Below are 57671 nucleotides of genomic sequence, written 5' to 3'. Positions count from 1 at the left end.
TCGATTTTCCCGTTACCCGTTAGGGGGAACGACTTCAACCAAACGTAACGAAACGGTAGCATATAAGATGGAAGACCGTCAGCCATAAATGTATAAAGTTGTTCCTCCCGCTCTTCCTCTTCCGCCGTATAGTAAGCGATCAACCGCGAATCGCCGTGAATCTCGCGTACAACGACCAGGCATTCTTTCACGACAGGATAGCTGCTAAGACGGAATTCGACTTCTCCGAGTTCGATTCGATAGCCGCGAAGTTTTACCTGATCGTCAACCCGTCCGATATACTCGATATTACCGTCTGGCAGCCATCTCGCCCGATCCCCTGTACGGTAGAGAACTTGATTTACTCGTCTTTCACGATCTTTGGCAGAGCTATATGGATTCGGAGTAAACACATGCTGTGTCAATTGGTTTTGCAGCCAATAGCCCCTTGCAATCCCGTCTCCTCCCACATATAATTCCCCGACTGCCCCGACAGGCTGAACACGGCCCTGTTTGTCCAGGATATAACAAGTTGAATTACTAATGGGCTTGCCGATGGGAATATTCTGCTCAAAAGGCTCTTCGATCCGGTAGCTCGTCGAAAATGTGGTGTTCTCCGTAGGACCGTATGCATTGAGAATCGAAAGTTCCGGATAGGCGAGCCGGATACGGTTTATATGCTTAACAGACAAAACTTCCCCACCTACGGCCAGCCATTTGAGCCCAGCAAACATCTTTTCATTTTCTTCAATCCAGTGATTACACAGTGCGGAACTTAGCCACAGAGTATTAATTCTCCACTCCTTCATCCGCTGCTCCAGCATATGGATATTTAGAAGATCATCTTTTGAAACTACAAACAGATGGCCTCCATTCAGCAACGTCCCCCAAATTTCAAACGTAGAAGCGTCAAAAACAGGCGAACCCGTATAGATCAATCTGATGTCAGAGGAAAACGGGAAATACCATGTGTTTTTGACCAAGCGAATGACATTGCGATGTTCTACCATCACGCCTTTCGGTTTTCCCGTCGAGCCAGATGTATACATCAGATAAGCAAGGTCATTGGGAGCAGTCATATTCTCCTTCTCTTCTTGTTGTACAACTCCAGTTTGATCAAAATGCTCTGTATCAATCAGTTTCAAACGGATTCCCTTACAGAATTCCGAGATACTTCCTGCCCCTTTCTGTGAGGTGATGATGGTGTTCAGTCTAGCGTCCTCGATTAATTCGCGGGTTCTTTCTACCGGAAAATCGGGGTCTATGGGCACATAGGCACATCCCGCTTTCATGATTGCCAGGATGGATACAATGAATTCGAGAGAGCGGGGCAAGTATACTCCAATAAACTTTCCATGACTGCCGGCATCATCTGTTAACTTATTGGCAATGTGCTGGGACATTAGGTTTAGGGTGTGGTAAGACATAACCTGATTGTGCGTAATTACTGCAGGCTGCGAAGGCCGTAGCTTCGCTTGCTCCTGGAACAAATCAACAATCGAACGATCTCTGGGATACGCTGTATACGTATTGTTCCAGTCGTAGACGACTCGATCATATTCATCCTTGCTCATGAAGCAAACATCTCCGACTGTGTGATTCGGATTTTTCAGCACATATTCCAACGTATTTAGCAGATGCTCTGCCAGTCGGCAAACCGTTTCTTGTTTCAATCGATCCGCATCATAAATAAACTTGATGGTGATCTGTTCCCCGTCGTTGGCAACCGTGATGGTCATTGGGTAATTGGTTTTCTCACGCTCCTCCATAGCTGACATCTTCAATTCATTTTCAGGCTGCTGATAATCGTTCATATAACTCTCAAATGCCACGATGCTGTAAAACATGGCATGTCCTTGAATAGCACTCCAGTCCTTCAGTTCGTTCAGACTCACATAGCTGTAGTCGTTCAGTTTCTGAATGGTTTGGTGTAGCTTCTCTACATATTCAGTGATGGTTTGCTCCACATTCCAGTGCATGACCAAGGGCAATGTATTAATCAGCATACCTGTTATGCGATCCGCTTTTAAAAGATCCGATCCCCTCCCGGACACGACCATGCCAAATACAGTTGTATCTGCATCATGATAGACTTGTAGCACTTTCCCCCATGCAAACTGTATCAACGTATTTAGCGAAACTTGTGTTTGTTGTACAAAAGCAGCTATACGCTTGGTTAGGCTCGAATCGATATAAAGGGTCTCGGTCTGCTGTTTCTCAATCGGTTGATGTACATCGGGAAGTATGCTACCCTTCTCTATCGGCAGAAGGGTAGGCTCCGTTACGTCCGCCAAATAATCCTTCCAGAATGACTCGGCCTCCGTGCGGTCCTTATCGTTCAGCCAACGAATATAAGTTTCAAAAGAGCGGGACAAGCTGCGCTGTGGTATCCTGTTTTGCAGGCTACAAGCATAGAGTTCATGAACCCGATTCAGCAGTAGCGGCAGGCTCCAACCATCCAGCAAAATATGGTGGTAACTCCAGATCATCGTCCATTCAGTCGGAGCAGTCTGAATCAGTGTTATGCGGTACGCAGGCAGGCTCAGATCAAAACGGCGATTACGATCCAGGGTCATCCATCGTTCGATACACTCCTGTTGCCGCTCTGGTTGCTCTGCTCCAAAATCCAAAAACGTCCAATCCCATTCTGCTTTTCGGACAATGACTTGTATAGGCTTGTCCAACGCTTCCCAAATGTAACATGTCCGCAAGCAATCATTTTCGGCAATGACGCTGTTCCATGCTTCCCGGTAACGGTTAACATCCAGCCTGCCATGATATTTCCAACTGACCTGCACGAAGTACTGATCGGACGCGGAATGATCTAAATAATGGAACAGCAGTCCTTCCTGTAAGGGACTTAGATGCATCATTTTATCCAGACCATATTGTATATGGTATGTTTTTACGATCTGATCCAGCGAATGCTGTTCCAGTGACACCGATGGAAAATCACTTGGTGTAAACTCTTCGTGTTCAGCCCGGCTACAATGCTCGATGATAGCAAGCAGACGTGATATGAAAGTATCTATCAACTGAGTAATGGTCGCTTCTTCATAGTGGCGTTTGCTATATTTCATAAACAAATGCAGTTTTCCATGAACAATGGAACAGTTGAGTTCCAATAGGCTTGTTCCATGATTAAGCGGCGAGCTATGATCCTGTGCTGCGTCACGCGTAAAACCTAACCACTGGTTTAATCCGCTCGCATTCGCCTGTTCGAATTGGCCCAAATAATTGAATAGAGCCTGAGGTTCGGAAGCTGTTAACGCGGAACGGACTTCTTCGTTCGGATGGCAGTATCTCAAAGCACCATATGAAAGGCCGCGGTGTGGAATACAACGTAACTGCTCTTTGACGGATTTAATCGTCGCTCCCAAAGTGTAACTGTCCGTAATCCGAATGCATACCGGAAACATTGAGGTAAACCAACCGATAGTTCTTGTCAGATCCATATCGGATACAAAGTGCTCACGTCCATGACCTTCTAACCGAAACGCAATCGTCTTTTGCCCAGACCAAGCGGAGAGCGCCAGGGACCAGGCCGTAAGCAGCAGGTCGTTGATCTCCGTATGATAAGCTTGGGAGCAATGGTACACAAGTAACTGTGTATCGTTTGGAGTAAGCATTGTAACCAATTCCGAAGATTCACTGTTCTCTCTATGATCCGGGTAATGGTCTACCGGCAGCTCAAATGCTGCACTTTGAAGCTGTACTTTTTTCCAATATTCTATATGACTTAAAGTATCTTTATTTTCAGAATAACTCATCAATACGGATTGCCACTTTTTGTATGGATTAAAAACAGGAGGCAACGCTGTACCATGATACAATTGATACAATTCCTGAACCAATATTCTCCAAGACACTCCATCAATGACCAGATGATGAATAGTCATAAATAGACGGGCTTTACCGTCAGGGTGACCTTGGATTACTCCTACATAAATCATGGTGCCCGTCTCATAATTCAGTTGTCTGTTCCATGTATCACATATGCTTGAAATTTCAGATTCGGGATCATCGACTTGTTGAATGGTGTGGCTAGCAAATTGAATGGAGGTATCCGTTCGGTAGCGCTGTAAATACGCATGCTCCCTGACTAGGATCTCCATAGACAGCTCTGGATGTAGTCGAATCAATTGGTTGATGGCAGTTTCCAGCTTTGCAGGATCAAAATCATGGAGTAAAAACAGCTGGGATTGATTGAAATAATGCGGCTCTACAAACTGTTGTTCGAAAAACCAGTGCTGGATCGGCGTCAAACCAAATTCGCCTGTCAAATCAACGATACGATTTTCCTTCTTCTCACGGTCTGCCAAAGTAACCACAGCGGCTAAATCCTTAATGGTTGGATGCTCCGCAACTTGTCTTGGGGTAAGCATGATACCGTGATCCCTGGCCATAGATACGACCTGAATGGCAAGAATCGAATCTCCCCCAACCGTGTAAAAATGGTCGTTAACACCGATATCTCCTCTTTTTAAGATCTGCCGCCAAATCCAAAGCAGTTGCTTTTCGAAACTGCCCTCGCCTGCTTCCGCAGCTTCCTCAGCAGAGAGAATTAAGGCACCTTTCGGATCGGGAAGAGCTCTACGGTCGACTTTTCCATTTGTATTTACTGGGAATGAATCCAGATGACAAAAATATGAAGGAACCATATAAGCTGGTAATGCAGAGTTTAAGTACTGCGCCAGATCGGCCTCTTTCAGCTTTTCTACGGCAGTATAATATGCCACCAGTTTATGATAGGATTTATCCTTCCAGGCTTGAACGACACATTGACCAATGTTAGGATGCTGGCGGAGCTGATGTTCTATTTCACCCAGTTCGATACGATAGCCTCTGATTTTGATCTGTTCATCACTACGACCGATAAATACCAGTTCACCGTCCGGCGTCCATTTCACAATGTCCCCGGTTTTATATAACCGCTCACTCTCTGGTGAACACTCACTACCCATGACAATCTCTTTGTAAACAAAGCGCTCCTGAGTCAGCTCCTCACGATTCAGGTATCCTCTGGCAACACCTATGCCTCCCACCCATAGTTCGCCGGGAACGCCGACCGGCACAGGATTGCCAAATGGATTCAAAACGAACAAGCGTTTGTTATAGACGGGTTTGCCGATCGTAATTTCTTTTCCTGGCCTGCAGACAGAAGTAGAACAAATAATCGTCACTTCGGTCGGTCCGTAAGCGTTCACAAATAGTCTTCCTCTTCCCCAATAGTCCACAATATCCGACGTACAGGCTTCTCCCGCGGATACAATTGTACGCAGTCTAGGCAGTTCTCTTTGTTTCATCGTTCGCAGCACAGATGGTGTCAGCATGGCAATGTGGATGTTCTTCTCTTCAAGAATATCTGAAATATCCGCATAGGGAGGCAGTTCCTCATCCGACAGCACAATCAGCGTCCCACCTACTGTTAACGTTCCGATCCATTCGTAGACCGAAGCGTCGAAACTGATGGAGGCGAATTGCATGACTCTTGAGTCTGGGGTGATCCCAAACTTTTCAACAAGATAAGGGATCAACGTAACAAGTCCAGCGTGTTCAATGAGGGTTCCCTTCGGGTTTCCAGTAGAACCTGATGTGTATATGACATAAGCCAGGTCATTCTGTTTAACCCTAATATTCAAGTTTTCGTAGGGATGATAGCGCTGCTGCACCAAGCATTCATCCACACAAATAAGCGAATGTGCTTCCATACTAATTTGGGAAATATATGGATTTAGCCTAGTCACTAATTTGCTATGCGTTATAATCATTTTGGCCTGTGCATCTTCTAAAATAAATCGGAGCCGTTCCCCGGGATATTGGGGGTCGACCGGAAGATAAGCGGCTCCCGCCTTCATAACCCCTAGCATCGATGGGATCACATCTGCGCTTCTGTCCATGACAATGGCAATCAGCGTGCCGGGCGGCAGAACGCCCTGTTCCTGTATCGAATACGACTCTAAAATCACTCGGCTGATTTGATTTGCCCGATGATTTAATTCGTAGTAGGTCAGCTTCTGCTCTCCAAACTCCAATGCAATCGCATCGGGTGTTCTGGCAGCCTGCTCCTCTATCAATTGAACCACGGTTTTATCCAAAGGATATGCTTGTTCCGTATCATTCCATTGTTGCATCTGTCTGCATTCTCTCGTAGTCAGCAGGGGGTGAAATAGTACCGCTTTCTCCGGAAGATGGAGTACATTTGCCAGCAGTGTCTGAAAATGGCCTGCGAGGCTAGCGATCTGCCTTTTTCCGAAATGTCTGCCATCATACTGTATTGCACACTCCAATAAATCCGGGCCATAACGGTAGCAGAGCGCAATCTCTGGCTGATCTGTGCCATATAAGGGAGCCAGCTCTTTCGTATTCGAACTTGGAGACGGGAAGTCACCATAAGTTTCTACGATGCCCACATTGAAGAAATCCTCCTCTATCCCTGATAGAGGATCGACTTTAGTTTGCTGCGAAAAATCCTCTCTCCACTCGCTGCTGCGATGTCGTTTGTCCCATTCCAGTTGTACCCTTTGCATCAAGGAGAGAATATGATCTTCATTCTGAATATGGATGAGCAGCGGATAGTCCAGACGACAATCTTTTCCCTCTTTGTCTGATATCACGGAATATAAAATAGGCAGAGTATATTGATTGGCGTAATGGGATAGCAATACGGACCATATGGCTGTTACAAAAGAAGACACACCCAGCTGATACTGCTGTACAAATTCCTTGATCGCTTTGACCTGTCTTGTCTTCAAATGAATTTTATAAAGCGCTTGATCTTCGCCGTCGGGATTTCCAGTATTTCCCCTGTGTTGAGAAAATAAAGGCAAGTAACGTGGTGGCATATCAGACAAACTCTGAATGGGCGTAGTTGCAGATTCTATCACTTATTGCCCCCCCCTATCCGGGATGCCGTACCGGCAGCTTGATGAAAAGCAGCCCTGACTTCCTCAACCTCCATCTCGTAACTGCATCGCATAGAAAAAATAAGGCCGTCCGTGTAGGAGGAAGCAATGCAGTTGAACAGTGAATAGATCGGCAGCGGATTCGGTTGCTTTGTGACAGTATCATCATAATATTTGCTGTAATTCAAGCCTGCTTTGGCGCTGTTTCCTAAATAGTTAAACATGAATAAATCTAGTTGCTCGTACTGCATTCCAAACTGTACAAGTTTTCTGGCCCGTTCCCACTTGTTTTTGTAATCAGGACTTGTCAGAAGATTCATAAAATTGATCGTATGGTGTTTTAATAAATCCAGCCTGCTTCTGACAGACTGCAGCATTTCATCTGAATTCTGCTTCATATCCATTAGCATAGGCACAAAATCAATAAATTCTCCGGCCGTGTTATAATATGCCGCCTCGTCGTACCTTCTTCCATCATATAAAAATAACAATGGCAGCTTATCCATACCTAAATAAGTTTGCAAGCCCCTTGTATAGACAGAAAGCGCAAACTCCAAAGATGGGTTTTCAGCCGGGATGCTCACGTTAAACAGGTAGGCTTCTGTGCTCGTTCTAAGCTTCGGGGATTGTAAGATGTCCTGTTTGCTTTTTTGGAACGCTTCCAAATTAAAAGTCGATATCAATTCTTGTTCCGTGATTCCTTTGGGTCCCCTTTGGATTTGTTTCACATACTCCACATAGGGCTTCACTTCATCCGTAGGAAGGGATTGATTTTGAAGCAGACTCCTGTAGCAAGCCATTACCTGCCGTTCGGCTACTTCCGAAGTCACCCGATCGCATATCGCATGATGATAAAGAGTTATGACATAATGTTCACGCAGATTTCGTTTCAGCACAAACATGTGAAACAAAGTATTTTCTCCGGCGAATCGGGTGTTCGACATGTAATCATTTATCATTTTCATAAAGGGGCCGCATGGATTGCAATCCGACACGTCGATGATGTTAAGTTTTGGCAAGCCAGCGCGAGGCAGTACGTATTCCCTCCAATAAGTCCATTCATCTCTTTGAGCAGGAACGCTTCTCAGTAATCCTTGACTTTGTACAAATTGAGCGTAAGCCTGATCCAAAAAATCATAATTCACATACTCATCCAGCCTAAATATGCCTAAACTGGGCGGTGTATGAAACGAAATTTGCATTTGTTGAATTCCACTGAGCGGATATTCTTGTGCCACTTGCCCCGTTTTAACCCACTGATCTCTTCTCCAATAATCGTCTTCCAACTGATTGCGAAACATTGCCACCTTATCCATATTTACGCTATTCAGACCCAGACGCTGGAAAAATGCCTCTTCATCGATGGTCCAGTATTGATCATCCATTTTAGCTTTTTGATGCAGTGGTACAATGTAGTGTGGCAGTAGTTCTTTAGCGACTTTCCCGTCAATGATCCGCATGATATGGTCTATGTCAGCCACCGTGTTGGAGTAAAGCACCTGAATATCTCTAACTTCATGAAGAAAATCCCTCACTTGATATTTCACCAGCTCGTAAACACCATCTGTTTCTTCGTGTAGCCAAGAAATCAATTCTTTTTTTGTTTCTATGATGCCCTGTTGCTTCCTGGACCTTTCACCATGCTGAGCCGAATGAAGATATGCGGCAAGTGCGCGGATCGTTTTATAGTGGTAAATGTCTGTTAAAGTGGTATGATATCCTGCTCGCTCCATTCTCGACATCAACGTAAGTGCATGAATAGAATGTCCACCAAGATCGAAGAAACTATCTAAAACACTGAACTGCTGAACACCCAACACATCCTGCCAGATTTCCATTAGCTTGGCTTCCAGCCCTGGCTCAGGGGACACGTAGGCTGTTCCAGTATGCACATTTCCTTCATGGGCTAACAAGGCCTTGCGATCCAGCTTTCCATTCAGTGTCAGTGGCATCTGCTCTAATTGCATAAAAAAAGATGGAATCATGTAATTCGGCAGTTTTGCAGAGAGAGCGTTTTTAATTTCATCTGCCGTCAGTTTTTTGGCCGCCATAAAGTATGCTCCCAGTTGCTTCTGACCAGTCTCATCTTCACGTGCGATAACAGCGGCTTCTTGTATATCGTTTATTTTTAATAAATGTGACTCTACTTCCCCTGGTTCAATTCGGAAGCCCCTTATTTTAACTTGATCGTCGATCCGTCCGATATATTCGATGTTTCCGTCCGCTTGCTCTTTTACCCAATCTCCGGTTCGGTACAACCTGCCTCCTGGCACCCATGGAGACTGAATAAACCTCTCTTCTGTCAGCTCTGGACGATTCAAATAACCTCTAACTAATCCATCGCCGGCGATGTACAGTTCACCTGCAACTCCTTGTGGCAGAAGATGCTGATCTTGATCCATGACGTAAACTGACGTATTGCTGATTGGTTTACCAATCGGTACGGTATTTGCATTTTCGTCCAAATGATCAATCCGGTAATAAGTTGCAAATACCGTGCTCTCGGTCGGTCCGTAGACATGAATTAAACGGCCGGGTCCTAGATGGGCAAATGCTTTACGCACATGGCTGACCGACACCTTTTCACCGCCGAATAGCAAGGTTTCAAGTGTTGCAAAGCAATCGGGATCAACATCCACCACTGCATTAAAAAGTGCTGTCGTGATAAAACATTTCGTGATCTGTTGTGTCCGTAATACACCCGATAGCTCACGTGCATTCATGATTTGATCTTGTGGGATCAAAACGAGGGTGGCTCCGTTAAGCAGAGCCCCGTAAATGCCAAATGTAGAACCATCGAACGAAAAACTGGCTACTTGTAATATCCGATCTTTTGTCGCGAATTGGATGTAATTTGTCTTTTTAACAACTCGTGTAATATTGTAGTGCATCGTCAGGGTTCCCTTAGGTTCGCCCGTAGAGCCGGACGTATACATAATGCAAGCTAGCGCATCTGAGCCTTGAATAGATGTGAGATTCCCTGTTTCTTTCCCATAGTTTCGCTTGTCCGTCAAATCCAGTACAAGACCGTCGAACTCCACTTGTTGGTGCATTGGCAGCCGGGTCAGCAGAAGCTTTGCGCCAGAATCCGTCAGCATATATTGTATACGTTCCTTGGGGTATTCCGGATCAATTGGCACATAGACTCCCCCAGCTTTTAAAATTCCGAAAATCCCAACGATCATTTCCAATGAGCATTCGACTATAATCCCGACGGACTGGTCTGTATCTACGCCTTTGGCCCGCAGAACATGTGCAAGTTGATTGGCCTGTTTGTTCAGATCAGCATACGTCAAGTGCTTGTCTCCAAATACAACTGCTACTTGCTCCGGTGTGCGCTCGACCTGCTCCTCAAACAATTGATGAATCGTTTTCTTCCGCGGGTAATCCGCTAGCGTACCGTGTAACATGCTCAACTTCATCTCCTTCTCCCATTAACGTTCATATCGATTAGGGCTTGCTCCATAAGCATCTTCTTGCAAAACTTTCTAGTAAGGGGATACTGCAAAAAAATTGAAAGCTTTCATATGAGCTAATGCTAAAAAGAGAGTAGGTATGGAACGTAGAAGTCATTTATGGATAAACTATAATCACAACTTTACATTAAAATGGGAATTTAGCTGGAGGAGAAGAAATGACATCAGGTGACAGAGAATGTGTATTTTCTTTCGTATTACCCCCTTAGTTTCACAGCATAGCGGTGTATCATTCCCGGCATCCCCAGAAATTCAAGTTCGCCATGAGCGATTAAATATTGAATCCGATACTCCAAAAAGGTGTCGCTTCTTAGCTGCGGCCATTGTGTTAAAGCCTCACCAATTATTTTTCCGGTGTTCACATATTGCTGATTATTCTCTAACTGTAGTTGGCTGATCATATCCAGCAAAGCCTGGTCAAAGTAATCTTCTGGCACATGAACGATTTGGTCATTGTCCCACAGTCTCAGCACACTATCTTGTTTACTAAGCTCCAGCCACTCTTGTTCGTATCGTCGTCGGTCTTCCATGCACACAACATAAATTTTATCTTCATTTTGCTTAATAAACCGTGCAATTTCTTTTGAATGTACCACATTCATGGATAAAGGAAACTTACCTTCAATGTATAAAGGATCATTCGGCTCCCGCTTCATGGAATCTGTTGCATTAATGACCCGAATAGGAGCAGCTCTGTTTCGCAGAACATATAATGCAAAACGTAATCCGACCTGCTCATGAGCATTAGACCCACACCAGATTGTGATCGACTTATCATCAGAAATTTCACTAAGAGTAGCCATCATCTGTTCAATTCGGTGCTCCCAATTGGCGTAATGGAAAAATTCATGATGAACCATCCGTTCAGCTAACCAGTTGTGACGGTTTTCTTGTCCTTCTTGTGTTTCCAGTTTACATAACGGCCCTATGGAAAATAGATCATCAAAAGACAGTACTTTACTCTCATACCGCAACCCTGCTCCCGAAAGGCCTACTTTCATCGAGCCCGCAGCGGACTGAGAGAACAGTAGGTGTACATGCCTCTCCCGAATGCGCTCATGCTTCAAGCGCTCATTTCGGCTTACTTCCACATTGTTTGCCCACTGCTCCAATATGTAATTAGCCCATTCTGGATTTCTGTCCGATAAGGCTATAGCCCGCTCCAGCACACTATGCACAAAACCTCTAAGCCTTCCACCATTTGATATCTCATTATAATCTTCATCAAAATTTGATTTATTGTTAGATGACAAGTCATCTACCTCCTCTTATCTAATCCAATTAAAACTTGTCTTTCGACCAAAGATATCTTTAGAATAGGCGTATGGCTATCACATCTTGTTCTACAATAACAATACCACAGGATGGTTACTCGACTGGAGGAAAAGAAATGACATCGGAGTGGCAGAGATTACAGACCAAACTGCCGGAATGGTTAGAACAAAGCCGTCATGAGTATATTCATGGCAAGGTTGCAGCGTATATTCCTGAATTGTCCAAAGCCCCGGCCGACGCGCTGGGTGTTGTCGTGATGAATGGGGCAGGCGAGACTGTGGTAGCCGGGGATACGGAAATCCAATTTACGATGCAGAGCATTTCGAAGGTATTTACGCTCATTCTGGCCTTGATGGATAATGGAGAGGACGTTGTCTTCTCTAAGGTTGGTATGGAGCCTACCGGAGACCGTTTTAATTCCATGCTAAAGCTGGAACTGGTTGAGCCGGGTATTCCGTTTAACCCACTGATTAACGCTGGAGCGATCGCCGTCTCTTCTCTGATTCGCGGGAACAGCCCAGAAGAGAGGTTTGCCCGTGTTCTCCAATTTTTCCGTCTGCTTACCCACAATGACTCACTGGAATATGATCAGGATGTTTACGATTCAGAATCTGCCACAGGCCATTTGAACCGTTCCCTTGCTTATTTTCTAATGGAAAAAGGAATTTTAAGAGGTCATGTGGAGGATGTGCTGGAGGTTTATTTCAGACATTGCGCTGTAAAAATGAACTGTACAGATTTGGCACGTATGGGGCTCATTCTCGCCTACAACGGCCGTGATCCGGTTACGGGCGTACCTCTGATCCCCCGCCGTTATGTACAGATCGCCAAAACATTTATGACGACATGCGGCATGTATGACGCCTCCGGAGAGTTCGCCATTCAAGTCGGACTACCCGCCAAAAGCGGCGTTTCCGGCGGCATTATGACGATGGTACCCGGACGATATGGCATTGGACTAGTTGGACCTTCTCTGAATCGTATGGGTAACAGTACAGCTGGTGTACACTTGCTGGAGACGATGTCTCGAGATTTGGATTGGAGCTTGTTCTAAGTATACGAAAAAAGGGTATTCCCAGCCTATACGGCTTATAGGAATACCCTTTTTTGTTGCGTTCCTGCTTGTTAAATCATTTGACCATTAACCAGTTTGATTTGAATGCGGAACGGGTCAGCCACATACATGGCACCATCACGTTCTTGCAATCCATAACCTGCCGTAGCCAAACGAGCAGTAATGGCATCCAATTCTTTTTGATCTGGCACAATCAGTTCAAAATAATCCAATCCTGCGGCGTGCTCGGGAGCAGGTGGCGCTCCTTCACCTGCCCATATATTCAAGCCCATATGGTGGTGGTAACCACCTGCGGAAACGAACATAGCCGAAGAACCATACCGGCTCGTAATGTCAAAGCCAAGCACATCGCAATAAAATTGCTGTGCTTTGAGTAAATTAGACACATGGAAGTGAACGTGCCCGATTACCGTTCCCTGTGGGAGTCCCTGCCAAGGTAAATTTTCAGAAATCGTAACCAAGTCTTCTGCATCCACGGGATCTGTTCCCATAATGTAAAATCCATTTGCATCTTTTTTCCACTGATCACGAGGACGATCTGCATAGATTTCAATTCCGTTATTATCGGGATCATGGATATATAGTGCTTCACTTACATCATGGTCTCCCTGTCCGATTTCAATCTCATGAGCCAGCAGGTTACGTAAAGCCAGGCCCAGAGCTACACGATTCGGTAGAAGAATAGCAAAGTGATATAATCCAGCTGCAGACTGGCGCGACAGAATAACTGCATTTTCAATATAGTTAAGGATCAGTAGCGCATGCTTTCCGTCGACAGTCAATTCAGCGGTATCCGCCGTTTGGCGCAGCAGCTGAAAACCAACAACCTCTGTATAAAATTGAATAGAACGCTCCAAGTTACTAACCTTCAATGAAACCTGCCCGATTTTGGTGTTGTCATGAATATGTGCTGTCATGAGATTTCCCTCTTTCTACATGGATTGGAGGACTAAGGCTAATCAAAAATTATTGTTCTGTTGACCCGCGACGGCTGAACAAAGAATCCAGAGATAAGCGAGTTGTCGGTGCAACTACCAGATGTAGAGCTACCAGAATAAAAGCAATATCCAGCTCATAGCCAGCGCCTTGACCATTCCCCATCAACCCGCCGGACAATTTTGCTGTGAAAATGGCGCCGATCAATACAATAACAAAAAGTCCGGATACATAGCGGGTAAGCAATCCCAGAATCAATGCAATCCCGCCGACCAACTCAATCACCGCAACGGCATAACCTAAAAATCCTGGGACGCCAATGCTGGAAAACCAGCCTGCTACATTACCCAACCCCATTTGAAATTTAGCAATTCCGTGTGCCAAAAACAAAATTCCCAGCGCCACCCGCATTATTGTAGAAATGTTTCTGCTTGCTGAACTCATGTTTATCTCTCCATTCTGTTTGTTTTATTACACCCATACAAGTGCATATGAATAATTAATTTATATTACTAATAATTCGGTCAAAAAAATAATACCGTTCGAAATCTATGCTGCAACACATTTGTGTGAATCAAAATCAAATTATTAGTAATAGGAATAATTATTTTGTAATGTGAATTTATCATAAGAAACTGTAGTCTGTCAACAAATTATTTGGTATGATAAATATTAAATTAGTATACATTATATTTCCTTAAAGGAGGAACGTTCTATGGGTATAGGATGCAACATACGCGCCGCACGTAAACGTAAAAATTTATCCATCCAGCAAATATGCGAACGAACCGGACTATCTCAAGGGTTTATGAGTCAAGTAGAAAATAATAAAACCTCCCCTTCCATCGCTACGTTGGACAGTATCGCTAATGCGCTTAAGGTCCCTCTCGCTTTTCTGCTTCTTAAAGAAGAGGAGCGGATGCAAGTGATTCGCAAGGACGAGCGCCGTAAAACGTTGTATGGTAAAAACAACCTCCAGGTCGATCATTTGGGTGGTCAGGGTAACGTTAAAATGATGCTGGTGGACATGCCGCCAGGCTCATCTACAGAAGAAGAGCATGCTCATGCGGGGGATGAGATTCATTTTATCTTGGAGGGCACGGTATACGTGGAGCAAGGCGAGGATTCAGCTACTCTGGAAGCAGGAGATTCCTTTAGCTGGAGGGCAGCCATCCCCCATTATGCCAAAAACGTGGGAGAAAACAACGCCCGTATCCTGATCTCCGTGTTTCTCGAAGCAGAAAATGACGCCTAATAGATACTTAAGCAAGCACGAAGCAAGAAAAGTTGAAATTCCATCAAAAAAAGCGCGTACCGGGAAGTCATCTTTACTTCAACGATACGCGCTTTTTAAATTTTTTACTTACTATTGCTGCTTAACTTATTCCATCGCCTGCTGGGAATCTGTACGCGATTCCCACGGCAGCTTGAAGGTTTTCATGATTTGTTTGGTATCCGCCGGGAGCCCAGTGAGCGGATCACCTGTAGTACCCAACAACTCGTCTTTATGATCCACAGTGACACGTCCATAAAAAGTGCTACTGCTGTCTCCCCATCCTGTAGTAAACTCGTAGATCAGCGGCTTATTTAGCTTCGGATATGTTCCCCACTGATTTTTAGCTTTGTTATTCAGAAAAAGTCCAAGCGGATCATAATCCATCGTAAATTCTTTATCAAATGGTGGTCCTACATACCCTTGATAAGTAACAAGTGGAAAACCGTCTTTCACTTCAATCAGACTGAGCACATCCCCATTCACAGTAAAATAACGCAATGCCTCTCCCTGAGGAAACAGATAAACACTAGATAGAAGCTCGGTGTTGGGAGTATGAGCTTCGATATAGGAGTGGACAGAACGTCTTTCTATACGAACCAAAGCTTCGCGTGCTGCCACGAGATCTCCCTCATAAATTTGTTCTTTTATCTTACCGTGAATCGGTGGCTGCACCTGAATCTGTGTAGTTGTCTTCTCCAGCGTATAACCCAATTCAAGCGACACATCTCTCAGAGGTATATATACTTCTTTACCTGAAACCTCAAAGGTAAGTTGTTGCTGGTTTTTACGTGATCGCTCCTTAAGAACCAACGGTTCTGCCCACTTTTGTAGCGTGACCTGCTTCTTTTTGGCATCCCAGTGGTAGGTTGCACCCACAGCTTCGGCGAAAGGTTTAAGCGGAACCATGAGCTTTCCGTCGATCAATAGGAGTTTAGCCTTGGTGTTTAAGGGTTGACCGTTTATAACAATATCTGTTAACTGCGTTGATTGAGGCGCAGTGGCAGTGGCTCCCTGTTCAGCAGCTTCGGCAACTCCTTGATGCATTGTTGCCAGGAGTAAGGACAGCATAAACAAGGCGACAAACAATCGCTGAAATCCTGCTCGATTTAGCTTCATCATCAGTCTCCGTTCACTTAATGGACTTGTGCATTCCTGATCTATCTCTTTTTGGCTGCGTCAATGTCTCCAGGATTCAGACCTGCCCATATGTTCGGGATACTGACGGTCTCAGGATGCTCAAATACGAGAAATGCAGTCGGCAAATACCGCTCTCCGTATTCAGAAGAAGGCTTATTTACAATGGCGTTATCTTTGACGAGCACCGTTGACGAGCCTCCATCCAGATTAGCACCGATGACCGCTCCATGTTTAAGCAAAATATTTTGCATATCATACAAGTTGGCACCAATGCTGTACCCAGGCTGGCGACCGTCGATGGTCACGAAAATAATCGCCCCGTCTGCTCTTTGCCCCATTGCAGTACGGGGAGCAATTCCCCACCCTTCACTGGCATTGCGAATCAGACCTTTACCATTCACGATTAGGCGTGGCTGAAAGGTAACAGCTTCTTGCACATTCATTTTGGACAACTCAGACAGCGAATAGTGACCGGCTAACATTTTCCCCTGTTTATCAATACCTACGATTTGGACAGAGGCATTTTTACCCATATCATTGTAGTATATCTGACCCTGGGAAATGACAACGCCAATCGGTTTAAAACCATTCCCATTCCAGTTGGGATCGGCAAAGCCACCACCATTTACGCCAGCAACAGCCCCTAAACGCTCGACCATGCTAGATACCCGTTCTCCCCGGCCGACCTTGGCAGGAATTCCTAGCCTAATTTTAGTAGGGTCATGCACCGTCATGACATAGCCGTGATAGTTACGGCCCGATACCTCTTCCACTTCAACCAGCGGCGTTTGTTGCACTTTGGTCGGTATCAGATCAGGCAGATTGATTGTATGTCTATCCTTCTCCTCACCCATCTCTTCAAAACGGGCCGAATATTCAGCCACACGTTTCTTCGCTTCTGCTTCACCGATAAAATATTTCGCCCAGTGGCGATGTTGAGTCGTGATCAGCGTATCAGCAGCCAAATAGCGCATGTCCTTGCCAGATGGCGTTAAAAACAACCACGCACCACCCCCTATTCCTGCTAACAGGAATACAATAAAAAGTCGCAGCATAAATCGACCGAATTTTCCTTTTCGTTTCTTTTTTCTATTTTTCTGCCTGCGGATTGCTGCACGCTTTGGCAAAACTTCCGGTTTCATTCATCATCTCTCCTATTACAGCGACTTCTATCTTATTCATCACTATTGCCCATCGAATGATCGGTAACGATAGGCGGCGACAGCTAACGACAATATCATAAACTAATTTTGTAGAATGATAGTGTCAATTTTTTAACAGATTCATCCACTCTGAATAAGAACACAGCAAAAAGCCCTCCACATGAATGTGAAGGACTGTATTTGAACGTTACATCTTGGCTGGAATCCGCTGGTCAGCTTTCCCGCCCCTTTTACGGAGCGGCCTCCGGTTCGAGCAACATGAACAGCTCTTTCATCTGCTGTCGTTTGAGTTTGGGACTAAGCACATACAATGTATCACCCGGTTCAATCACAGTTGTGCCTCTCGGGGCAATAATTTGCTCGTTCCGAATAATAGCTGTGAATAAAATGTCTTCGGGCAGCTGTATATCCTGAATCGCTTTGCCCGCTATCGACATCCCCTTTTGTACCTGAATGTGGTTAATTTCCGAAGTGGTTTTCCCCAGAGAAACTAATTCCAGCAGTGAAGGAGACGACGTCTCGTTAGGGTCCATCAAGCCAAGCTTCACCGCTAGCCATGAAATAGTTGTACCCTGAATAATCGCAGAGGTGAGCACGACGAAAAATACAACATTAAAAAACATGGGTCCTACATCCATCTCATCCAGCAAAGGATAGGTTGCCAGTACAATAGGCACCGCCCCCCGCAGTCCTGCCCAAGATAACAGCGTCTTCTCGCGCACAGAGTATCTGGAAAAAAGCAGACTCAGGAACACGCCAATTGGACGGGCCACGAGCATTAGGATGAAGGAAAGCGCCAAGCTTTGCCACGCAATGCCTAGCAATTGATCGGGAAAAACCAACAGCCCGAGCAGGACAAACATCATAATCTGCACCATCCAGGCGAAGCCATTGTTAAAATGAATAATCGACCGCTTGTAGGTCAGATCCGAATTCCCCAATACGATGGCCATGACATAAACCGCCAGCAGCCCGCTTGCCTCCAGTAACGATGCAGCCGCATACGTTAAGACCGCAAATGCCAGCGCCATCACAGGATACAAACCGGATGAGTCAAAATTCATTTTATTAATCGCATATACACCTATGCGTCCAAGTACAAAACCAACGACTAAACCAAAACCCATCTCCCATAAAAACAATAAAATATGTATCCAAATGGATTGCTCGGGGTGATGTATCAGCTCAATCAATGTTACCGTGAGAAATACAGCCATCGGGTCATTACTGCCGGATTCCGCTTCGAGCGTCGAGGTAATTCGTTTTTTGATGTTTTTACCACCTAAAACGGAAAACACTGCTGCCGCATCCGTCGATCCGACAATTGCGCCGAATAGCATGGATTCCATCCAGCTTACGCCTAAAATAAACTTGGCGCAGACGCCAATGACTACAGTCGTAATGATGACCCCTAGCGTTGATAATGACAACGCAGGTCGAATCACTGGCTTAACATCTGAAAACTTTGTCTGCATCCCGCCTTCAAACAAGATCACAATGAGCGCGAGAATGCCCACCAGCTGTGTAATAAAGGCATTATCAAAATAAATAAACTGACTGAGCACCATGCCTACGGCTATAAACAAAACGAGCGCAGGCATACCGAAACGGCTGGAAAATTTGGTAGTCAGCACACCGACCAGCAGCAAGCCGGACAGCAAAAGCACAATAAAATTAATAACGGTTGTCTGTTCCATACGGCTTCTCCTATCTTGAAAAATAGATGTTCATTTTTTCGCCTTCTATCTATATACCCTCAAATCACACAGAATACTATTCTTAAGTAAAAAATTATATGAGAACATCAAAAAACCAGCTCATGGTCTGTGCTAATATCGGCAGTCCATGAGCTGGTTTGTATATTTTTATAGGGCTTAAGCTGCGACACTCGCCGTGCTTTAGGCTTTAGGATGAATCATATGCGCGGGTACAACATATTGGTCGAACTGCTCTTCAGTCAGCAGTCCGCTGCGGAGTGCCGCTTCTTTTAGAGACAGCCCTTCTGCATGTGCAAGTTTGGCGATTTTAGCCGCATTTTCATATCCGATATGTGGATTCAATGCCGTCACCAGCATCAGCGAATTATTCAAATTGTGCTCAATTTTAGCGAGATCAGGCTCGATACCGATCGCACAGTTGTCATTAAAAGCAATGATGGAATCGGCCAGCAAATGAATAGACTGCAAAAAATTGTATATGATTACTGGCTTAAACACGTTCAGTTCAAAATTGCCCTGACTTGCAGCAAAGCCGATAGCTGCGTCATTACCCATTACTTGCGTAACAACCATCGTCAATGCTTCACTCTGAGTCGGATTCACCTTACCTGGCATGATGGAGCTACCCGGCTCGTTAGCAGGAATCGTAATTTCCCCCAAGCCGCTACGCGGGCCACTTGCCAGCCAGCGAACATCATTGGCGATTTTCATCAAATCGGCAGCGAGCGCTTTGACTGCTCCATGTACGGCTACCACTTCGTCATGGCTGGTCAGTGCATGAAATTTATTGGGTGCGGAAGTGAACGTTTTGCCAGTGAAGCTGGAAATTTCCGCAGAAGTTCGGGAGCCAAACTCTGGATGAGCGTTAATTCCTGTGCCCACTGCTGTTCCGCCAATCGCCAGCTCCTTCATATATTGAACCGTGTCGATGATAATCCGCTTGCTCTTGTCCAGCATGGCATACCAGCCACTGATTTCCTGGCCCAGCGTAAGCGGTGTCGCATCCTGTAAATGGGTTCGTCCAATTTTTATAATATCCTTGAATTGCTCTGACTTCTGTTGAAAAGTCTCTTTCAGCTTATCAATGGCGGGCAACAAACGGTCCTCGACAGCAATAACACCCGCTACATGAAGCGCCGTAGGAAACGTATCATTTGAGCTTTGCGACATGTTTACATCGTCATTAGGATGCAGCTTCGTATCTTTTCCCTGCTCTTGTAACCATTGGCTTCCCAGATGAGCAATCACTTCATTCACATTCATATTGGACTGCGTACCGCTCCCTGTCTGCCATACAACCAACGGGAAATGGTCATCGACTCGCCCAGCGAGAATTTCATCCGCTGCATAAATAATAGCGTCCTGCTTCTCCTGTGATAGCTTACCCAGCTTATAGTTGCTGATCGCCGCACTCTTTTTGAGCACCGCGAACGCCTGAATGACCTCTAATGGCATTTTCTCCGAGCCAATCGGGAAATTTTCCTTGCTACGCTGTGTTTGCGCTCCCCACAGACGGTCTGCTGGTACTTTGATTTCGCCCAACGTATCCTTTTCGATGCGGTAGTTCAACTCATTTCCTCCTCTTGGCCTATGTAATTCAGACAAAATATGGTGATCTCCATTGCCTATTATACATTAAATTTCAAATGTTATCATTTATTTTGCAAGCGCTTTTTTAAGATGAGGCCAGAGGAGGTAGAAGGAGATTTCGGCTACGATCCTGGGTCACTAAGTTCAGCTAATGGTGATATTGCTTTTGGCATGAACTTCTTTTCTGCCCAGTAGCTTGTTCAGCGCGTCGATGTAAGCTTTAGCACTAGCTTCCAAAATATCAGTACTTGTGCCTCTTCCCAGAGCTGTGTACTCACCTTGTCTCAAATTGGCGTGTACTTCTCCCAACGCATCTTTGCCATACGTTACAGATTGGATCGAATAATCCTCCAACTCCACCTCTTCACCACTGGCCTTGTCTATAGCATGGAAAATCGCATCTACAGAACCGTTACCCATTGCTACTTCATCAATTGCTGTCCCATCTTGTTTACTCAACCGAATGGATGCGACTGGAACCGACTGATTGCCATAGGACACCTGAATGGAATCCAGTGTGTAAATTTGAGGTGAGGCATTGCGACTTTCATCCATCAGGACGAGCAAGTCTTCATCCAACACCTGTTTTTTCTTATCCGTCAAAGCTTTGAATTTGCGGAACGCCTCCTGAAGCTGTTCCTCCGTCAAAGCATCAAACCCCATGTCCGCCAGTTTTTCCTTAAATGCATGTCGACCCGAGTGCTTGCCCAACACAAGTTTACTCGTCTTCAGACCAATGCGCTCGGGGGACACGATCTCATACGTTGTACGCTCCTTAAGCATTCCGTCCTGGTGTATACCGGACTCGTGCGCAAACGCATTGGCCCCAACAATGGCCTTGTTCCCCGGTACCGACATCCCCGTCCGTTTGCTCACCAGGCGACTAGTCGCATACAGTTCCTCCAGAACCAGACTCGTTTGTGCATCATAAAGCTCGGTTCTCGTGTCAAGGGCCAGTGCAACCTCCTCGATAGGTGTATTCCCGGCTCGCTCACCGATGCCATTGATTGTACCTTCAAATTGATCTACACCATTTCGAATGGCCGCCAGCGTGTTAGCTGTTGCCATGCCAAGATCATCATGACAGTGTGTGCTAAGTTGTATTTTTTCGATACCGGGCACTTGTTGTTTTACAATTCTAAACATTTCACCGAACTGATCCGGCGAGGCATACCCCACCGTATCCGGTAAATTGACGACTGTCGCCCCAGCACGAATCGCCATATCTACGACCTCACAAATAAAGTCCAGCTCGGTACGACTGGCGTCCTCTGCCGAAAATTCTACCTTGCTGAAATACTTGCGTCCATAACGAATGGCAGCGGCAGCGGTCTCTAATACTTTCGCTTTATCCATTCGCAGCTTATGTTGGCGATGAATGGAGGAGGTAGCCAGGAACAAGTGTAGGCAGGCATCCTCTGCACCGCGTAGCGCCTCTCTGACCGCATCAATATCCTGCTCTTTCGAGCGTGCAAAACCAACCAGTGTAGCTTGGGTAACCTGTTTGGCAATCTCCTGCATACTGGAGATCTCACCAGGTGAGGTTGCCGGAAAACCAGTCTCAATCCGATCTACGCCTAATTTTTGAAGCTGAAGAGCAATTTCCACTTTTTCTGTGCTGGTTAAGCTAACTCCTGGTGATTGCTCTCCATCTCTTAACGTTGTGTCCAACACCCATATTTTGCGCATACAGATACCACCTTTGGTTTGATTTTAGGAGATGCTCAAAGTAGAAGATCTACAGATCATTTTATTCATCTGATCATCTGATGTTTAATGTTAAAAAAATTATGAACTTCCCATATGCTTTTGCAGCTCCAGCTTGGTGCCGTCCAAATGTTGAATGCTATACAGTTCGGCAGCCTTGCCATCCTGATCCCGGATTGCTTCAAATATTTTCTCATGCTGAAGTGTAAAATGATTTTGCATCGCCGGATCGGTAATGAGATTGTTCAGCGCCTTTCGGATAGCCTCTACAAAGCTGCCATATACGTCTGTAAGCACCTTATTGCGTGTAGCTCCGGCAACAGCCAAGTGAAAAGTGATATCCGCATCCAGATACCCGTTCATATCTCCAGCGGCCAATGTCGCAGCTCGACGGTCCAGCGCCTCCCGCATCAAGCGTAAATCCTCGTCATTACGACGTAACGCTGCCAATCTGGCAATCTCCAGTTCCAACACACTCCGCACTTCATAAACCTCAATAATTTCAGCGCGGCTTAGACGGTAATCCAATGGCTCTTGAGAAGTCGTCGGTTGGCAGACAAAGGTTCCGTGTCCTTGCTTTTTCTCTAATAGACCGGCATGTACCAGAACGCTAACCGCTTCACGCACCGTAGATCGCCCGACTCCGAATAGCTTCATGAGCTCAGGCTCGGTTGGAATCTTAGTGCCCACGTTCCATTCACCAGCAGCAATTTTTCGTTGCAGCTGTTCAGCCACTTCATCGGCGATTTGCTTGCGTTTGACGGCTTGAAAAGGCACCATTTCATAATTCATCTGATCATCTCCTGTTTCGTATCATACTACGACTGCTCGTCATTCTGCAACTTGTTTTCCTTAGTGCTGCTCATAAAATATGCTTAGAGCCATTCATAACGCCGCTACCTATAGTTATAATTATGGCAAAAAAACGGCGACCGTTAACCGTATCGTACCGGAATGATCGCCGTAGCGTTGTTTTGAAGCTCCTATGCCCGTCTTCTTACTTGGATAAGTAAGTATAAGAAAAAGGGAGCGCCAATGACCGCAGTAAAAACACCTGCCGGAATATCCCGGGGCGGAAAAAGCGTCCGTCCTGCAAAGTCAGCCGCCACCAGCAGGATAGCCCCGATCAATGCAGAACACCAGAGTAATGAACGGTGGGAGCCGCCCACCAACCGACGTGAAATATGCGGAGCCATCAGCCCTATAAATCCGATTCCGCCTGCAAACGCTGTAGCCGCCCCCGCCAGCCCAGCAGAAATGAAAATCAGGGCAAATCGCAGCAGCTGTACACGCGACCCCAAACCGATTGGCAACTCGTCGCCCAACAACTGAATATCCAATGACCTCATCAGCAGGAACAGCACCGGAATAAAGATGATTAACCATGGGAGAAAGCTATAAACCTCATTAAAGGTAGTACCATATACGGTACCCGTCATCCATACCTGAGCCTGGCTTGTCCGCCAGATTGGACCAAAGATGAGAAACAGCGTTTTCCATGCCTCTAGCAAAGCTGTTACTCCAAAACCGATCAAAATGATCCGCATCGGCGACACACCCTTTTTCCAGGCAGCGGTGTAAATAATAAGGGCGACTCCTGCGGCGCCACAAAAAGCAAACAGCGGGAGCCATACAATGCCCAAGGTCTCGTTAAACAGGGCCAAAAAAAGTACCGCCATCATGGATGCCCCACTATTCACCCCGATAATTTCCGGTGAAGCCAGCGGATTTCGGATCACGGCCTGTAATACGGTACCTGACAACGCGAGTGCTGCCCCTACGAGCGCTGCTAACATTAGACGGGGTAGCCGCAGGTTTAAAACCACCGTGGCTTCCATTGTCTCCCCGCCACCTGCAAGTATACTTAGGACATGTAGCGGCGGTATGTACAGAGTGCCGATTCCTGTACTGAGCAACACGAAGATGAGGAACACGACTATAAGTATGACAAAAACGGCTATCCTTTTATTTCTTTTGCTCATTTCTTTCCCAGCCCCTTTCTTGCAAGATAAATGAAGAACGGGGCACCCACAATGGCTGTCATGACACCAACGGGTATTTCTTTTGGGAACGCGACAAAGCGGGCTGCAATATCTGCGACCAGTAGCAAAATCCCACCGAAAACTGCACAATACGGAATGATCCAGCGGTGATCCAGACCCACGAATTTGCGTGCAAGATGAGGAATTATTAGCCCGATGAATCCGACGGGCCCTGCAACGGCTACCGCACCGCCAGAGAGAAGAATTACGACAAACAGGGCAAATGCTTTTACCCGAATGGTATGCTGGCCTAGTCCTTTGGCTACCTCATCTCCTACAGCCATGACGTTCAGAGCCTTTCCCAACCCTAATGCGCACGCATATCCGCACAGCAAAAAAGGAATGACAGGTAGGATATCTTCCATTTTCCTGCTCTCTATCGATCCAGTCAGCCAGAAGAGGACACTTTCCAGTGTCCTCTCATCCGATACCAAAATGGCTGAAGAGTAGGATGAGCATAACGCGGTTATCGTTACGCCTGTAAGCGTAAGCTGGATTGGCGTCATCCCTTCCTTCCCCAAAGAACCAATCCAAAACACAGAAGCAGCAGCAATAGCGGCACCACTGAAAGCAAACCATATAAAGCCGCTTTCTGTTGTAAGGGAAAATACGGAAACTCCTGTAATAATAAAAAGAGAAGCCCCCGCATTGACGCCGAGTATTTCCGGCGAAGCCATCGGGTTTCTCGTGATTGCCTGCATCAGGGCGCCTGAAATTGCAAGCGCCGCTCCCACGAGCACCCCTGCCAGTGCACGTGGCAGACGCAGACTACGAATAATGAAATGCTCATTGGAAGCATCGTTATGGAAGTAGGCATCGAACACCATTGTCCATGTCGTATGGGTGTAGCCGTACACATTGCTCGCCATAAATAATATACCTAGGATAGCTATACTGATGACAAGCCCGATCGTTCGATTTCGATTGTTTAGTAAAGTCATGGGATGGTCCTGCTATTCCATATGTTGGAGCAATTCATCCAGCATCAAGTTAGCTGCCAGAATACCGCCAGAAGTGTTCCATATCGCATCCTGTACTTCAAATGCCTTATGGTTCTTAACGACGTTCAGATTTTTCCATAGCTGCTCTTTTTGCCATTCCAGTTTGCTCTTTTCACCGGTTTTGGTATTCACATCATCTTCCCATACAAAATAAAAGAGAATATCGCCGTCCATCTCCGGTATTCTTTCCTTTGTAATTTCTTCGGCAAGCCCTGCCTTATCCTGTACTTTAGGACGGGCAAATCCAAGCTGGCTCAACAGCACGCCGGAAAAAGAATCTTTGAAGTAGATACGTGCCCCTCCAGGCAAAAAGCGGACAACCGAGACTTTGGCGGATGTTTTATCTCCAAGCTTAGCTTTGGCATCTTCAATGCGCTTGTTGAATTCGGCCAGTATGGTTTGACCCTGCTCTCTTTTGTTGAGCGCGTCCGCGTAAATCTGAAAATTTTTCTGCCATTCACCGGATAACGTCTCGGAAAAGACCGTAGGTGCAATCGCCGATAACTGCTTATAGACCGCTTCCTGTCTCACCTTCACCCCGAGAATCAAATCCGGTTGGAGGCTTGCAATCAGTTCCAGATTCGGCTGCATTTCATCTCCCACGACAGTAACATCCTGCATCTGATTTGCAATATGAGCATACCAAGGATCACCCAGCCACGACTTAACCGCGCCTACGGGTTTAACTCCCAAAGCCAGTACCGCTTCCGTCCCTTCGTTGGATAGAACGACGATGCGCTGCGGCGTGCCCTCCAATCTGACGGGACCCATGACCGTCTGAATGGTTCTTACTTCCGGCTGCTCGCTAGCAGACTCGGAAGCTTTATTTGGGACCTGTTCACTGCTTCCGGTGTTATTACTGCTACCCGCGCCCACACAACCGCTCAACATTAAAATAAATACAAGTACATATAAAATTGCCGCCCCGAATTTACGGACTTTAGCCTGATGCATGTGCCACACTCCTACTTGTGATATGTATTGAAAATGATTATCATATGCATTATATGGACTTCCTTCCGCCTAGTCCATGTCTTAAATTTGCCGTTATTCGTACAATCTTAGCTATGTCGTCATTTAGGAGAGAACTAGATAATGGAAACACAAACTACAGAACATAACGTATTTATCCTTTCATCTGTGCATAGACGTAAGCGCACCGCAGGATTTTCAGTTCGACGTCGAATCATGACAACCGCGATGCTGTGTGTCATTGCCGAAGGGGAAGGGACACTCAGTATTGATGGAAAATCCTTTCTTATTCAGCCTTTTGAAGTATTTTATCTCGTTCCAGGGATGACAGTTGAAGCCGTCATAAACTCCGATCATTCGGAGATCTACTTGATCTGTATGGAAACTTTAACCTTATCCGGACATACGGGAAATTGGAGTATTAGAACAAGTGCGCATTCGGTCAGCCCGCTGCTGCCATGTCTTATTCGACCGCAAAACACCCAACAGATCATGCAAAAAACCATATACATATATGAACAATTCGGTCAGTGCGGTGAAATCGTCAGCCCGCGTTCACAAATGTATTTACAGGATCTGATATTTACGTTAATGGAACATGCCAACGAGCCGGCAGGTTCCGCAGGTGAAACGAGCGGTATAGAATCCAGTATCTCGTATATGCATAATCATAAGCAGACTAAGATTACGCTGGATACGCTATCCTCCATCGCCAAACTTACTCCCACTGCCTATTGCCGCAAATTCAAGAAAGTAACCGGCTCATCACCGATAGATTATTTGAATCGGCTGCGAATTGATTTTGCCAAGGAACAGTTAAGTCTACGTAAATCTGTGAATGAAGTTGCCGCTTCTGTCGGTTTCGGTAGCGAATATTATTTCAGTAGGCTATTCAAGAAAGTGGTCGGTGTACCACCAGTTATCTATATGAAACGTAAGCAGTTAAAAATTGCTGTGGTGGCGTACCTCAATATAGGCGATAACCTTTCCTCCCTTGGTGTGGAGCCTGCATTTCAGTATTCGTTTTTTGAATTTGAGGAAAAAAGGAAACCTGACTATGCCAAGCAAATGAAAGCCCAAATGGAGAATTTAAAAAACGCCCGGCCTGATTTGATCATAGGGGATTTTTTCCATTTGAAATTTTATGATCAGCTCAAGCTAATCGCTCCCACTGTCATCCTGAATTACCAAGCGGACTGGCGTGAGTTCCATATGCGGATAGCCGAGCTGGTTGGAAGGGAAAGAGACGCGGAAAACACATTCCGACTCTTGGAGAACAAAACGGTAAAAGCCAAAAGAAGACTGCGGGAACGCAGCCGGGAGGCGGATGTCATTATTCTGTATCTGGAGCAGCATAATCTGCGTATTCAGGGTGCCGTTAATCATCCGCTCAGCCAGCTTGCCTATACCGAATTAGGGTTGTGGCCCGGAAACTTCGTACCTCTCAATGCGCACCGAGAAGATTTAAGAACAGATCAGATGCCCGAGTTCCCGGCAACAAATTATCTTTTTATCCACCTGTGGGGTGAGAAGCAGAATCTGCCTCAGTTGCACCAATCGGGGACACCGCTTAGCGATGCTCTGTATATTCCCGATTGGCTGTCCATGAGCTGGACCCCTTCAGGAAGAGCCAGCATCATTCATGAACTGCTGGATAAGACGAATTGTCTCTGACGGTAAACCGACCGTCTATAAAAATAAGCCTGGTAGCTGTTGGACACAGTACAGGCTTATTTTCGTATATTATATTTTACGATTCCATTTTGGCTGGTGTAACGCAATACAATCGGCTGGTTGTTTCAAAAATATGACCCGGAGCCAGTGCAATCAACCCGATCTCCTCCGCAGGCAAGTCCGGACGATTCGGTGCATTGATCATGTTCATTTGCGGCTCAGGACAGATGAATTCCTTGTTCGCTTTGTTATTCCAGATCATCCAATGCTTATAAGCTGTTCCTACATCGTATACGAGGGTAGCACCTGTCTTACTGTGTGTCAGTTCCATGTAGTTGCGTCCATTTTGCGGAGCTGCCGTGTAATGATTATCCATGGAAGCAAAATAAGGACTAACTCCCGTTGTCTTCAGCAGTTCCTCTTCCGGGGATAAAGGCTGGAACTGTCCTGTGGCCAACAACCGTTCCGTCAGCTCACGACGCTCACCGATCGTGACCTTAATCTTGTAATCCTCAGGCGAGCTATCGGGTACGAACGGAACCCGAATCGCTGTGTGAAAGGCAAATAAGTTGGGGATCGGTTGATCGCCCTCGTTATGGATCACATAACGCTGATGCAGGCCAAATTCGTCCAGGCTGTACGTTAACTTCATGGTAAAGGTAAAGGGTAAATAACGGAACATGGGATGTCCTTCCCTTACATGTTGATTCATTACCACATAGCTGCCCTGCTCCCCGGAACCGTAGTCCTCAACCTCCCACCGAACGGTGTGTAAAAACCCGTGCAGATGGTTGTGGGTCGCCTCTTCATTTATCGGCAGCTCATATGTAACTCCATTCCACAGGAATTTTCCATCCTCATACCGATTCGGAGGGAACAGGAAAGGAATTCCGTAAACGGACGGGCTTTGCTTAAAAGCCTCTATGCTCTCAGCATCTGGCTCACGCAGAAAAGAATATCCCGTTTCATTGTCACGAAAAGAAATCAGATTCGCGCCGTTTCCCGGCAGGGCAACCGCTTCATATCGTCCATATTTAAGACGAATCGCCGGTATTCCATAATAAAGATCACCAATTGCAGCATGCTGTTGTGTCATCAAAAATCCTCCTTGATGAAATGACGATGTTTAATGAAAGCGTTTAGCTTTTGGCTTGACTATACCATGCTGAGCAAAAAAATTCCACGTCAACACAAAAAAACGATGCCCCGCAAGGCATCGTCCTTCACGCATCACTACACATAACGTCCCTGTTTGGGTACAGCCATGCGCTCAAAATCTCCAGCCAGTCGCTCCAACTGATCTGTCAGCTCATTACCATGCATGTAATGGCCATGCCCTGTAACTGCAATCTCGGGCTTTAAATCGGCCAGCATTTCCACTGACCGCTGCGCAGCTTGCCAATCTGTCGTAAAATACGCAGGCGGCCCGTGTATTTCTTTTTCCTGTAAAATAACAGCCAGTGCCGATTCCTGCTTCACCGTAATAAAAGCGTCACCGGCCACCATTAACCGTCTGCGCTCATGAAAAAGCGATACATGGCCAGGCGTATGCCCTGGTGTATGCAGCCACTTCCAACCAGGGGCACCGGGGACACTGCCATCTTGGGGCAGGGATGTGATGCGATCATCGAGATCTATAGCATCATTGGGGTATAAAAAGGAAATCCCCGACATCAAACCTCCCCCCACACTAGGGTCAGGTTTTTGATAATCCTTCATTCCCGTCAAATAAGGTAATTCCAAAGGATGGGCATAAACAGGTGTACCCCAATGCTGTACCAACTCAATAACTGAACCTACATGATCAAAATGACCGTGAGTAAGCACAATAGCAACCGGAGGACCCGTGAACCGTTCCTCAGCCAGGCGTATAATCGAGTCTGTAAATCCTGTCATCCCCGTATCCACCAGCACCCAGGATCGGCTTCCCGGCTCCCCGATAAAACACACATTTACAAACAGTGTCCGTAAGCTCAGGAGATCGGGAGCAGCCTCTTCATTTGCCGTCATTCCTTCGGTGAACAGATGATTTGCCAAAGCTTCACCCTCCTATTCACATGGAATTTCCTGTTATTATCGACCTTTAGGCTTCCCCCATGTCAGCAGATTATGCGGACACTGCTAAATATAATCCGCTTGTCACGAAAATAGACCATGTTTACATTACTCGGGTAATTTGCTCCATGCCGTATCTAGCAAATAGTCGAACAAATCATCGTTCTCTTCAATCCAGCTATCCATCTGCAGCATCTCTTCCTCGACTCGTGGCTCTCCCGCAAAATGGAGACTGTAATCCCATTCCTTTCCCCTTTTACTGTGGAATGTGATTTCATATACAGAACTCTGTCCGTCTACTCCAAATACCACTTGGCCTAAATAAGCACCGTTCTCATCTCTTGTCATTTGTGCCTGTTGAATATGTACTTCTTTCACTTCCTGAGGTGAATTTTGCTCTGTCATTCATCTATCCGCCCTTTCATTTTCACTAAAAAGTACCAAAACTGATTTGTGAACCTTTTCGTTACATTGTACAATATATAAGCTATGTGTGGAATTTGCAAAAAAACTGTGCAAGTTACCCAAGCCTTGTGTAGGCTTTTTCGTGAAATGGAGGAAAGATACATGTCAGATTTTCAACAAAAATTGCAAAAATATGCCGAGTTAGCCGTTCGGGTGGGCGCTAATGTCCATCCTGGGCAGACACTCATCGTTCATGCGCCAATCTTGTCTGCCGAACTCGTGCGACTTATCGTCAAATCAGCGTATACTGTCGGAGCCAAGCTGGTTAAAGTAAAATGGAGTGATGAGACCATTACTCGACTACAGTATGAACTAGCTCCTGATGAAACTTTTAATATTGCTCCCAAATGGTACGCAGCTGAAATGACTGAAGAGGTCGAAAATGGTGCGGCGGTACTCCATGTCATTGCAGAAAATCCGGATTTGCTTCAAGGGATTCCGTCCAGCCGAATTACTGCTGCCCAGCGCGTGCGGTCACATGAATTACGTCAATACCGCGAATATCAAATGGCCGACAAATTCAGCTGGTCTCTGATTGCTCATCCTTCTGCAGAGTGGGCTGCCAAAGTATTCCCTAATCTTCCAGCTTCCGAGCAAATGGATAAACTATGGGAAGCTATTTTCAGCACCGTGCGTGTGGATCTAGACAACCCCGTGGAGGCGTGGAAAGAGCATTTGAAAACCCTTTCCAGCAAATCTGATATTTTAAACGCCAAACGCTATAAAAAGCTGCATTATCTAGCTCCAGGCACAGACCTCACCATCGAATTGGCAAAAGATCATCTGTGGGTAGCAGCCGAAAGCGTCAACCAACAGGGACACACTTTTGTAGCCAATATGCCTACCGAGGAAGTATTTACAGCTCCGCTTAAAACTGGAGTGAACGGTAAAGTCAGCAGCACCAAGCCACTTAGCTACAGTGGCAATATCATCGACAACTTTTCACTGACCTTTGAAAATGGACGCATTGTCGATGTACAGGCTGAAACCGGTTTGGAGACTCTTCAGCATCTCGTAGAAATGGATGAAGGTTCACACTACCTGGGTGAGGTTGCTCTCGTGCCTCACAAGTCACCTATCTCTGATAAAAATATTTTATTCTATAATACGTTGTTTGATGAAAATGCCTCTAACCATCTGGCCATCGGTAATGCCTATGCATTTAACCTTAAAGGCGGCAAGGATATGACTCAAGAGCAGTTGGCTGCCAACGGCCTGAATTCCAGTCTGACACACGTCGACTTTATGATCGGTTCAGGTGAAATGGACATTAACGGCGTTACCGAGGACGGTACTGAGGAACCTATCTTCCGTAAAGGGAATTGGGCAATCTAACGCAGCAAAAAAGGCTCTCGCCGCTCATGCGGGAGAGCCTCCTTGCTTTATCCTATATAAAAATCATAACATAGGCTGCAAGTTAAATAATAGGAAAAAGGCCGCTTATCAGCGACCTTTGATTCTACTTTATTTCATATGGAGTTAGTTTCTATGTCCAATTTTAGCCTTGTAGGCAAGTGAATACTGGTCAGCCGCTAAAATCGCATCAAGCACATCATCCGCTGTGACAGCAAATGGTAGATTGTGAGCAGTTTCCCCCTCTTTCGTAGCAGCCTGAGCTACCCGGTACAAATCCTCTCGGGAAGCTTCCTGGAGTTTAATGTCTTCCAGCGTGACGGGCAGATCCAGCTTTAGATAAAAGTCAATATAGCGCTCCACCTCGGTCAAAGGTCTTTTTTCCAAAGCAAGCTGCACTAAGGTGCCAAAGGCAACCTTCTGACCATGCGTCAAATGATGAATGTCTCCTTCCAGTACGGTAAAACCATTGTGAATCGCATGTGCGCCTGCCAAGCCGCCGCTTTCAAAACCCAAGCCGCTTAGCAACGTATTGGCTTCTACCACCGCTTCCAGCGCAGGTGTGACGACTTTACGTTTCACAGATTCATAAGCTTGCAGTCCGTAATCGAAAAGAACCTCTTCGCACTTGGACGCAATGGCTTCGGCAGCCAAGGTTGGCAAACCGCCAGCCATCGTCGTTGCACGAGCTTCGATGACCGCACGGGCTTCAATCCACGTTGCCATGGCATCCGCAATACCTGAGGAGAGGAATAGTGGCGGCGCTTGGGAAATGACTTTCGTATCGACCAGGATCAGACTCGGATTTGTGCTAAAAAAGGAATACGTATCAAACGCACCTTCATCCGTGTACAAGACAGATAGCGCACTGGTCGGTGCATCTGTGGAAGCAGTCGTAGGAATAATCACAACCGAGGAACCGAGTAGCTCATTAACGGCTTTGGCGGTATCCAGCGTTTTACCACCACCTACACCAATGACAATATCGACATGGCCGCTTCGTCCCTGATCAACAATACGGTTTACTTCATTTTTGGATGCTTCCCCTTGAAACTCAATTTTTACCGCAGTAATATCAGCCTGTTCCAGACTTTTTACCACCCGGTCGGCTGCAATCTCCCAAACCAGCTTGTCCGCAATAACCAAGGCAGTATGACCTAATGGCTTAACATACTCACCTGTTTTATCAATCACATTTTTCCCTTGCACATATTTACCCGGACTAATAAATACTTTTTCGCTCATCGTTTAACTCTCCCTTCCAAGTTTGTACAATTTCTATTATACGGCTGAAAGGGCACACCTCTCAATTTCAAAACCAAGATCTTCAATCATTTGATGATCAAATGTGACCTCTTGGCCTTCTGTCGTTAAATAATCTCCTACAAAAATCGAATTAGCTGCATACAGGCATAGCGGTTGTAACGAGCGTAAATTCAACTCCCGTCCACCTGCAACGCGTATTTCTTTGGATGGACAGATGAACCGGAACAGCGCCAGCACCTTCAAAGCTCGGATCGGCGATATCTGCTTTGCTCCTTCCAACGGGGTTCCGGGGACTGGATTCAGGAAATTAACTGGAATAGAGTCAGCATCCAACTCTCGTAAGGCATAAGCCATTTGAACGATTTCCTCATTCGTTTCCCCCATACCGATAATAACGCCAGAGCATGGAGACATTCCGTGAGATTGAGCCATTTTCACAGTTTCGACGCGTTGATCGTATGTATGTGTGGTCGTAATCGAGGGATAGTTGCTCTTGCTTGTATTTAAATTATGATTGTATCGATGTACTCCAGCCTCTGCCAGCCGCCGTGCCTGATCTCCCTTGAGAATCCCTAAGCAAGCACAAATTTTGAGCGGCATCGTACTGGTAATTTCTTGTACAGCCTCAATCACCTGATCCAGCTCTCGATCTGTTGGGCCTTTGCCGGAAGCTACGATGCAATACGTCCCTGCTCTCCGTGCTATTGCTTCCCTCGCTCCAGCCAACAGCGATTCCTTGTCCAGCATACTATACTTGCTCACAGGCGCCGTGGACACGATGGATTGTGAGCAATAACCACAATCCTCCGGGCATAGGCCGCTTTTGGCGTTGATGATCATGTTAAGCTTTACTTTTTTTCCGTAAAAATGATGCCGCACTCGAAATGCAGCTTGCATAATCGGTAATATTTCCTCATCGTCCGCTTCCAGTACCGCCATGCCTTCTTCCAGCGTTACATTGCTGCCGTGGATCGCTTTTTCAGCCAACGAGCCCCAATCTACATCCTCATTGAATAAATCCATACTTCATCCTCCCTCATTAAAATGATCATGTAAAATGATAAAATTTTCAGCGTAATGGAAATTCATTTTATATTGTCAACCTTAAATAATTCAATTTGGTTGACAATAATACGAACATCATATCAATTCATGTCCTTTCTGTAAAGAAACAAATCAAAAAGCGACCCCATATCGTTCAAGGCCGCTTCCAAGTGATATTCGATTTATGAGACTCCTGCTTCCTCCACGACGATAGGCTGTTTTATCAGCCGAATACGTGAAATCCGCTTGTTTTCAACTTCTTCTACAATGAACATACATCCTTCAAACACTACAGACTGGCCAGGCTGTGGAGGAATAACCTCGACATGTGAGTATAGCCAGCCCCCTACCGTATCATAATCCTCATGATCAAGATCCAGTCCAAAGCGATCGTTCACTTCATCAATTAATAACATACCGTCAATGGAAAATTCCTCGTCATTAATCTGCTCACAACTCGGACGTTCCTGGTCGAACTCATCCTGAATTTCACCAACGATTTCTTCCATAATGTCTTCCAGCGTTACCATACCCGATGTACCGCCATATTCATCAATCAAAATTGCAATTTGCGTCTTGCTACGCTGCATGCGTTTGAGCAGATCACTAATTTGCGTAGATTCAGGAACAGCAAGAATCGGTCGAATCATCGTACGGGTATCCAGTGTATTGGCCCGTAGAAGGTCTTTAATATGGATAAAGCCGATAATATGGTCCTTATCTTCGGCGCAGATTGGATAACGGGTTCTCATGCTTTCCGTCGCAATCGCGAGATTTTCTTCTGTGGACTCATTGCTGTACAAACAGATCATCTCAGTACGCGGAATCATGATTTCCCTGGCGGTCGTGTCGGTAAAATCAAATATATTATCAACAAGCGCCAATTCCGTATTATCAATTAGTCCGCTCTTATTGCTTTCTTTCATCAGAATGCGTAATTCATCCCCTGTATGCGCGGAATCGTCATATTCGGATACCGGCTCCAGACGGAATAAACGCAGCAGGCTGTTCGCCATTCCATTCAACGCCCATATGAATGGATACATCAACTTGTAAAACCAAGTCATCAGCATGGCCGAATACAGCGTAATGGTCTCAGATTTACGAATAGCTATCGTTTTGGGCGCCAATTCACCCAATACAATATGCAGAATCGTAATGACAATAAATGCAATGACCACGGCAGTACCGTGCACATATACCGCTCCCAATCCAGCGGCTGTAAATACAGGTTCGATCAAATGTGCGATGGCCGGCTCTCCGATCCACCCCAGTCCCAACGATGCTAGTGTAATGCCCAACTGGCATGCGGACAAATAAGCGTCCAAATTGTGTAACATATTGGCGGCGTACACGGCCTTTTTATTGCCCGCCTCTACCAATGTTTCAATACGGCTGCCTCTGACCTTCACCATGGCAAATTCCGCAGATACAAAAAAACCATTCAATAATACTAATGCAAAAACAATAAATAAGTTAAACATACTCGGTAAAGGGTCACTCAATATGCTCCCCATCAGCCGTCATTACGGCAGACAGGCGCACCTCCTTCGGATAGTTTCATCATAGACAGAACGATAACACATCATAAGCAACGTCAACTTCCCAACACATTCACTCCTTCCGGCTTCCGAAAGCCATATTCCGCATGAATAATTAGATCATTCATCAGCTTATATTTAATTATATAACTATACTCTATACAGTCAAACCACAAGCGATGTCGGAAAAATCAGCACCCCTATCATTTGGGTCGGAAAGCTCCTTTTTTCGCCTCTTACCACCAAGAAAGCAACTATATTTGAGAAAGATTATAAACAAAATACATCCCCTGCCGTCAGGCAGAGGATGTAGACTGATATATATATGAAGGCATCAGCGAACCGGGGATACACCCGGATTCCCGATGACGCCGGGATATTGGTACAACAATGGCTCATCAAAAGTGGCATAATCCAGATTTACCATCAGCAGAATTGTCCGCTTGCCTGTAGCCGGATCACTGATAATGATGTGATCGCGACCTGCCGCTTCCAGAATACCTTTGAATATTTTCGCGTTCCATTCCCGGTTATTTTCATAGGTCGTGTAAAAGGTACCCGTTTTCCCCAAGTTTAAGCGTAAAATATTCTCAATATACGATTGCTCAAATTGCGGAGTCTGGACCTGCACTACTGTCCCGGTTGGTGTCATGGCACTACCGCTGCTTACTTGAGGGGGATAGCTGGTGATAGGCTGTACGGTTCCAACTGGAGCCAGCCCTCTTGGCCATTCGGGATACCCGTTGCCGGAAGTATAAGATACGGGACGGTAAGCTTGCTGTGAAATCATGTAAATTCCTCCTAATATGGTTTCAAATCCTTAATATGGATGTTAAACACTTAATACACAGTAGGACAGTCCTGTACAGACGGGCTAAAAAAGCAGTGTGCCTTGAAGCGTCCCGTATTGGACTGGTTATACCAGGTGTTCGGGCAGTCTCCGGCCGGTCTGAAAAACCATAATGCATTAGATGCCGGACGTATCTTTTCTCCATTGATTACACGTCGGGCAAGTCGAATTTCCCGATCACGGGCTTTCTGATAAAAGTACCCCTTTTGTGTGGCTTCAAAACCGCCGGGGCTTTGAAACACCATATCATTCATGAGACGTATACCCCGGAAATCCAGGCAATTGGACAAAATCCGATTCACCCCAACATTGCCAACCATGAGCATTCCCTGCTCTCCTTCTCCTTCGGCCTCAGCCCGCATGAGTCGGGCGAGCGTCTTAACATCCTCTGAATTGGTTTTGATTACAGCCACCGCGTCCTCTCCTCTCTTCTCCATTACATACCGTATCGTATGGTACAGACGCCCAATGGGTGACAGCTCCAGTAAAAAACAGATAAAAAAAATAGCCCCGAAATTCGGGACTACTCATTCAGGCAAGTACTATGGCTCGTAAATCATTTTGCGCGTCATGCCACCATCGACCACCAGATTCGTGCCTGTTACAAAATCATTGCCGGGTTGTGTCAAATACAGACAGGCCCGTGCGATGTCTTTAGGGGTTCCTACTCGCCCAGACGGATGCTGTTGATGATCTTCTAAACGCAATTGCTCGTAATCCCCGGTTTCAATCCACCCTGGACTAATGCAATTGACCTGAATCCCATCCTTTCCTAGAGATATGGCCATCGCGTGTGTAAGGGCCACAATGGCTCCTTTGGATGCCGCGTAGGCTTCTGTATCCGGCTCTGACATGAAAGCTCGTGTAGAGGTCATATTGACCACTGAGCCACCTTCTGCGTTTCGTTTCATCACCTTAGCCGCTTCCCTTGTGGCAATAAAACAGCTACGTACGTTTGTATTCAAAATGTCATCCCATTCTGCTACCGTTAACTCATATGGAGATTTCCATTTGGACACGCCTGCGTTGTTAATTAGCGTATGAATCGTGCCGTATTCTTCTTCCGTGGCACGGATTAGTGCTACAATATCTTCTTCCTTCCGCACATCACAAGGAATAAAAATGGCCTGATAACCTTCGTTCCGGGCCACTGCAGCGGCTGCGGCTCCCTCTTCCTCATTGTGGTCGGCAAATACAACTTTGGCACCCTGAGTAGCGTAGGTAAAAGCGACCTCTCTCCCGATGCCATGCGCCGCTCCTGTTACAATAACAACTTGTCCCTCAAATGACACGCCTCATTCCTCCTCTGAACTACTCTGTTCTAGTATATATGTACCAAAATGTGCTGTTCAAGAAACATTCACAGCCCCCTACCCTGGTTGCTCGCAGAAGGCTGTAAATGAATCAAAAAATGATTAGACTGAAATCTATATTTTAACCTGTTCCAAGCTATAGCGATTAAGACGCTGAAACCCGATATACCTTGTACCCTGAAAAGTAAGCCGTCCCTCATCCCCTTCAGCGCATTGACCATATTCTTCCCCAGATACCTTGAACTCCATCCGGTCGCCACTTTCCACCTCGAAGGTTACGTAATAGAAAGTATAGGTACGAGTCCCTTGTTCCTCCTGCCGCCTCTGTTGAAGATGTGTCCTTCTGGCCGTAATTCGGGAACCGACCGTCAATACAGGTTGCCTTTTATTCCGGCTCCATTCCATGACTTCCCTGCCCGCAGACAACACGACAATACCCAACACGACTACGAAAAATACGGGCAGTACCGTACCCAGCCAATCGAACATCCATAATGACTCAAACCCCATGCACCGCACTCCTCTCCGCCAGGCATTCCACAGGGAAACCTCCAGGCATCCTGACCTGACCTAAGCTTTCTATAACAGTATATGTATGTTCCTGCCCAAATTTGATAGCAACCCTCAAGAACGCCAAGAGCCTCCACGGAATATTCCGGGAGGCTCAAGATATGGCGATATCAGAATAATGCATCGATTTACACATGTACAAGCTGGAGATAACGTTGTGTTTCATCCAGAACTTCATGATCTTCGTCTTCGGCGTAACGCTCTGCACACTGCTTGCAATCCTCTTCAGTCGTGCAACCGTAGGCATCCTGGCAAGTGTAGCAAAATTGAAGGTAGTATTGGGTTAACATATGATCCTGATTCGCTCTCATGATTATCACTCCTATCGTTGTTTACAGGTTCAGTATAACAGCGGCTTATTCGTTAGTTTGTGATTTTTTTCACATATAGTCGTATAAAATTTAAATTTTTTAAAAATAAAACGCCCTGGGAAAACAGCCCAGGGCAATCACCTTTATAATGGTTATAAAATTCTCCAGTTCGCACCGCCGTCCGTCGTTTTCAGCAGTAGTGATTTCTTGTCATCGAGGCGTTCCAAAAGCAGCCAACCTACCGAAGAAGAAGCAAAACGGAGCTTGACCGATCGTGGGTAGTCTTTTAGCTTCAAAGGTAGCACTTTGTTGCCTGTGAGACTTGTCCACGTCTTCCCTCCATCCATGGTGCGGCTCATTCCGGTTTCGGTTATGATCCACCCTTCCTTTTCGTTTAGAAAAGTACGCTCAGGGATAATAGCCTTACTATTGCTACTCAGACCCAAAGGTACATCGCCCCATTGTGTCCCTGAATCATTCGTAAACAGTCCGTTATACTTTATACCGTTATCCCCATAGCAGAGAACTGGAATCCAATACGAGTAACTACCTTTAAGAGACTGCTGAGCTTCTGCTTTGGCCTGAGGGCAACCCTGCATTCTGTTAGCTACCGGAGTCCAGGTTTTCCCTTGATTCGATGTCTTATACAACTTAACAGTGCTATCCAGATTGATCGCCACGAAACCCTGATTGTTGGAAGAAAAGCTCATTCCCGCCAGACTGCCCTGATCCGGCAAACCTGAGCTTGATTTATAGGATGTCATACCAGAACTTTGCGCAACTTTATTCCACGTGGCTCCCCCGTCAGTGGTATGATACAACAGTTTTTGTTGATCCTGCTCATTCAGATTTATATAAGCCATGATCCAGCCTGTAGTTGGATTTACATATTGAATCGAGCTCACATGGTCCCCACTTGGAAGCGCTGAAACATCCCAACTCTGCCCTCCATCTGCCGTTCTCAGAATGACGGTTGCTGTTTTGTCCAGATTTTGACGGACAACCCAACCATGACGAGAATCAGTGAAACTGATGTCCTTTCCATATTCAAGCTTGTTTTGAAATTGGACGTTTTCGGAGGGGGAAATATTATTCCATGTTTTTCCGCCATCATGGGTATCATAAAGTCGAAGCTCATTATGGGTAACTCCCCAAACCAACCCTTTATTGTTATCGATCAAATGAAAATCCGCAATTCGCGTCTGTACTACATATTTGGCGTTTGGATCGCCCACCTTTGGAGTCACTGGTGGATTAATAGTTATCGTCTGTCCCTGGTCGTCTGGTTCCTCAATCGGAGGTTTAGTTACAGTTTTTGGGGCTTCAGCAGAACAGGCAGTCAGCAGGATGCCTGTCAACAGCATTACTCCCCCAAAGAGCGCACGCCAGCGCAGTTTCATAAAAAAATCCTCCCTCGATGGCATGCGGTAATCACGTGCCAAAAGCTTATCTGAAACAGAATTATACCATAAACGCCCCTATGTGACACTTTTCGCGTAATGACAAAAAAAACCGGACCCTCACAAAAGTGCAGGATGCCGGCTTTTTTTATCTTAGATCTATTAGGATTTACGGTTCAACAAACTTTTGTGATATCCATAGAAGAAATAAATCAGCAATCCAAGCAGTAGCCACACAATAAATCCGATCCAGGTGCTAATATGAAGCTGAAGCATCAGACCGATGCAAACCAAAGCACTCAAAAGCGGGAGCAACGGGACCCAAGGCACGGTAAACCCTCTTTTCAAATCCGGGCGTTTCTTACGCAGAACGATAACCCCAACCGATACCACAGCAAAAGCGAACAGGGTTCCAATACTCGTCAAATTGGTCAGTGCATGTAACGGGAACAATCCACTAGCCAGTGCGATAATACTGCCCACCAGCCAAGTACTTCGAATCGGTGTTTGAGTTTTGGCATTTACTTTAGATAAAAAAACAGGTAAAAGTCCATCACGTGACATGGAGAAAATTAGCCGCGTTTGGCCATACAACAGCACCAGTAGAACGGTGGTCATCCCCGCAATCGCACCGACTGAAATCAATCCGGCCACGAAATCCTGATGAATAAAGCGGAGAGCAAACGCAACAGGATCACTTACCCCCAACTGCGTATAAGGTACCATTCCCGTTAGCACAACTGAAACGGCAATATAGAGTACCGTACAGATCGCTAGAGAGGAAATAATGCCAATTGGCATGTTCCGCTGCGGATTACGTACCTCTTCGGCTGCAGTTGAGATGGCATCGAAACCCAGATAAGCGAAAAATACGATTGCCGCAGCACTCAAAACACCGGAAAATCCATAAGGCAAAAATGGTGTCCAGTTGGCTGGCTTAACATAAAAGATTCCGATCCCAATAAATAGCAGTACGACTCCGACTTTGACACAAACCATTATGAAATTGAATCGGACCGTTTCCTTGGCTCCGAGACTCAGTAACAGTGTGATGAGCATGATAATGCACACGGCAGGCAGATCAATAATGGTCCCCTTGGTCGAATCGAAGGCTGCGGTTAAAGCCAACGGTAAATGTACATCAAAACCAGCCAGCAAGCCTTGAAAGTAAGCAGACCAGCCACTACTAACAGAGGCGGCCGCCACCCCGTATTCCAGAATCAAGTCCCAACCCAGTACCCAGGCCAGAATTTCTCCAAATACAATATAACTATACGCATAAGCGCTCCCAGCTGCGGGAACTGTAGATGAAAGCTCAGCATAGCACAAGGCTGCCAATACGCAGGCAATTCCTGCAATAACAAAGGAGAGCATCAATCCGGGACCTGCATTTTCAGCTGCTGCCTTGCCAGTAATAACAAAAATCCCGGTACCGATAATACATCCTACACCAAGCATGGTGAGATCAAAGGCACCCATTGTTCTCTTTAAGCGACCTGTAGATCCACTCTCCTCGTGCGGGAGCAGTCCTGTTTTTTTTCGAAATAAGTCCATATACCTAATCCTCTTTCCATAATTTCATGCGTCAATATCGATGCTGCAACGCTTTAGTGCATGTTCCTTTCATTCGATTAATTATTAGTGAGCCCCGCTTTAAAGTCAAGGAGAAATGTCATATTTTTTTGCGGTGGAGTACACATATACGGTAAACTAAGTTGGAAAGATAAATTTTAAACAAATACCCCAAAATGAAAAGGTATTCAACCCGAGAAGGAGATGAGGATTTTATGAGCTTAAAACCTTACAAACGAAGTAGAGTGGCCATTGTCGGCATGGGAGCGGTTGGCACAACAACTGGCTATACCCTACTGCTGCGCCAACGCATGCAAGAACTTGTCTTTATTGATGTCAACGTCAAAAAGGCGAAGGGGGAAATGCTCGATATGAATCATGGGCTTCCTTTTCTCGGCGGTGTCAAAGTATGGGCGGGTGATTATGAAGACTGCCGTGATGCAGATATCATCATTGTTGCAGCGGGCGCTTCACAAAAGCCTGGAGAAACACGTATTGATCTTCTCAAGCGTAATGCCGAAATTTTTGAAAGTATTATTGATAATATCGTCAAGGTCAATACACACGGTATTTTGCTGATCGCAACCAATCCGGTGGACATCCTCTCCTACATCTCTTGGAAACGCAGTGGTTGGCCTTCAAGCAGAGTCATTGGATCAGGTACACTACTGGACAGCGCACGCTTTCGCTACTTGATCGGAAAGCAAAAAGGAATCGATCCACGAAGCATCCACGCTCATATTATTGGAGAACACGGTGACTCCGAGTTACCTGTATGGAGCACAGCCAACGTTGCTGGAACTCCACTGGAACTGGGCGAAGAAACGAAAAATGAAATTTTTGAAAATACGAAAAATGCTGCTTATGAAATTATAGATGCCAAAGGCGCAACATCTTATGCCATCGGGCTGGCTCTCGACCGGATCGTAGCTGCTATTCTCGGGGACGAGGGGTCGGTACTTAATGTGTCCACCTTGCTGGAAGATTATAACGGAGTATCTAACGTTTATTTAGGTGTTCCAAGTATCGTGGATCACAACGGGGTACGTGAAATTTTGGATCTTCCGCTAAATGACGAGGAACGTACAAGGTTGCATCAATCTGCGGACAAGCTGAAAGATCAAATTAGCAAAGTTCATATGTAGATCGGAAACATAAAAGCTAAACAAAACTGGCCTCCACAGCGGTAAGATCCGTTGAGAGGCCAGTTTTTTAGTCATTATAATGTAAAAGTTCAGTTTGTCGTCCTGCTATGCATTCGAATTACCAAGGTGGCGTATCGCCATCCACATCCTCATTTTGATGCTGGCGTTTCTCTTTTAGCCGCTCAGCCACCGTTTCAAACGATTCAGGTTGAAGCAGCTCAATCGGTGAAAATCCCTTTTCAAACGTAAATGCATCACCTTCAATAATAAGTGCATATCTATCATGAAGTTTCGTGATATGCAGCTTGGCGCCAAAGTCGGACAGTAGCCCACGCACGGCCGTATCATCTAGTTTAAAACGAACTTCAATTTCTGGTTTCAGCTCGACAATATGCTGTGCAGCCTCTACGACCTGAAGGGGTTCCCATTTCCCTTGCAAATCGCGTTTTTCGCTAGCCGCCCACAATTCCAGATCACGCTCTTCCTGCTGTCTTTCCTCATTAGATGCATCCGGCCATTTGGTTTCTACATAGTTCTGAACGAAGCCCATGACATGCTCATTGACAATTTCGGGCATGGATTGCTCATAGGTCACGAATTTCAAAAAATCTTCAAAATACCGGGCATGCGAAGACTGGTGAATTTTAAGCTCCCACTCATCGTTCATCCCCTCCTCAAGCATGTAAGGATACATGATGGATTTCATATTACGGGCAGAAATAGCCATTTCGACCTCACTCACCAGACTGCTTTCAGTAATTCTGGCAATTTTAGGTTCGAAATCACATTTCAGCACAAAAATAAACGGATCATCCGAGTGGGTATTCAAGGTAGCCTGTACAATGATCAGCGCTCCGCCGCGTACTGCGCTCGTATCCAGATACATCCGCACCAGATCGTCACAAGCATTTTTAAAATCTTCCTTATCCTCTGCTGCCCGCAGTCGGGCGAACATATTGAAATTCGGATTACTGCTCAATTCATGCTCCGGTTCGACGATAAAGCGGCCAATTTTGGTCGGTGCCTGCTCTGTGCTGGGATTTTTTTCAACCTTCCGCTTGCTAATACGAGTAAATTCCCCGTCCAGAAATTTTTTAACATCGCTTTCGTCATAATCGTAGTCGTCCATTGTAGCGTAATGCTTATAGGACTTACCACCCTGTCCTTCTTTTCCATCTACCTGAATTACAAAAAAAGATAAAAAATCCACTTGAAAGTTCATTTACGTTCCATTCGCTCCTTTTCAGGCATGTACGCGTAATTATATCACTATGAATTTAAAAGGTACATCGGATTCAGATCCCTATTATTAGATAAGCAATTTAGTTAACATAATATTTATTATGTTAACATTTTTTTGATTAGATATCATTCCCAATTCACTAGTTTAAAGTGAGTAATTTTATCACTATTCTAATTCACGTCCTTAAAGATCATTGGCCTCTTATTTTCCATGCTCTACTTTCTTCATGGTTTCAAAAAACATTTGACTAAATAGCAGTTAATTTATTATATTATCTATTATTATCTAGACAAAAATAAATTTTGTTTATTTAAAATGTTTTTCAAAGGGTTTGCGCCTGAAAACAGGAAAGGAGAGTTTGTTGTTGTTTAAAAATCCATATATAAGGACCATTATCGCCTCCAATGCGCTGCTAAATTTGGGCATTTGGGTGCGCAACTTTGCCATACTGTTGTATGTAACAGATTTGACTCATAATGATCCCGTATACGTGTCGCTCATTTCGGTTGCTGAATTCATGCCTATTTTTCTGTTCGCTATCATTGGAGGAACATTCGCGGACCGTTGGCGGCCCAAACGGACCATGATTAGTTGCGATTTGCTATCCGCGGCCTCTATTTTTATTGTCTTGTTGGCATTATGGTACGGGTCATGGCAGGTGCTTTTACTGTCCACTTTCTTTTCGGCCATTCTATCTCAATTTTCTCAGCCGTCTGCGATGAAGCTATTTAAGCAGCATGTAGCACCGGAACAGCTTCAGGGAGTGATGGCCCTTTTTCAGTCGCTTATGGCTTTATTTGTGGTCATTGGACCTGTCATCGGTACATTTATTTATCAGCACTTTGGTATCTTCGTTTCTCTTTCTGTAACAGGAGTAATATTTTTACTCTCCGCCCTTGTCCTGACAGGCATCCCACAGGATGAACAGAAACAACAGGCGGATCAGAATACAACTTATTTTATAGAGGAACTTAAAGAAGGAATGCGTTATGTGTGGGCTAACCGTACGCTCCGGACGCTTGGAGGTGCATTCACCGTAATCGGGCTGGCAGTCGGACTTATTCAGCCTTTAATGCTCTTTGTAGCTCTGGAGAACCTTGGTCAAAATAAAGAATTTCTGCAATGGCTGTTAATGGCCAATGGAGCCGCTATGCTAATCGGGGGAAGCGTCATCATGAGTGTTGCGAAAAAAGTACAACCACAAATGCTGCTGGTGGCCGGACTTTTGGTTAGCACACTGGCAACCTTCGGAATTGGCTGGTCGCACAGTATTGTCCTGACGCTGGGTCTACAGGTATTCAGCGGCTTATTTTATCCGTGTATTCAAATCGGCATCAATACCATGATGATGAAAAATGCCGAAGCAGCTTTCATCGGGCGTGTCGGCGGAGCCCTCTCTCCCCTGTTCATGGGGATGATGGTCGTCGGTATGAGTATTGGCGGAACGCTCAAACATTCGTCTTCCCTGTTTATCGTATTTGCCGTGAGTGCCGGTTTGTTTTTAGTCGGAGCGATGTTGCTGGTACCGTTGCTTCGTGACACCCCACCTGCACAAGCTGCCGTAGCTGGTGAATCTGAGTAACACAAAAAAAAACGATCCTAATTGGTATGGAGGTGTATCCTGCATCCGTTAAGGATCGGTTTTTTATGATCTCATCGTTATTTCATACGACCTATGACTCTCTTCCTTCATGATGTCTTTTCCACAATCGTGCGTACAAAAAAAGATTGCTCCAGACGAATATCCAGCTCCTGTAGTAATTCTCCCCATAGCAAAGGATTAAAACGCAGCTCAGTGTGATACATCGCCTTATTTGCTGGCATCTCCGCGTGGATCTTCACATCATTCATTTAAATGAGCTGTACATGTCCTCCTTGCTCACGCTCTGAACGAAAGCCATCCACGGACCAGGCAGCGGAATAGTCGATGTTCAGCGCCAGCTCCAGATAAGGCGTACCAAACCTTCATGTAATCTGGACTGTTCATGAAATAGCATTTTACTATGCGAAAGCTCGAAGCCTTTGCGTAAAAAATGTGTACGATGCACACCGTTTCCCCACTGTTCGGGTATATGATAAATATGTTCATGTTGCAATGTTGCTTGGATGAGGTCATTTTCATGGTTCATAAGGTTTGAATCGGCTATCTGATTAAAGTAATCATTAAATGTAGATGGAGAAGTATGTATCTTCATCTTGTTATCACTTCCTCCTTTAGATGGATTCGCAGTGCATACGAGTTCCATTCATATCTATAGTTGATAATAATTATCATTATCAACTGAAAGAAATAGCTATTCAATTAAGTTTATGTTAACATAATATTTATTACGTTAATTATATTTTCTTTGCCCTCTTGATCACCTTTGTATCCGATTGAAGAAGTTAGCCTTGACTTGGGTGCCTGTCTGATCGTATAGTATGGATATATCTTCAATTAAGGGAGAGATTTTGATGTCGGTGAACGTTCTTAACTAAGCAATTTAATATTCAGGGAAGACCATTCAGGCGCTTGTACCCTTTGGGGACAGGTTTGTTTGTTACTGTGTTTTTACCCTGACATTAGTTAAGAACATGCGGATATCATAAATCGCCTTCGGGATTATCTTCATCCAGGCCCTATTCCGTGCTGTGTTCAGCGCGGTTTTTTTGTTTTCAGATTTTGTAACTTCCCTTTAAACGTCCTTCCATTCGATCCAAATAGCTTAGCAAAGAGCTGTTGCGTGAATGTTTGGAAACACGAAACTCGGAACTACAAAAGCTGTATAACAGGCTTATTTGATGATAAATTCCCTCTTTCCTTAAGGGCGGAGAATGAACGTTTTGTTCATTCTCCGCCCTTTTTTATTAGCAAGGTTTCCAAAATCCTGTCACTACACAACTAAAGGAGAGATTTATTCATGAACGAAACTACAATGCTGCGTTTGGAATATGATCAAATTAAAACAAGAGTTTCCGAATGTGCTTTTTCTTATCTGGGTAAGCGTCATGCCGCTTCTATGCTGCCAATTACAGATATCCGTACAATCAAGATCCGTCTTGACGAGACGAACGAAGCCTTACAGCTCATTCGCCACGGAGCTAGCGTACCTGTTCCTTCGTTGGAAGGAATGGAGCACATTCTTCATCTGTTGGGAACCGGGTATATGTTCAGCGAGCGCGATTTTTCTCATATGGCCCAATTCATTAGAAGCTGCATTCAACTGATAAAATATATGAATTCCAAGGTGGATGCTGCTCCTACCGTCAGTGCCTATGCTTCTTCCATGTATGGCATGGAGCCACTTCTATCCGAAATCGAGAGATGTATTTATTCGGGACGAGTGACGGATATCGCCAGTAAAGAACTAGCTAAAATTCGCAAAAAAATTGCGGTTACTGAAGAACGTATCAAGAGAAAACTTGACTCTCTCACCAGCCGTCACCGATCCATCATGCAGGAAAATATGATTAGTCAGCGCAATGGCCGTTATGTGCTTCCGATCAAAAAAGAATTCCGTAAACAGGTGAAAGGCATTGTACTGGATGAATCAGGAAGTGGACAAACGGTTTATATTGAACCTGCCGAGATCGTAAATCTGCAATTCGATCAGAGCGCGAATATAGCTGAAGAATCAAAAGAAGAAATGAAAGTGCTGGGAGACCTGACGGCAATGGCTGAGTCATACAATCGGGAACTGAGCATCAACACAGAGACGGTAGGTGTACTGGATTTTTTATTGGCAAAAGCCAAATATGCCATGACTCTGGATGCTATCCCTGTCGAGCTTAACCTTGACGGGATTATAGACATCCGAGGTGCACGTCATCCGTTGATGGCCAATACCATGGTGCCGCTTGATTTCTCAATCGGTGAAGGTTATTCCTCGCTTATTATTACCGGACCAAATACAGGTGGAAAAACGATGGCTCTCAAAAGTGTCGGTCTGTTAACACTAATGGTACAATCCGGGCTGCTGGTACCTGTTATGCAAGGCAGCCGCATGGCTGTATTCGAGGAAATTGTGGTAGACATCGGGGATGGACAAAGTATTGAACATGCGTTGAGCACCTTTTCTGCACACATCCGCAACATGATTGGCATTTTAGAAACGGCGGACAGCTCTACTCTGATCCTGATCGACGAAATGGCATCTGGTACCGATCCAGGAGAAGGCGTAGGCCTATCGATCGCGCTGCTGGAAGAATTTCACCGCCGCCGGGCGACAGTAGTGGCTACCACGCACTTTAGCGAAATCAAGCATTTTGCTGAAAAAACACCGGGATTTCAGAATGCTCGTATGGAGTTTGATACCGAAACGCTGCAACCCTTGTACCGACTTCGCATCGGAGAGGCCGGGGAAAGCTACGCATACGCAATTGCCTTGAAACTGGGCATGTGGACTCGTATTATCGAGCGTTCGGAGGCCATTTCTGCTGGCAGAACGTCTCATAATACAGAGGAATCGTTTGTTATTCCCCCTTCTTTAGATGATGAAAAGTCTGATGATGCAAGTAAGCCTTTCCCTAAAAAAGCGTCTTTAGACCATACTGTCACAAAACAGGGGAAACAAGAACTCCCTCTCAAAACCAAGCCATTTGCCCTTGGAGATAGTGTTTATGTAGGCTACTTGGATCGGACTGGAATTGTATACAAAACCGAGGATGAACGGGGTAATGTCGGGATTTTGATTCAAGGACAAAAGCTGACCGTGAACAAAAAGAGGCTTGTCCTTCACATCGCTGCTACTGAATTGTACCCTGACGACTATGATTTGGACATTGTTTTAGAAACAAAGGAAAACCGCAAAAAACGGAAGCTTCTAGGGCGCAAGCATGTCGAAGGAGTGATGATTGAATCTCCCCCGGAAAATGAAATATAGACGCATGCGTATATTCTCAATTGAAAAATAAGCTATTTTTGATTGTTAGTGGAACTTTAATCTGCAAGCGGACACTTTGATAAGAGTGATCCACTTGCAGATTCCACTTGTTGTCACTTGAATGCATTAATAGGATTCAAAAACCCAGCATCAATAAATAAACATAATATATATTATGTGACCTTGATGATCTCTTTACTCCAGACTTCCCATATATTCCAAAACCATATTTGCCCTTTCCTTAACAGAATGATCTCCCTCAAGTCTCAATACAGAACAAGATAAATTAGACATCCAGTATTCATGTAAAGCTCTGCTTCTAACCTCTAAGCCAGTTTACTTCCAAGCGTTGATACTCCCGATCCAGAAGCTCCAAGGATATTTTCATATAAACCTCCTATATCAAACGTCTGTAATGCAAAAAGAGGCGTGTCCAAAGTTAAGGCACGCTCTTTTGTTGTTATTTTATTTGTTTGTAATACTCAATCCCGCACTCATCCAAATATAACTTTTGTTATCATTCAAGATGATAGGATTGTTTGTAGTTATATATAGCACCTTGCAAATTCGCTTCATTGCCTAATCTACTTTGTTCAATATCTGCACGCACAAAATTATAGAAAGAATCCTTATAAAGCTTTTCTAGCTCTTCCCTAATGGTAATAACCAGTAAAGGATTTTCGGATATGCCTCCCCCAATTACAAACTTTTCAGGATCAAGTATGGATTGCAAATTAATGATTTGTGTTGCGATGTTTCTACAGTATTCTCGAAAAATCGTTTGGACCGTGTCATCACCTTCTTCAATGAACTTGAATATCTTTTCACCTGTCATAGAATCTGCAGGAAGGTCTTTGGCTTTCGCAACGGTTTTAGTTAAAACAAAACTACTCCCTTGCATACCAAGCAGATAATCATCATTGTCTGCATTTTCGTTGTTAGTTCTAATGAAGGAGAACTCCCCAGCTGATAAATGATGGCCCTTCAGCAATTTCCCTTGAGAGATGATGCCACCGCCCATCCCTGTTCCAACGACCAGAACGACACCATCGGTAATCCCTTGTAATGAACCACGCCATGCTTCTCCAAGAGCAGCACACTTTCCATCATTTTCAATCGCTACAGGCTTGTGAAACGCTTTCTTAAAAATATCAAGCATATTTATATCATTTATATATCTTAATGAACCTCCATGCACCATGTGACCGCTTTCCGAATTCACAATACCTGGCATGCTGACGGCTATACCTTCACATTCATCCATAAACTGATTATGAATTTGCTTCAAAGCTACAAGCAGATTCTCAAGTGAGTCCAATGGAGTTTTAACTTTCCCCTTGCACATAAATTCACCTTGAAAATACAAACTAAATTTAATAAAAGAGCCACCAATATCAAAAACCAGTATTTTATTTTTCATGCTACGTATAGTCCTTTCATGAGGCAATTTGGGGTCTTCTCTCAATAACGATAATTAATATTATTACTTTTGTAAATCCATCATTTTTTTTATCGTTAATAAGACACCGTTTTCTTCGTTGGATTTAGTAATAAAACTGGCTGCATCTTTAGTATTCTCACATGCGTTTTTCATAGCAAAACTATATTTTGCTATACTCATAAGTTCCACATCATTTTCACCATCTCCAAAAGACATGGTCTCATCCTCAGTAACCCCCAATATCTCTTGGAGTTTTCTTACCGTCTCCCCTTTATGGGTATGAAGTGCTGTAATATCCAGCCAATTTGCTTCAGAATCAACGATATAGATTTGATTCATTAGAGTCTTTTCAACATGTTTTCTTAATAAGGAACTTCTTCCAGCTGGATCATATACAGTTATTTTAAGAAAGCTACTGTTGATTTGATCAAATGAATCAATCTTAATCACTTCTTTATACGAGCCTTTCACAATTTTATAGTATTCGTCTTGAATATGAGAATGAACAAATGCTGCTTCCGTTGTACATGCTATGATAATGAAATCGTTGGAAAAACTTTCGATATCTGTTATCGCTTGTAATGCTAAATTGTGTTCAATCGTAAACTCTTTGACAACGACTCCATCCTTTTTAATCCGCGTAGCACTGTCCCCTAAGATCCAGATGCCTTTTCCGTGCTCGCCAAATAATTCTTCTACTCTTTCACACTGCTTGCCTGTACAGGCTACAAAGGAAATATTATTTTCTTGCATTTCTCCATACACCTGATTAAATAATTCGACATCGAAAGTGCCACTATTATTCAGAAAAGTACCATCCAGATCACTTACCACCAGTTTAATCATATATAAATCCTCCCTTGCTATATAAAGATCTTTATTAGTCAAGTTTAATTTACGGCTTCTCATTTTCTTTCCATGGATCAACATCAAAATCTCTATTAAAATCTTCAAACATTCGTGCTGCAAGCTTTTGAACAAGAGGAGAATGAGCCAAACTACTGATCACGAAGTACATAATGATTAAAATTATGATACATGAGATACCTTCTATCCCCCACACAGTCACACATCCAACTTTAGTGCCAGAACTTGATCCATTTAATAGGTGCATTGCATATCCTGTACACTTATTAAACCATTTAATTAAACATATTAATAAAGAGAGTAAAAAAAGTACCTTTATTAAGTGAACATACAAAGTTATTCAAAAAAATCATCGATGGAGCGGTAAGGTTTTACTTCCTTAGGCTGCCCGGATAATGCTAAGCACCAATAAGTACCAACCCATATAACTGAGCAAAGTAAAATCAGTGAGATCATAGAGTGCCCTCGCTTTCTCTTTTAGGTTACACGTTTACTTTAGCTGATGAAACGCGTTTCAGGTCAAGTGATAATTTCTATTAACCCTTCAAAATTCTCTTTTTCAATGTACGATTCACTTGTTCTGAACTGAACAGCATAAAAAGAAGGAAAACAATGACGGCAATCGGGAAAAAATGAATACTTGCCTGAGAAGCTATAACCCCAAAAATGGGAGGAAGCAATGTTGTTCCTGTATAAGCAACTGCCATTTGATATCCCATGAGCTTGGAAGAATTCTCTTTACCAAACCGAGTTGGCGTTTCATGAAGAAGTCCAGGGTAAATCGGCGCAAGTCCTAACCCAATAAGAATAAACCCAGGTAATAAAAAGGTGACCGGCAAAGGAAACAACAAAATGAGTCCTCCTGTAATTGCAGTAAGTTGGCCAGCCAGAATTAACATACGATTATTTATTTTTAAAGTTACAAACCCCGTAATAAGCCTGCCTATTGTAATTCCACCGTAGTATAAGGATATCCAGCCAGCTGCTGTTTCGGCTGCAATGTTTCTGGCCCCTACCAAATAGCTGGCTCCCCATAAGCCCACCATGGCTTCCACACCACAATAAAACAAAAAAGCAATAAGCGTGTTTTTAACTCCTTTCATTCGAATTAGCTTTTGTTTGGGGATGTTCTTAACTTGTACAGTATTGGGATCTCTCTGTGAGTCGTCTGATTGGGTTTCGGTTATGGGATTTTGTATCGCGGCAACACGTTTCCATAATGGTAGTGTAATGAGCAAAATAATAACAAGACTCAACTGGATCATGGATACGGCTGTGTAGCCACTTCTCCATGAGTTGTAATTCGAAATGTAGAAAGACATAATAATCGGCCCCATCGTTGCCCCAACACCCCAAAAACAATGCAGCCAACTCATATGATGTGCCTTATAATGAGTAGCCACGTATTGATTGAGCGCTGCATCAACAGCTCCCCCGCCAAGACCAAGAGGAATTGCTAATAATACTAGCCAAAATAAAGAAGGTGCAAATGAAAATCCGAGTAGCGCTCCCGCAGTCAAAAAGCAGCTCACTAAAGTAATCTTGCCTGTACCTATTCTTTCAATGATACTTCCGCTAACTAGACTTGATACAATGGTTCCCCCTGCAACGACCATGGATACAATTCCGGCTGACCCAAAAGAAGCCCCAAGTTCAGGCCACATGACGGGCCAAGCTGACCCCAGCAGGGAATCTGGGATCCCCAAACTAATAAACGATAGGTAAATAATAATTAGAAACCACGTTGCCATCATTTCTCTCCTCCTCTTTTCACTACACATATATACATTATTTAAAGACAATGATTGGACGTTCCAATTCTTTTAGAGTTAACCCTCTCAACCCTGTTTTAAAATCTTCATAAAATAAATCGGAGAGAATAACCTCAGGATACAAAGGCATCTTATGCTTAGATTTGTAGGATTCTAAAAAATGAAAGAAAGACACTTCTTCTATATTCTCTCTATAGACCACAATTCGGTCAGGATCAAATACAGATTGTAATATTTGAATAATTTCACATATACTATTGAAGAAAACTTCCGTTCCCTTGCTTTCATCCCAAACTATCGACGGAAGGAATTTGATTTCACCAGCCAATCCATGTTTGCCTTTTAAAACCCCATTTCGCAAATATACTCCCATTCCCGGGGGAGAATTCTCAGGAAAATAAATAGCCAGCACACATTGATCTTCATCTATTTGTTCTCTATAGACGTATCCACATACAGCAGCATTTACGTCATTCTCCACAATAACCGGCAAACCAAATTTGCTTTGCACATCCTCTGCCAACCGAATTCCATTTAACCTTTCATGACTGCTGACTGTAATTTCTCCATTTACAGATTGTCCCGGGATTCCTATACCAGTAACTTTAATGGAGGGATAGTTAGAAATGATGTCTTGAATCGTGGAATAAAATTGTGTAGCATTAAAAATTTTAAAGGGATGCTCTTCTTTCATGAGAACGTCCTCATTTAAATTAACTACCGTAGTACACACTACATCTGTCCCTTGTTTTTCATTAATATGTATAATCAGTGCTAGACTATACTCATAATTAAAACGATAGGTTAACGCATGCCTGCCTCCGTTTGAAGGGACGATTTCATCTTCAAAGATCTCTCCATTATTAAGCAATTCCTGCATAAGGGTATTGATAGTTACCACACTTAAATCAGTCAATGCGGCTAGTTGGGGTTTTGTTGTCTTACTGATCTGCTTCAATACTTTGCGAACCAGGTTCAGATTTATTTCTTTAATTAAATTTGTATTAGCTTTTTCCATACATAGCACCTTCTTTTTATAAAATTATGAAACAACTTCATAAACCATATTTATAAAGTTGTTTTACTAATTTTGCAGCAAAATATTATCTTAGTCAAGGCAATATCGTACTAACCTTTATTTCACCATTGCTTTCCAGCTTATTCTGAATTATTCTAATGCTAATCATAAGACGATCGCTAAAATAAGGAGGCTAATCTATTGAAGAATGCTGTTGAAGAACTGGTGAGGATCATCGAGGATTATGAAAAAGAATTTTTTTCGATCACAGAACATGAATTTAATGCCAAACCGTTCTCGGAGAAATGGTCCAAAAAAGAAATACTAGGACATCTGTGCGACTCCGCTTCTAATAATCATCGAAGATTTATCATGATTAAGCATTCAACATCCCCTATCAAAATTGAATCGTATGCGCAAAATGAATGGGTGGCAGCTAATCAGTATCAGGAAGTGTTCTCTTACGTGGATGTCATACATCTATGGAAACTATTGAATAAGCAAATCATAAATGTGTTAAACTCATGTACATCATTCGATTCTAAGAAAAGATTTCAAAAAGATGACCACTCCACCGAAACATTACAGTGGCTAGTTGACGATTATATTCAGCATTTGCGGCATCATTTGGAGCAAATCAATCAAAAACAAGACTAACGCTATGAAAAAGAATACTACGTTCATGATTGTAATGACCTAAAGCCGTTGATGTGATTTTCAAGTCAGGATGTAATTCTGCCCAATGAGTTTACATAATAATAATTATGTAAACTCATTTTCATTTAATCTCAACTTTCATGCTATACTTACAATCCTGATATTGGTATCTGAATATCCAGCTTATCCATTGCTTTTTCTTTTTCCCGATCAGTGACATGCGTATATACAGTAGTCGTCTGGATGGATGAGTGTCCCAGTAGCTCCTGCACCGTACGCAGATCTGCTCCCTTACGTAAAAGCATCGTTGCAAACGTATGTCTCAGCTTATGGCTGGAGTAAGCCTCCCGACGTTCCATGCTCTTATCTTGCTGGAATCGTTCGAACGTTTCTGTAGCAATCTGTTGAATAGAACGTACTGCCAGACGACGACCTTTTTGGGATACGAACATCGCATCTTCTTTCCCTCTCCACGGCGTCAATCTTTCCTCCAATGCATGGTCTACAAAATCACACACGGCCTCTGGCACCGGCAGAGTACGCCACTTACGTCCTTTACCGAAAACATCTAAGGTACGTCTTTCTCGGCTGTAATCCGAGACATTCAAAGAATGAACCTCCCCCACCCGCAAACCCATGTATACCATAAGCAGAAAAATAGCCATATTACGATTTGCATATTTTCCTTCCACTGCGAGTAAAAACGGCTGAATATCCTTTTCATCCAGATAGACCGGCATACGATTCTTTTCAGTCTTTGCTTTTTTAATTCCCGATGCCGGATTCGTGCTACATAATTCAAATTCCTGTAGCGCTTTAAAAAAACTACTCACCGCCGCATGCTTACGGTTCCGCGTACTATCTCCGGCGCCTCCCTCCCGCGCTTTAGACAAATACGACATAACATGAATCTTCTTCACCTGATCGAGTGGTTTATCGCGCAACGTGCGTAAAAACTGCTTCACATCCCCGATATAATTTTTTTGCGTATGTATCGTATATCCCGCATCCTTCATCCAGATCAAAAAAGCTTCCAGCTCTTCAGCATACATCTCTTCACTTTCATCTGTTGAATCCATCTCCAAATGTCGTAACTCTTTTTTCATCTCGCTTGCCTCCGTTTCAGTTCATATTCCAAAATATGCCATAAAACGTTCATTTTCGTCTGCTTTTTATCGACAATCCAATCGACATCTTACGCAGGAGGACTTCTGAAAGTCGTTTTAAACCTAAACAGCGTATAATTTATATTATACGCTGTTTTTTAAGCGCTTTTCAAGTATAAATAAAGCGCTCCCCTCTTGTCCAGCCTGGTATCGCCTTTAAGCAGACATTTCAAAGCACTTAATGGGGGTGGCATAGGGTCAGAGGGGGTCGATCCCACAATGTAGACAAATTAAAACACGCTCAAGAAAAGTTCACCTAATGTAATTCATTCATATCCAAAACAAAACTAAATAGCCAATAGTCTTGCATGCGGCACCACTTCTCTACTTCATCAGCAAGCTGGGGGCGCTACTCTCGATCGGTAGCAGTCAAAATCGCCATAGTGGCCAAAACATGAATATCATGTGCAGTTTCCAGCTCGCTATCCGGATCACCTTCCGAAGCGCGTGCACCATCTCCATATGATAGCCTGCTAGCTGATTGTAATTTTCCCCCACTAGCAGCAGTGGATCACCAAGAATTTCACCGATTTTCGAGATGATGACCGTGTGATCCAGCTTCTGGGCAAATTTCGAGCAGAGCGTAGAAACAGTCTTGTTCACAGGAAAAGCATGAACTGGCCTGCCTGACGGAAAATTTCTGCTGGACGCCTACATGCCTTATCATTTAAACTATTAAAAATTAATTTTCAAAAGAGTGAGATTGCAACGACAGCATGAGTCTCCAGCACCCGGATCTTACAAACGAAAATACAAACATCACTTTCTGTCAGCCGAAACCCTGATTAATAACCACATAATAATTATTATGTAAACTAAGATTGGAGGATGATTGTATGATTAACAAATTGTACTGGTTACCGATCGGTCAGCTTGATATTGATCGCTCCTCACTCAACCATCATGCACAGCCCGGTGAACTGGTGCGCCTGCAAATCTGGTCGTATCTGCTGGAGACAGATCACGGTCCGATTCTCATTGATACCGGTATGCCGGATTCGTTTATCGACAATCCAAATTATTTTAAAAGTACACCGTTTGAAGGGCGCTTCATTCCCCATATGTCAGCCGATGATAGTATCGTGGCTGTACTGGATCGGATCGGCTATCAACCGGACGATATCCATGCCATCGTAATCTCTCATATGCATATGGATCATGCCGGAGGCAATCCGCATTTTCCGAATACCCCGATTTATGTGCAGCAGACCGAAGCAGACGCTGCGATCGGTAATCTGGAGTATGCGCCACCGGAATGCGTGCAGGCGGGCTTGAATTACCGACTGCTTCAAGGGGATCATGAGCTGGTTCCAGGTTTGCAACTGTTCTATACTCCGGGGCACTCGCCGGGTCATCAGTCCGCGCTGGTCACAACAAAGGAATCGGGTCCGGTCATGCTGACGATTGATGTTGCCTACACGCAGGAGAATTACGCAAACGACGTGCCGTTTGACGGCTTTAACCGTGAACAGGCGCGCCAGTCAATCGCCCGCATTCAGCAGATTGTGCAGGAGGTTAAGCCGAATCTGTTGTTCTTCGGTCATGATCCTGAGCAGGTAGCCGTTCAGCCGGTATATCCACAATACAAATAATGATGATAAAGCAGCTATTTCTCTACCACTGCGGATCTTTTCAGTCCGGGGGATAAAGAAATTGGTATTATGAATGCACACAAAATAGACGTATCAGGAGCCGTGCTTCATTCGGATCATGGCTTCCAGTATACGTCTACGGCGTACAACACACGACTTGAAAAGTTCGGCTCAAAGGCAAGTGGTGCGGACTGGCAGAATAGTCGTAATTCGGCCAGCTCCCCTCATGATCTCAATTTCTT

At 44.6% G+C, this 57671-nt stretch carries 44 protein-coding genes and 1 pseudogene (1 of these 45 only partly in view); 9 read left to right on the top strand and 36 right to left on the bottom strand.

Annotation, left to right across the window (positions count from 1 at the left end; all coding sequences use genetic code 11):
* The 3 genes from AC6EJC_RS08650 to AC6EJC_RS08640 all read right to left on the bottom strand — a co-directional run.
* Positions 1–6866, bottom strand: the 5' portion of a protein-coding gene (locus AC6EJC_RS08650; protein WP_444953601.1) for a non-ribosomal peptide synthetase. The gene continues 1717 nt to the left of window position 1, outside the view; the window shows 6866 of its 8583 coding nt (coding positions 1–6866); the start codon lies at positions 6864–6866; its stop codon lies beyond the left edge, outside the window.
* The gene (locus tag AC6EJC_RS08645) at positions 6863–10306 is read right to left on the bottom strand and encodes a non-ribosomal peptide synthetase (protein WP_444953600.1); all 3444 of its coding nucleotides are present in this window, start codon (positions 10304–10306) and stop codon (positions 6863–6865) included. Before AC6EJC_RS08645 ends, AC6EJC_RS08650 begins: the two co-directional genes overlap by 4 nt.
* A gap of 251 nt (positions 10307–10557) precedes the next feature.
* Entirely contained in the window at positions 10558–11613 is a 1056-nt protein-coding gene (locus AC6EJC_RS08640) for a DUF1835 domain-containing protein (protein WP_444953599.1), read from the bottom strand.
* 137 nt (positions 11614–11750) lie between these two features.
* Here AC6EJC_RS08640 and glsA point away from each other — a divergent pair, with 137 nt between their 5' ends.
* On the top strand, positions 11751–12689 hold the full coding sequence (glsA, locus tag AC6EJC_RS08635) for a glutaminase A (RefSeq protein ID WP_444953598.1): 939 nt from the start codon (positions 11751–11753) through the stop codon (positions 12687–12689).
* A 71-nt stretch (positions 12690–12760) separates the two neighbouring features.
* On the opposite strand, the gene AC6EJC_RS08630 is transcribed toward glsA, so the two are convergent.
* Together AC6EJC_RS08630 and AC6EJC_RS08625 are read right to left on the bottom strand one after the other, a co-directional pair.
* On the bottom strand, positions 12761–13627 hold the full coding sequence (locus AC6EJC_RS08630) for a VOC family protein (RefSeq protein ID WP_444953597.1): 867 nt from the start codon (positions 13625–13627) through the stop codon (positions 12761–12763).
* 49 nt (positions 13628–13676) lie between these two features.
* Positions 13677–14090 carry a DoxX family protein gene (locus AC6EJC_RS08625; protein WP_444953596.1) on the bottom strand — a complete coding sequence of 138 codons (414 nt, stop codon included), beginning with the start codon at positions 14088–14090 and terminating at the stop codon, positions 13677–13679.
* Between the two features lie 271 nt (positions 14091–14361).
* Between AC6EJC_RS08625 and AC6EJC_RS08620 the strand changes: the two genes are divergently transcribed.
* Positions 14362–14901, top strand: a complete 540-nt coding sequence (locus tag AC6EJC_RS08620) for a helix-turn-helix domain-containing protein (RefSeq protein WP_023988862.1) — start codon at positions 14362–14364, stop codon at positions 14899–14901.
* Positions 14902–15027: 126 nt separating this feature from the next.
* Here AC6EJC_RS08620 and AC6EJC_RS08615 read toward each other — a convergent pair whose 3' ends face one another.
* The 9 genes from AC6EJC_RS08615 to AC6EJC_RS08575 form a co-directional block, all read right to left on the bottom strand.
* Complete coding sequence (locus tag AC6EJC_RS08615; RefSeq protein ID WP_444953595.1) at positions 15028–16041, bottom strand: copper amine oxidase N-terminal domain-containing protein; 1014 nt, start codon at positions 16039–16041, stop codon at positions 15028–15030.
* A 38-nt stretch (positions 16042–16079) separates the two neighbouring features.
* Complete coding sequence (locus AC6EJC_RS08610) at positions 16080–17201, bottom strand: phosphodiester glycosidase family protein (RefSeq protein ID WP_444953594.1); 1122 nt, start codon at positions 17199–17201, stop codon at positions 16080–16082.
* 251 nt (positions 17202–17452) lie between these two features.
* Complete coding sequence (locus AC6EJC_RS08605) at positions 17453–18919, bottom strand: potassium/proton antiporter (protein WP_444953593.1); 1467 nt, start codon at positions 18917–18919, stop codon at positions 17453–17455.
* Between the two features lie 201 nt (positions 18920–19120).
* A complete protein-coding gene (fumC, locus tag AC6EJC_RS08600; protein ID WP_444953592.1) occupies positions 19121–20509 on the bottom strand; it encodes a class II fumarate hydratase in 1389 nt (462 codons plus the stop codon).
* Positions 20510–20674: 165 nt separating this feature from the next.
* Complete coding sequence (locus AC6EJC_RS08595; protein WP_444953591.1) at positions 20675–22219, bottom strand: 2-isopropylmalate synthase; 1545 nt, start codon at positions 22217–22219, stop codon at positions 20675–20677.
* A gap of 99 nt (positions 22220–22318) precedes the next feature.
* Complete coding sequence (locus tag AC6EJC_RS08590; protein ID WP_134904240.1) at positions 22319–23029, bottom strand: FadR/GntR family transcriptional regulator; 711 nt, start codon at positions 23027–23029, stop codon at positions 22319–22321.
* 191 nt (positions 23030–23220) lie between these two features.
* A complete protein-coding gene (locus AC6EJC_RS08585; RefSeq protein ID WP_444953590.1) occupies positions 23221–24219 on the bottom strand; it encodes a FecCD family ABC transporter permease in 999 nt (332 codons plus the stop codon).
* On the bottom strand, positions 24216–25220 hold the full coding sequence (locus tag AC6EJC_RS08580) for a FecCD family ABC transporter permease (RefSeq protein WP_444953589.1): 1005 nt from the start codon (positions 25218–25220) through the stop codon (positions 24216–24218). Before AC6EJC_RS08580 ends, AC6EJC_RS08585 begins: the two co-directional genes overlap by 4 nt.
* A 12-nt stretch (positions 25221–25232) precedes the next feature.
* Complete coding sequence (locus tag AC6EJC_RS08575; protein WP_444953588.1) at positions 25233–26234, bottom strand: ABC transporter substrate-binding protein; 1002 nt, start codon at positions 26232–26234, stop codon at positions 25233–25235.
* A gap of 141 nt (positions 26235–26375) precedes the next feature.
* Between AC6EJC_RS08575 and AC6EJC_RS08570 the strand changes: the two genes are divergently transcribed.
* Positions 26376–27926, top strand: coding sequence for a helix-turn-helix domain-containing protein (locus tag AC6EJC_RS08570; RefSeq protein ID WP_444953587.1), 1551 nt, complete (start codon positions 26376–26378; stop codon positions 27924–27926).
* 76 nt (positions 27927–28002) lie between these two features.
* On the opposite strand, the gene AC6EJC_RS08565 is transcribed toward AC6EJC_RS08570, so the two are convergent.
* From AC6EJC_RS08565 to AC6EJC_RS08555, 3 genes are all read right to left on the bottom strand, one after another.
* Positions 28003–29022 (bottom strand): aldose 1-epimerase, encoded by a 1020-nt coding sequence (locus tag AC6EJC_RS08565; RefSeq protein ID WP_444953586.1) that lies wholly within the window; start codon positions 29020–29022, stop codon positions 28003–28005.
* Positions 29023–29159: 137 nt separating this feature from the next.
* On the bottom strand, positions 29160–29963 hold the full coding sequence (locus AC6EJC_RS08560) for an MBL fold metallo-hydrolase (protein ID WP_348619808.1): 804 nt from the start codon (positions 29961–29963) through the stop codon (positions 29160–29162).
* A gap of 126 nt (positions 29964–30089) precedes the next feature.
* Positions 30090–30386, bottom strand: coding sequence for a hypothetical protein (locus AC6EJC_RS08555; RefSeq protein WP_023988878.1), 297 nt, complete (start codon positions 30384–30386; stop codon positions 30090–30092).
* A 162-nt stretch (positions 30387–30548) separates the two neighbouring features.
* Between AC6EJC_RS08555 and AC6EJC_RS08550 the strand changes: the two genes are divergently transcribed.
* Positions 30549–31781, top strand: coding sequence for an aminopeptidase (locus tag AC6EJC_RS08550; protein WP_444953585.1), 1233 nt, complete (start codon positions 30549–30551; stop codon positions 31779–31781).
* A gap of 144 nt (positions 31782–31925) precedes the next feature.
* Here AC6EJC_RS08550 and AC6EJC_RS08545 read toward each other — a convergent pair whose 3' ends face one another.
* From AC6EJC_RS08545 to bcaP, 10 genes are all read right to left on the bottom strand, one after another.
* Entirely contained in the window at positions 31926–33044 is a 1119-nt protein-coding gene (locus AC6EJC_RS08545) for a glycerol dehydrogenase (protein WP_444953584.1), read from the bottom strand.
* Between the two features lie 36 nt (positions 33045–33080).
* Positions 33081–34088, bottom strand: coding sequence for a biotin synthase BioB (gene bioB / locus AC6EJC_RS08540; RefSeq protein ID WP_444953583.1), 1008 nt, complete (start codon positions 34086–34088; stop codon positions 33081–33083).
* A gap of 203 nt (positions 34089–34291) precedes the next feature.
* A complete protein-coding gene (locus AC6EJC_RS08535; protein WP_444953673.1) occupies positions 34292–35593 on the bottom strand; it encodes a hemolysin family protein in 1302 nt (433 codons plus the stop codon).
* Positions 35594–35984: 391 nt separating this feature from the next.
* A complete protein-coding gene (gene gerQ / locus AC6EJC_RS08530; RefSeq protein WP_444953582.1) occupies positions 35985–36440 on the bottom strand; it encodes a spore coat protein GerQ in 456 nt (151 codons plus the stop codon).
* 50 nt (positions 36441–36490) lie between these two features.
* Complete coding sequence (locus AC6EJC_RS08525; protein WP_444953581.1) at positions 36491–36913, bottom strand: cell wall hydrolase; 423 nt, start codon at positions 36911–36913, stop codon at positions 36491–36493.
* Positions 36914–37042: 129 nt separating this feature from the next.
* Complete coding sequence (locus AC6EJC_RS08520) at positions 37043–37792, bottom strand: SDR family NAD(P)-dependent oxidoreductase (RefSeq protein WP_444953580.1); 750 nt, start codon at positions 37790–37792, stop codon at positions 37043–37045.
* 135 nt (positions 37793–37927) lie between these two features.
* Complete coding sequence (locus tag AC6EJC_RS08515) at positions 37928–38323, bottom strand: DUF2500 domain-containing protein (protein WP_444953579.1); 396 nt, start codon at positions 38321–38323, stop codon at positions 37928–37930.
* 188 nt (positions 38324–38511) lie between these two features.
* Positions 38512–38694, bottom strand: coding sequence for a hypothetical protein (locus AC6EJC_RS08510; protein ID WP_025720704.1), 183 nt, complete (start codon positions 38692–38694; stop codon positions 38512–38514).
* 152 nt (positions 38695–38846) lie between these two features.
* Entirely contained in the window at positions 38847–40094 is a 1248-nt protein-coding gene (locus AC6EJC_RS08505; RefSeq protein ID WP_444953578.1) for a WD40/YVTN/BNR-like repeat-containing protein, read from the bottom strand.
* Between the two features lie 162 nt (positions 40095–40256).
* On the bottom strand, positions 40257–41648 hold the full coding sequence (gene bcaP, locus AC6EJC_RS08500) for a branched-chain amino acid transporter BcaP (protein WP_444953577.1): 1392 nt from the start codon (positions 41646–41648) through the stop codon (positions 40257–40259).
* A 233-nt stretch (positions 41649–41881) separates the two neighbouring features.
* On the opposite strand from bcaP, the gene AC6EJC_RS08495 reads away from it, so the two are divergent.
* Positions 41882–42811, top strand: coding sequence for an L-lactate dehydrogenase (locus tag AC6EJC_RS08495; protein ID WP_444953576.1), 930 nt, complete (start codon positions 41882–41884; stop codon positions 42809–42811).
* A 118-nt stretch (positions 42812–42929) separates the two neighbouring features.
* Here AC6EJC_RS08495 and AC6EJC_RS08490 read toward each other — a convergent pair whose 3' ends face one another.
* Positions 42930–44033, bottom strand: coding sequence for a DUF3900 domain-containing protein (locus tag AC6EJC_RS08490; protein ID WP_444953575.1), 1104 nt, complete (start codon positions 44031–44033; stop codon positions 42930–42932).
* Between the two features lie 385 nt (positions 44034–44418).
* Here AC6EJC_RS08490 and AC6EJC_RS08485 point away from each other — a divergent pair, with 385 nt between their 5' ends.
* Positions 44419–45636, top strand: coding sequence for an MFS transporter (locus AC6EJC_RS08485; RefSeq protein WP_444953574.1), 1218 nt, complete (start codon positions 44419–44421; stop codon positions 45634–45636).
* 107 nt (positions 45637–45743) lie between these two features.
* On the opposite strand, the gene AC6EJC_RS08480 is transcribed toward AC6EJC_RS08485, so the two are convergent.
* Entirely contained in the window at positions 45744–45878 is a 135-nt protein-coding gene (locus AC6EJC_RS08480) for a hypothetical protein (protein ID WP_444953573.1), read from the bottom strand.
* Between the two features lie 107 nt (positions 45879–45985).
* Positions 45986–46249 (bottom strand): hypothetical protein, encoded by a 264-nt coding sequence (locus AC6EJC_RS08475; protein WP_444953572.1) that lies wholly within the window; start codon positions 46247–46249, stop codon positions 45986–45988.
* A 705-nt stretch (positions 46250–46954) separates the two neighbouring features.
* Between AC6EJC_RS08475 and AC6EJC_RS08470 the strand changes: the two genes are divergently transcribed.
* A complete protein-coding gene (locus tag AC6EJC_RS08470) occupies positions 46955–48916 on the top strand; it encodes an endonuclease MutS2 (protein WP_444953571.1) in 1962 nt (653 codons plus the stop codon).
* A gap of 195 nt (positions 48917–49111) precedes the next feature.
* Here the strand turns inward: AC6EJC_RS08470 and AC6EJC_RS08465 are convergent.
* From AC6EJC_RS08465 to AC6EJC_RS08445, 5 genes and pseudogenes are all read right to left on the bottom strand, one after another.
* Positions 49112–49249, bottom strand: a pseudogene (locus AC6EJC_RS08465) (hypothetical protein); the annotation flags it as partial.
* A 184-nt stretch (positions 49250–49433) separates the two neighbouring features.
* The gene (locus AC6EJC_RS08460; RefSeq protein WP_444953570.1) at positions 49434–50336 is read right to left on the bottom strand and encodes an ROK family protein; all 903 of its coding nucleotides are present in this window, start codon (positions 50334–50336) and stop codon (positions 49434–49436) included.
* Between the two features lie 63 nt (positions 50337–50399).
* The gene (locus AC6EJC_RS08455) at positions 50400–51203 is read right to left on the bottom strand and encodes an HAD-IIB family hydrolase (RefSeq protein ID WP_444953569.1); all 804 of its coding nucleotides are present in this window, start codon (positions 51201–51203) and stop codon (positions 50400–50402) included.
* 557 nt (positions 51204–51760) lie between these two features.
* Positions 51761–52978: an MFS transporter gene (locus AC6EJC_RS08450; RefSeq protein ID WP_444953672.1), complete on the bottom strand. Its 1218-nt coding sequence runs from the start codon at positions 52976–52978 to the stop codon at positions 51761–51763.
* Between the two features lie 34 nt (positions 52979–53012).
* A complete protein-coding gene (locus tag AC6EJC_RS08445) occupies positions 53013–54014 on the bottom strand; it encodes an ROK family protein (protein WP_444953568.1) in 1002 nt (333 codons plus the stop codon).
* Positions 54015–54215: 201 nt separating this feature from the next.
* On the opposite strand from AC6EJC_RS08445, the gene AC6EJC_RS08440 reads away from it, so the two are divergent.
* On the top strand, positions 54216–54671 hold the full coding sequence (locus AC6EJC_RS08440) for a DinB family protein (RefSeq protein WP_444953567.1): 456 nt from the start codon (positions 54216–54218) through the stop codon (positions 54669–54671).
* A gap of 149 nt (positions 54672–54820) precedes the next feature.
* Here AC6EJC_RS08440 and AC6EJC_RS08435 read toward each other — a convergent pair whose 3' ends face one another.
* Positions 54821–55777 carry a tyrosine-type recombinase/integrase gene (locus tag AC6EJC_RS08435; protein WP_444953566.1) on the bottom strand — a complete coding sequence of 319 codons (957 nt, stop codon included), beginning with the start codon at positions 55775–55777 and terminating at the stop codon, positions 54821–54823.
* An 896-nt stretch (positions 55778–56673) separates the two neighbouring features.
* Between AC6EJC_RS08435 and aiiA the strand changes: the two genes are divergently transcribed.
* The gene (gene aiiA / locus AC6EJC_RS08430) at positions 56674–57429 is read left to right on the top strand and encodes a quorum-quenching N-acyl homoserine lactonase AiiA (RefSeq protein ID WP_444953565.1); all 756 of its coding nucleotides are present in this window, start codon (positions 56674–56676) and stop codon (positions 57427–57429) included.
* The last annotated feature ends 242 nt before the right edge of the window (positions 57430–57671 follow it).

Source organism: Paenibacillus sp. TY11, assembly GCF_059772165.1.
This window is presented reverse-complemented; position numbering and strand designations above follow the sequence as displayed.

What these genes read in the sequence shown, in the direction of transcription:
- bioB (WP_444953583.1), bottom strand. Translation starts at nt 34,088, where the DNA reads ATGGATTTATTCAATGAGGATGTAGATTGGGGCTCGTTGGCTGAAAAA.
- AC6EJC_RS08615 (WP_444953595.1), bottom strand. Translation starts at nt 16,041, where the DNA reads ATGATGAAGCTAAATCGAGCAGGATTTCAGCGATTGTTTGTCGCCTTG.
- AC6EJC_RS08620 (WP_023988862.1), top strand. Translation starts at nt 14,362, where the DNA reads ATGGGTATAGGATGCAACATACGCGCCGCACGTAAACGTAAAAATTTA.
- AC6EJC_RS08555 (WP_023988878.1), bottom strand. Translation starts at nt 30,386, where the DNA reads ATGACAGAGCAAAATTCACCTCAGGAAGTGAAAGAAGTACATATTCAA.
- AC6EJC_RS08435 (WP_444953566.1), bottom strand. Translation starts at nt 55,777, where the DNA reads ATGAAAAAAGAGTTACGACATTTGGAGATGGATTCAACAGATGAAAGT.
- AC6EJC_RS08595 (WP_444953591.1), bottom strand. Translation starts at nt 22,219, where the DNA reads ATGCGCAAAATATGGGTGTTGGACACAACGTTAAGAGATGGAGAGCAA.
- AC6EJC_RS08510 (WP_025720704.1), bottom strand. Translation starts at nt 38,694, where the DNA reads ATGAGAGCGAATCAGGATCATATGTTAACCCAATACTACCTTCAATTT.
- AC6EJC_RS08625 (WP_444953596.1), bottom strand. Translation starts at nt 14,090, where the DNA reads ATGAGTTCAGCAAGCAGAAACATTTCTACAATAATGCGGGTGGCGCTG.
- AC6EJC_RS08545 (WP_444953584.1), bottom strand. Translation starts at nt 33,044, where the DNA reads ATGAGCGAAAAAGTATTTATTAGTCCGGGTAAATATGTGCAAGGGAAA.
- AC6EJC_RS08515 (WP_444953579.1), bottom strand. Translation starts at nt 38,323, where the DNA reads ATGGGGTTTGAGTCATTATGGATGTTCGATTGGCTGGGTACGGTACTG.
- AC6EJC_RS08505 (WP_444953578.1), bottom strand. Translation starts at nt 40,094, where the DNA reads ATGAAACTGCGCTGGCGTGCGCTCTTTGGGGGAGTAATGCTGTTGACA.
- AC6EJC_RS08580 (WP_444953589.1), bottom strand. Translation starts at nt 25,220, where the DNA reads ATGACTTTACTAAACAATCGAAATCGAACGATCGGGCTTGTCATCAGT.
- bcaP (WP_444953577.1), bottom strand. Translation starts at nt 41,648, where the DNA reads ATGGACTTATTTCGAAAAAAAACAGGACTGCTCCCGCACGAGGAGAGT.
- AC6EJC_RS08645 (WP_444953600.1), bottom strand. Translation starts at nt 10,306, where the DNA reads ATGAAGTTGAGCATGTTACACGGTACGCTAGCGGATTACCCGCGGAAG.
- AC6EJC_RS08550 (WP_444953585.1), top strand. Translation starts at nt 30,549, where the DNA reads ATGTCAGATTTTCAACAAAAATTGCAAAAATATGCCGAGTTAGCCGTT.
- AC6EJC_RS08475 (WP_444953572.1), bottom strand. Translation starts at nt 46,249, where the DNA reads ATGAAGATACATACTTCTCCATCTACATTTAATGATTACTTTAATCAG.
- gerQ (WP_444953582.1), bottom strand. Translation starts at nt 36,440, where the DNA reads ATGATTTCACAGCAAGCTTACCGTCCCGTATCTTATACTTCCGGCAAC.
- AC6EJC_RS08590 (WP_134904240.1), bottom strand. Translation starts at nt 23,029, where the DNA reads ATGAATTATGAAATGGTGCCTTTTCAAGCCGTCAAACGCAAGCAAATC.
- AC6EJC_RS08610 (WP_444953594.1), bottom strand. Translation starts at nt 17,201, where the DNA reads ATGAAACCGGAAGTTTTGCCAAAGCGTGCAGCAATCCGCAGGCAGAAA.
- AC6EJC_RS08480 (WP_444953573.1), bottom strand. Translation starts at nt 45,878, where the DNA reads ATGCCAGCAAATAAGGCGATGTATCACACTGAGCTGCGTTTTAATCCT.
- AC6EJC_RS08455 (WP_444953569.1), bottom strand. Translation starts at nt 51,203, where the DNA reads ATGATTAAACTGGTGGTAAGTGATCTGGATGGTACTTTTCTGAATAAT.
- aiiA (WP_444953565.1), top strand. Translation starts at nt 56,674, where the DNA reads ATGATTAACAAATTGTACTGGTTACCGATCGGTCAGCTTGATATTGAT.
- AC6EJC_RS08445 (WP_444953568.1), bottom strand. Translation starts at nt 54,014, where the DNA reads ATGGAAAAAGCTAATACAAATTTAATTAAAGAAATAAATCTGAACCTG.
- AC6EJC_RS08605 (WP_444953593.1), bottom strand. Translation starts at nt 18,919, where the DNA reads ATGGAACAGACAACCGTTATTAATTTTATTGTGCTTTTGCTGTCCGGC.
- glsA (WP_444953598.1), top strand. Translation starts at nt 11,751, where the DNA reads ATGACATCGGAGTGGCAGAGATTACAGACCAAACTGCCGGAATGGTTA.
- AC6EJC_RS08460 (WP_444953570.1), bottom strand. Translation starts at nt 50,336, where the DNA reads ATGAAAAATAAAATACTGGTTTTTGATATTGGTGGCTCTTTTATTAAA.
- AC6EJC_RS08575 (WP_444953588.1), bottom strand. Translation starts at nt 26,234, where the DNA reads ATGCATCAGGCTAAAGTCCGTAAATTCGGGGCGGCAATTTTATATGTA.
- AC6EJC_RS08495 (WP_444953576.1), top strand. Translation starts at nt 41,882, where the DNA reads ATGAGCTTAAAACCTTACAAACGAAGTAGAGTGGCCATTGTCGGCATG.
- AC6EJC_RS08570 (WP_444953587.1), top strand. Translation starts at nt 26,376, where the DNA reads ATGGAAACACAAACTACAGAACATAACGTATTTATCCTTTCATCTGTG.
- AC6EJC_RS08490 (WP_444953575.1), bottom strand. Translation starts at nt 44,033, where the DNA reads ATGAACTTTCAAGTGGATTTTTTATCTTTTTTTGTAATTCAGGTAGAT.
- AC6EJC_RS08535 (WP_444953673.1), bottom strand. Translation starts at nt 35,593, where the DNA reads ATGTTTAACTTATTTATTGTTTTTGCATTAGTATTATTGAATGGTTTT.
- AC6EJC_RS08450 (WP_444953672.1), bottom strand. Translation starts at nt 52,978, where the DNA reads ATGATGGCAACGTGGTTTCTAATTATTATTTACCTATCGTTTATTAGT.
- AC6EJC_RS08470 (WP_444953571.1), top strand. Translation starts at nt 46,955, where the DNA reads ATGAACGAAACTACAATGCTGCGTTTGGAATATGATCAAATTAAAACA.
- AC6EJC_RS08585 (WP_444953590.1), bottom strand. Translation starts at nt 24,219, where the DNA reads ATGAGCAAAAGAAATAAAAGGATAGCCGTTTTTGTCATACTTATAGTC.
- AC6EJC_RS08565 (WP_444953586.1), bottom strand. Translation starts at nt 29,022, where the DNA reads ATGACACAACAGCATGCTGCAATTGGTGATCTTTATTATGGAATACCG.
- AC6EJC_RS08630 (WP_444953597.1), bottom strand. Translation starts at nt 13,627, where the DNA reads ATGACAGCACATATTCATGACAACACCAAAATCGGGCAGGTTTCATTG.